Source organism: Acinetobacter sp. 24-47-39 (assembly GCF_056783825.1).
Genome location: NZ_JBWYIP010000013.1, coordinates 57,672 through 110,313, shown reverse-complemented (window position 1 = coordinate 110,313; position 52,642 = coordinate 57,672). Strand labels below are relative to the sequence as shown.

General features: G+C 39.6%; 63 protein-coding genes, 4 tRNA genes, 1 rRNA gene and 1 pseudogene (1 of these 69 running past the window's edge). 17 read left to right on the top strand and 52 right to left on the bottom strand.

Annotation, left to right across the window (positions count from 1 at the left end):
* The 4 genes from AC1M9C_RS12420 to AC1M9C_RS12405 form a co-directional block, all read right to left on the bottom strand.
* A 16S ribosomal RNA gene (locus AC1M9C_RS12420) occupies window positions 1–74 on the bottom strand; the annotation flags it as partial.
* Window positions 75–526: 452 nt separating this feature from the next.
* Window positions 527–1,594 (bottom strand): DUF6670 family protein, encoded by a 1,068-nt coding sequence (locus AC1M9C_RS12415; protein WP_481953798.1) that lies wholly within the window; start codon window positions 1,592–1,594, stop codon window positions 527–529.
* Window positions 1,595–1,612: 18 nt separating this feature from the next.
* Window positions 1,613–2,437, bottom strand: coding sequence for a CDP-diacylglycerol--serine O-phosphatidyltransferase (gene pssA, locus AC1M9C_RS12410; protein ID WP_481586809.1), 825 nt, complete (start codon window positions 2,435–2,437; stop codon window positions 1,613–1,615).
* A 39-nt stretch (window positions 2,438–2,476) separates the two neighbouring features.
* Window positions 2,477–3,334: a 23S rRNA (adenine(2030)-N(6))-methyltransferase RlmJ gene (locus AC1M9C_RS12405; RefSeq protein WP_092768034.1), complete on the bottom strand. Its 858-nt coding sequence runs from the start codon at window positions 3,332–3,334 to the stop codon at window positions 2,477–2,479.
* A gap of 117 nt (window positions 3,335–3,451) precedes the next feature.
* Between AC1M9C_RS12405 and AC1M9C_RS12400 the strand changes: the two genes are divergently transcribed.
* Both AC1M9C_RS12400 and AC1M9C_RS12395 read left to right on the top strand, forming a co-directional pair.
* Window positions 3,452–4,042 carry a 2OG-Fe(II) oxygenase gene (locus AC1M9C_RS12400; RefSeq protein WP_481953797.1) on the top strand — a complete coding sequence of 197 codons (591 nt, stop codon included), beginning with the start codon at window positions 3,452–3,454 and terminating at the stop codon, window positions 4,040–4,042.
* A 70-nt stretch (window positions 4,043–4,112) separates the two neighbouring features.
* The gene (locus AC1M9C_RS12395) at window positions 4,113–4,640 is read left to right on the top strand and encodes a hypothetical protein (protein ID WP_481953796.1); all 528 of its coding nucleotides are present in this window, start codon (window positions 4,113–4,115) and stop codon (window positions 4,638–4,640) included.
* Between the two features lie 26 nt (window positions 4,641–4,666).
* On the opposite strand, the gene AC1M9C_RS12390 is transcribed toward AC1M9C_RS12395, so the two are convergent.
* From AC1M9C_RS12390 to AC1M9C_RS12370, 5 genes are all read right to left on the bottom strand, one after another.
* Complete coding sequence (locus AC1M9C_RS12390; protein ID WP_035269894.1) at window positions 4,667–4,918, bottom strand: DUF2789 family protein; 252 nt, start codon at window positions 4,916–4,918, stop codon at window positions 4,667–4,669.
* Window positions 4,919–5,037: 119 nt separating this feature from the next.
* Window positions 5,038–5,277: a DUF2789 family protein gene (locus tag AC1M9C_RS12385; protein ID WP_035269893.1), complete on the bottom strand. Its 240-nt coding sequence runs from the start codon at window positions 5,275–5,277 to the stop codon at window positions 5,038–5,040.
* Window positions 5,278–5,425: 148 nt separating this feature from the next.
* Entirely contained in the window at window positions 5,426–6,412 is a 987-nt protein-coding gene (locus AC1M9C_RS12380) for a malate dehydrogenase (RefSeq protein WP_035269892.1), read from the bottom strand.
* A gap of 173 nt (window positions 6,413–6,585) precedes the next feature.
* On the bottom strand, window positions 6,586–7,248 hold the full coding sequence (locus tag AC1M9C_RS12375; RefSeq protein WP_481953802.1) for a ribonuclease T2 family protein: 663 nt from the start codon (window positions 7,246–7,248) through the stop codon (window positions 6,586–6,588).
* Window positions 7,249–7,274: 26 nt separating this feature from the next.
* Entirely contained in the window at window positions 7,275–9,188 is a 1,914-nt protein-coding gene (locus AC1M9C_RS12370; RefSeq protein ID WP_481953801.1) for a lytic transglycosylase domain-containing protein, read from the bottom strand.
* 360 nt (window positions 9,189–9,548) lie between these two features.
* Between AC1M9C_RS12370 and miaB the strand changes: the two genes are divergently transcribed.
* The 7 genes from miaB to AC1M9C_RS12335 all read left to right on the top strand — a co-directional run bounded on the left by miaB (window position 9,549) and on the right by AC1M9C_RS12335 (window position 15,469).
* Window positions 9,549–11,006: a tRNA (N6-isopentenyl adenosine(37)-C2)-methylthiotransferase MiaB gene (miaB, locus tag AC1M9C_RS12365; RefSeq protein WP_179999317.1), complete on the top strand. Its 1,458-nt coding sequence runs from the start codon at window positions 9,549–9,551 to the stop codon at window positions 11,004–11,006.
* 38 nt (window positions 11,007–11,044) lie between these two features.
* Complete coding sequence (locus AC1M9C_RS12360; protein WP_092768044.1) at window positions 11,045–12,130, top strand: PhoH family protein; 1,086 nt, start codon at window positions 11,045–11,047, stop codon at window positions 12,128–12,130.
* A 30-nt stretch (window positions 12,131–12,160) separates the two neighbouring features.
* Window positions 12,161–12,649, top strand: a complete 489-nt coding sequence (gene ybeY, locus AC1M9C_RS12355; RefSeq protein ID WP_035269880.1) for an rRNA maturation RNase YbeY — start codon at window positions 12,161–12,163, stop codon at window positions 12,647–12,649.
* 74 nt (window positions 12,650–12,723) lie between these two features.
* Complete coding sequence (locus AC1M9C_RS12350; protein WP_481586805.1) at window positions 12,724–13,017, top strand: antibiotic biosynthesis monooxygenase family protein; 294 nt, start codon at window positions 12,724–12,726, stop codon at window positions 13,015–13,017.
* A gap of 258 nt (window positions 13,018–13,275) precedes the next feature.
* Entirely contained in the window at window positions 13,276–13,956 is a 681-nt protein-coding gene (locus tag AC1M9C_RS12345) for a hypothetical protein (RefSeq protein ID WP_179999309.1), read from the top strand.
* 141 nt (window positions 13,957–14,097) lie between these two features.
* On the top strand, window positions 14,098–14,811 hold the full coding sequence (locus tag AC1M9C_RS12340; protein ID WP_481586804.1) for a DUF3108 domain-containing protein: 714 nt from the start codon (window positions 14,098–14,100) through the stop codon (window positions 14,809–14,811).
* Between the two features lie 82 nt (window positions 14,812–14,893).
* Entirely contained in the window at window positions 14,894–15,469 is a 576-nt protein-coding gene (locus tag AC1M9C_RS12335) for a xanthine phosphoribosyltransferase (RefSeq protein ID WP_035265221.1), read from the top strand.
* 9 nt (window positions 15,470–15,478) lie between these two features.
* On the opposite strand, the gene AC1M9C_RS12330 is transcribed toward AC1M9C_RS12335, so the two are convergent.
* From AC1M9C_RS12330 to AC1M9C_RS12320, 3 genes are all read right to left on the bottom strand, one after another.
* Window positions 15,479–16,363 (bottom strand): MetQ/NlpA family ABC transporter substrate-binding protein, encoded by an 885-nt coding sequence (locus AC1M9C_RS12330; RefSeq protein WP_481953795.1) that lies wholly within the window; start codon window positions 16,361–16,363, stop codon window positions 15,479–15,481.
* The gene (locus AC1M9C_RS12325) at window positions 16,360–17,409 is read right to left on the bottom strand and encodes an isopenicillin N synthase family dioxygenase (protein ID WP_481586802.1); all 1,050 of its coding nucleotides are present in this window, start codon (window positions 17,407–17,409) and stop codon (window positions 16,360–16,362) included. The genes AC1M9C_RS12330 and AC1M9C_RS12325 overlap by 4 nt, the downstream gene beginning before the upstream one ends.
* Before the next feature lie 115 nt (window positions 17,410–17,524).
* The gene (locus tag AC1M9C_RS12320) at window positions 17,525–18,505 is read right to left on the bottom strand and encodes an aliphatic sulfonate ABC transporter substrate-binding protein (protein ID WP_481953794.1); all 981 of its coding nucleotides are present in this window, start codon (window positions 18,503–18,505) and stop codon (window positions 17,525–17,527) included.
* A gap of 271 nt (window positions 18,506–18,776) precedes the next feature.
* Here AC1M9C_RS12320 and AC1M9C_RS12315 point away from each other — a divergent pair, with 271 nt between their 5' ends.
* Entirely contained in the window at window positions 18,777–19,151 is a 375-nt protein-coding gene (locus tag AC1M9C_RS12315) for a hypothetical protein (RefSeq protein WP_035265212.1), read from the top strand.
* Between the two features lie 50 nt (window positions 19,152–19,201).
* On the opposite strand, the gene wrbA is transcribed toward AC1M9C_RS12315, so the two are convergent.
* Window positions 19,202–19,798, bottom strand: coding sequence for an NAD(P)H:quinone oxidoreductase (wrbA, locus tag AC1M9C_RS12310; RefSeq protein ID WP_035265209.1), 597 nt, complete (start codon window positions 19,796–19,798; stop codon window positions 19,202–19,204).
* A gap of 114 nt (window positions 19,799–19,912) precedes the next feature.
* Between wrbA and AC1M9C_RS12305 the strand changes: the two genes are divergently transcribed.
* Complete coding sequence (locus tag AC1M9C_RS12305) at window positions 19,913–21,157, top strand: YihY family inner membrane protein (RefSeq protein WP_481953793.1); 1,245 nt, start codon at window positions 19,913–19,915, stop codon at window positions 21,155–21,157.
* A 37-nt stretch (window positions 21,158–21,194) separates the two neighbouring features.
* Here AC1M9C_RS12305 and yddG read toward each other — a convergent pair whose 3' ends face one another.
* On the bottom strand, window positions 21,195–22,082 hold the full coding sequence (yddG, locus tag AC1M9C_RS12300; protein ID WP_481614235.1) for an aromatic amino acid DMT transporter YddG: 888 nt from the start codon (window positions 22,080–22,082) through the stop codon (window positions 21,195–21,197).
* Complete coding sequence (locus AC1M9C_RS12295; RefSeq protein ID WP_481953792.1) at window positions 22,079–23,020, bottom strand: DMT family transporter; 942 nt, start codon at window positions 23,018–23,020, stop codon at window positions 22,079–22,081. The genes yddG and AC1M9C_RS12295 overlap by 4 nt, the downstream gene beginning before the upstream one ends.
* Before the next feature lie 102 nt (window positions 23,021–23,122).
* Between AC1M9C_RS12295 and AC1M9C_RS12290 the strand changes: the two genes are divergently transcribed.
* A complete protein-coding gene (locus AC1M9C_RS12290; protein WP_481592032.1) occupies window positions 23,123–23,926 on the top strand; it encodes an AraC family transcriptional regulator in 804 nt (267 codons plus the stop codon).
* A gap of 51 nt (window positions 23,927–23,977) precedes the next feature.
* Here AC1M9C_RS12290 and AC1M9C_RS12285 read toward each other — a convergent pair whose 3' ends face one another.
* Together AC1M9C_RS12285 and AC1M9C_RS12280 are read right to left on the bottom strand one after the other, a co-directional pair.
* Window positions 23,978–24,616, bottom strand: coding sequence for a fumarylacetoacetate hydrolase family protein (locus AC1M9C_RS12285; protein WP_481953791.1), 639 nt, complete (start codon window positions 24,614–24,616; stop codon window positions 23,978–23,980).
* A 45-nt stretch (window positions 24,617–24,661) separates the two neighbouring features.
* The gene (locus AC1M9C_RS12280) at window positions 24,662–25,165 is read right to left on the bottom strand and encodes a YcxB family protein (RefSeq protein ID WP_035265193.1); all 504 of its coding nucleotides are present in this window, start codon (window positions 25,163–25,165) and stop codon (window positions 24,662–24,664) included.
* A 171-nt stretch (window positions 25,166–25,336) separates the two neighbouring features.
* Between AC1M9C_RS12280 and AC1M9C_RS12275 the strand changes: the two genes are divergently transcribed.
* Complete coding sequence (locus tag AC1M9C_RS12275; protein WP_481610319.1) at window positions 25,337–26,644, top strand: SRPBCC family protein; 1,308 nt, start codon at window positions 25,337–25,339, stop codon at window positions 26,642–26,644.
* Window positions 26,645–26,717: 73 nt separating this feature from the next.
* On the opposite strand, the gene AC1M9C_RS12270 is transcribed toward AC1M9C_RS12275, so the two are convergent.
* From AC1M9C_RS12270 to AC1M9C_RS12255, 4 genes are all read right to left on the bottom strand, one after another.
* A tRNA-Arg gene (locus AC1M9C_RS12270) sits at window positions 26,718–26,794 on the bottom strand.
* Between the two features lie 360 nt (window positions 26,795–27,154).
* Window positions 27,155–27,231 (bottom strand) — tRNA-Arg (locus tag AC1M9C_RS12265).
* 43 nt (window positions 27,232–27,274) lie between these two features.
* Window positions 27,275–27,351 (bottom strand) — tRNA-Arg (locus AC1M9C_RS12260).
* Between the two features lie 16 nt (window positions 27,352–27,367).
* Window positions 27,368–27,458 (bottom strand) — tRNA-Ser (locus tag AC1M9C_RS12255).
* 262 nt (window positions 27,459–27,720) lie between these two features.
* Between AC1M9C_RS12255 and rnr the strand changes: the two genes are divergently transcribed.
* Window positions 27,721–30,159, top strand: coding sequence for a ribonuclease R (gene rnr, locus AC1M9C_RS12250; protein ID WP_481953800.1), 2,439 nt, complete (start codon window positions 27,721–27,723; stop codon window positions 30,157–30,159).
* A gap of 28 nt (window positions 30,160–30,187) precedes the next feature.
* Here rnr and AC1M9C_RS12245 read toward each other — a convergent pair whose 3' ends face one another.
* Window positions 30,188–30,742 carry a hypothetical protein gene (locus tag AC1M9C_RS12245; RefSeq protein ID WP_481953790.1) on the bottom strand — a complete coding sequence of 185 codons (555 nt, stop codon included), beginning with the start codon at window positions 30,740–30,742 and terminating at the stop codon, window positions 30,188–30,190.
* 128 nt (window positions 30,743–30,870) lie between these two features.
* Between AC1M9C_RS12245 and AC1M9C_RS12240 the strand changes: the two genes are divergently transcribed.
* Window positions 30,871–32,925: a M3 family metallopeptidase gene (locus tag AC1M9C_RS12240; protein ID WP_481953799.1), complete on the top strand. Its 2,055-nt coding sequence runs from the start codon at window positions 30,871–30,873 to the stop codon at window positions 32,923–32,925.
* 40 nt (window positions 32,926–32,965) lie between these two features.
* On the top strand, window positions 32,966–33,175 hold the full coding sequence (locus tag AC1M9C_RS12235) for a YheV family putative zinc ribbon protein (RefSeq protein WP_171076743.1): 210 nt from the start codon (window positions 32,966–32,968) through the stop codon (window positions 33,173–33,175).
* A 54-nt stretch (window positions 33,176–33,229) separates the two neighbouring features.
* Here AC1M9C_RS12235 and AC1M9C_RS12230 read toward each other — a convergent pair whose 3' ends face one another.
* The 5 genes from AC1M9C_RS12230 to AC1M9C_RS12210 form a co-directional block, all read right to left on the bottom strand.
* Window positions 33,230–34,615, bottom strand: coding sequence for a TRAP transporter large permease subunit (locus AC1M9C_RS12230; RefSeq protein ID WP_373683318.1), 1,386 nt, complete (start codon window positions 34,613–34,615; stop codon window positions 33,230–33,232).
* 1,173 nt (window positions 34,616–35,788) lie between these two features.
* Window positions 35,789–36,376: a rhombosortase gene (gene rrtA / locus AC1M9C_RS12225; protein ID WP_481953789.1), complete on the bottom strand. Its 588-nt coding sequence runs from the start codon at window positions 36,374–36,376 to the stop codon at window positions 35,789–35,791.
* Window positions 36,377–36,461: 85 nt separating this feature from the next.
* Window positions 36,462–37,505, bottom strand: a complete 1,044-nt coding sequence (locus AC1M9C_RS12220) for a hypothetical protein (protein ID WP_481953788.1) — start codon at window positions 37,503–37,505, stop codon at window positions 36,462–36,464.
* A gap of 538 nt (window positions 37,506–38,043) precedes the next feature.
* Window positions 38,044–38,358 carry a hypothetical protein gene (locus AC1M9C_RS12215; protein WP_481953787.1) on the bottom strand — a complete coding sequence of 105 codons (315 nt, stop codon included), beginning with the start codon at window positions 38,356–38,358 and terminating at the stop codon, window positions 38,044–38,046.
* Window positions 38,359–38,419: 61 nt separating this feature from the next.
* Window positions 38,420–38,680, bottom strand: a complete 261-nt coding sequence (locus AC1M9C_RS12210; protein ID WP_035265169.1) for an FAD assembly factor SdhE — start codon at window positions 38,678–38,680, stop codon at window positions 38,420–38,422.
* A gap of 179 nt (window positions 38,681–38,859) precedes the next feature.
* Between AC1M9C_RS12210 and AC1M9C_RS12205 the strand changes: the two genes are divergently transcribed.
* On the top strand, window positions 38,860–40,032 hold the full coding sequence (locus AC1M9C_RS12205; protein ID WP_035265167.1) for an acyl-CoA dehydrogenase family protein: 1,173 nt from the start codon (window positions 38,860–38,862) through the stop codon (window positions 40,030–40,032).
* 48 nt (window positions 40,033–40,080) lie between these two features.
* Here AC1M9C_RS12205 and AC1M9C_RS12200 read toward each other — a convergent pair whose 3' ends face one another.
* The 25 genes and pseudogenes from AC1M9C_RS12200 to rplB all read right to left on the bottom strand — a co-directional run.
* The gene (locus tag AC1M9C_RS12200; protein ID WP_481586818.1) at window positions 40,081–41,580 is read right to left on the bottom strand and encodes a flavin-containing monooxygenase; all 1,500 of its coding nucleotides are present in this window, start codon (window positions 41,578–41,580) and stop codon (window positions 40,081–40,083) included.
* Between the two features lie 179 nt (window positions 41,581–41,759).
* Window positions 41,760–42,125, bottom strand: coding sequence for a 50S ribosomal protein L17 (rplQ, locus tag AC1M9C_RS12195; protein WP_034587447.1), 366 nt, complete (start codon window positions 42,123–42,125; stop codon window positions 41,760–41,762).
* Window positions 42,126–42,143: 18 nt separating this feature from the next.
* Window positions 42,144–43,151: a DNA-directed RNA polymerase subunit alpha gene (locus AC1M9C_RS12190; protein ID WP_035265161.1), complete on the bottom strand. Its 1,008-nt coding sequence runs from the start codon at window positions 43,149–43,151 to the stop codon at window positions 42,144–42,146.
* A 17-nt stretch (window positions 43,152–43,168) separates the two neighbouring features.
* On the bottom strand, window positions 43,169–43,795 hold the full coding sequence (rpsD, locus tag AC1M9C_RS12185; protein WP_035265160.1) for a 30S ribosomal protein S4: 627 nt from the start codon (window positions 43,793–43,795) through the stop codon (window positions 43,169–43,171).
* A gap of 12 nt (window positions 43,796–43,807) precedes the next feature.
* A complete protein-coding gene (gene rpsK / locus AC1M9C_RS12180) occupies window positions 43,808–44,194 on the bottom strand; it encodes a 30S ribosomal protein S11 (protein ID WP_001040166.1) in 387 nt (128 codons plus the stop codon).
* A 19-nt stretch (window positions 44,195–44,213) separates the two neighbouring features.
* On the bottom strand, window positions 44,214–44,570 hold the full coding sequence (gene rpsM, locus AC1M9C_RS12175) for a 30S ribosomal protein S13 (protein ID WP_035265156.1): 357 nt from the start codon (window positions 44,568–44,570) through the stop codon (window positions 44,214–44,216).
* 106 nt (window positions 44,571–44,676) lie between these two features.
* On the bottom strand, window positions 44,677–44,793 hold the full coding sequence (rpmJ, locus tag AC1M9C_RS12170) for a 50S ribosomal protein L36 (protein ID WP_000867907.1): 117 nt from the start codon (window positions 44,791–44,793) through the stop codon (window positions 44,677–44,679).
* 20 nt (window positions 44,794–44,813) lie between these two features.
* Window positions 44,814–46,133 (bottom strand): preprotein translocase subunit SecY, encoded by a 1,320-nt coding sequence (gene secY / locus AC1M9C_RS12165; protein WP_171076742.1) that lies wholly within the window; start codon window positions 46,131–46,133, stop codon window positions 44,814–44,816.
* A 45-nt stretch (window positions 46,134–46,178) separates the two neighbouring features.
* Entirely contained in the window at window positions 46,179–46,619 is a 441-nt protein-coding gene (gene rplO / locus AC1M9C_RS12160; protein ID WP_481586790.1) for a 50S ribosomal protein L15, read from the bottom strand.
* A gap of 3 nt (window positions 46,620–46,622) precedes the next feature.
* Window positions 46,623–46,799, bottom strand: a complete 177-nt coding sequence (gene rpmD / locus AC1M9C_RS12155) for a 50S ribosomal protein L30 (RefSeq protein WP_004786899.1) — start codon at window positions 46,797–46,799, stop codon at window positions 46,623–46,625.
* Window positions 46,800–46,805: 6 nt separating this feature from the next.
* A complete protein-coding gene (gene rpsE / locus AC1M9C_RS12150) occupies window positions 46,806–47,303 on the bottom strand; it encodes a 30S ribosomal protein S5 (protein WP_035265141.1) in 498 nt (165 codons plus the stop codon).
* A 2-nt stretch (window positions 47,304–47,305) separates the two neighbouring features.
* Window positions 47,306–47,656, bottom strand: coding sequence for a 50S ribosomal protein L18 (rplR, locus tag AC1M9C_RS12145; RefSeq protein ID WP_035265138.1), 351 nt, complete (start codon window positions 47,654–47,656; stop codon window positions 47,306–47,308).
* Between the two features lie 14 nt (window positions 47,657–47,670).
* On the bottom strand, window positions 47,671–48,204 hold the full coding sequence (rplF, locus tag AC1M9C_RS12140; RefSeq protein ID WP_035265135.1) for a 50S ribosomal protein L6: 534 nt from the start codon (window positions 48,202–48,204) through the stop codon (window positions 47,671–47,673).
* Window positions 48,205–48,217: 13 nt separating this feature from the next.
* Window positions 48,218–48,613 carry a 30S ribosomal protein S8 gene (gene rpsH, locus AC1M9C_RS12135; RefSeq protein WP_035265132.1) on the bottom strand — a complete coding sequence of 132 codons (396 nt, stop codon included), beginning with the start codon at window positions 48,611–48,613 and terminating at the stop codon, window positions 48,218–48,220.
* 12 nt (window positions 48,614–48,625) lie between these two features.
* Window positions 48,626–48,931 (bottom strand): 30S ribosomal protein S14, encoded by a 306-nt coding sequence (gene rpsN, locus AC1M9C_RS12130; protein WP_067731180.1) that lies wholly within the window; start codon window positions 48,929–48,931, stop codon window positions 48,626–48,628.
* 9 nt (window positions 48,932–48,940) lie between these two features.
* Window positions 48,941–49,477: a 50S ribosomal protein L5 gene (gene rplE, locus AC1M9C_RS12125; RefSeq protein WP_004809796.1), complete on the bottom strand. Its 537-nt coding sequence runs from the start codon at window positions 49,475–49,477 to the stop codon at window positions 48,941–48,943.
* Between the two features lie 16 nt (window positions 49,478–49,493).
* Window positions 49,494–49,811 (bottom strand): 50S ribosomal protein L24, encoded by a 318-nt coding sequence (gene rplX, locus AC1M9C_RS12120; RefSeq protein ID WP_035265122.1) that lies wholly within the window; start codon window positions 49,809–49,811, stop codon window positions 49,494–49,496.
* A gap of 11 nt (window positions 49,812–49,822) precedes the next feature.
* Window positions 49,823–50,191, bottom strand: a complete 369-nt coding sequence (gene rplN / locus AC1M9C_RS12115) for a 50S ribosomal protein L14 (protein WP_035265119.1) — start codon at window positions 50,189–50,191, stop codon at window positions 49,823–49,825.
* A gap of 91 nt (window positions 50,192–50,282) precedes the next feature.
* Window positions 50,283–50,540 (bottom strand): 30S ribosomal protein S17, encoded by a 258-nt coding sequence (rpsQ, locus tag AC1M9C_RS12110; RefSeq protein ID WP_004691314.1) that lies wholly within the window; start codon window positions 50,538–50,540, stop codon window positions 50,283–50,285.
* On the bottom strand, window positions 50,537–50,734 hold the full coding sequence (gene rpmC / locus AC1M9C_RS12105; protein ID WP_035265113.1) for a 50S ribosomal protein L29: 198 nt from the start codon (window positions 50,732–50,734) through the stop codon (window positions 50,537–50,539). The genes rpsQ and rpmC overlap by 4 nt, the downstream gene beginning before the upstream one ends.
* Window positions 50,734–51,147 carry a 50S ribosomal protein L16 gene (gene rplP, locus AC1M9C_RS12100; protein WP_035265110.1) on the bottom strand — a complete coding sequence of 138 codons (414 nt, stop codon included), beginning with the start codon at window positions 51,145–51,147 and terminating at the stop codon, window positions 50,734–50,736. The genes rpmC and rplP overlap by 1 nt, the downstream gene beginning before the upstream one ends.
* Window positions 51,087–51,903: pseudogene (gene rpsC, locus AC1M9C_RS12095) on the bottom strand (30S ribosomal protein S3). Before rpsC ends, rplP begins: the two are co-directional and overlap by 61 nt.
* A gap of 1 nt (window position 51,904) precedes the next feature.
* Window positions 51,905–52,234: a 50S ribosomal protein L22 gene (rplV, locus tag AC1M9C_RS12090; RefSeq protein WP_035265103.1), complete on the bottom strand. Its 330-nt coding sequence runs from the start codon at window positions 52,232–52,234 to the stop codon at window positions 51,905–51,907.
* A gap of 11 nt (window positions 52,235–52,245) precedes the next feature.
* Window positions 52,246–52,521 carry a 30S ribosomal protein S19 gene (gene rpsS, locus AC1M9C_RS12085; protein WP_004281508.1) on the bottom strand — a complete coding sequence of 92 codons (276 nt, stop codon included), beginning with the start codon at window positions 52,519–52,521 and terminating at the stop codon, window positions 52,246–52,248.
* Window positions 52,522–52,540: 19 nt separating this feature from the next.
* Window positions 52,541–52,642 carry the final stretch of a 50S ribosomal protein L2 gene (gene rplB / locus AC1M9C_RS12080; RefSeq protein ID WP_035265099.1) on the bottom strand. 723 nt of this gene lie beyond the right edge of the window, so only the last 102 of its 825 coding nucleotides appear in the window; the start codon falls outside the window, past its right edge; the stop codon is at window positions 52,541–52,543.

Genomic DNA, 52,642 nt, shown 5'->3' with positions numbered 1-52,642 from the left:
TTCCCCCGCTCGACTTGCATGTGTTAAGCCTGCCGCCAGCGTTCAATCTGAGCCATGATCAAACTCTTCAGTTTAAAATCAATAGTACCTATAGGGTACCAATCTTGGCTCATCAATTACTGACAAAAAATTTGCTCAAATAAACTTCGAGAAATTTCTACCAATCATCAATGATAATATATATCGATCAATCAACCAGTAAAAATCCACACAAGTTGTTCTTCATAATCTCTTAATGATCTTCTCAATGCTTCGTCAGCATCAAGCTAGGTCGGCTATATTACCCTTTCTTTTCAGAAAGTCAACTAGCAATGTTAATTTATTTTCTAACCCATTCTCAAAACTTAGATCCAGCTTACTCAGCTAAATCCTTGTTTTTCAACAAGTTTCAATCAACATCACCGCCGATGGATGTGCATTCTACAGCATTCCTCCCCCAATGCAACCATGTTTTTTAAATATTTAAAAAAAATATGATTAACTGGATATTTATTGTTCAATTTACGTGATTTTTATGCTTTTGGAGCTATTTTTTAAGCGTGCATGGCACAATACTTGCAAAATTATCCATTAATTTTTCATCTTTATTAATTTCTTGCCACTTTAAACTACGGCAATCTATATATTCACAATACCCAGATTGTCCTTCTTCTTGAATTCCATCAATCTGCACCTCATAACTAAAACTACCTACATAACCTGCGGCAAGACCGAATTTAAAATCTCCACGACTTTCACCTTTCACGATTATTTTTCTTTTTTTATTTTCAAATGACCATTCAAATACGCGCGCTAAATACATCTCATGTCCATTAGGTGTTTTTACTTTTGGGTATACACGATGGACTTTGAAATAAACATCATCAAACATTTCAGATGTCTGAGCTTTTAAATCTCTTAAATACATCCTTGATTGCACAATTTGATTTAAACCATTGCGTATATGAGCAAGAAGTAACTGCCTTTGGTCGATTAAGTTAATTATCTGATAGGTTAAAAAATGAAGCGGTAGATAAGGAATATTGATCGCTCTGGCAAATTCAAATGATCCTAACTGGTCAATTTTATATGTTTGTTCTTTATAGGTTACTGTTCCTTTGCATTGACACACTAATGACCAGTGATCAAATAAACCTAATTTTAGTTTGGTAAAGTGCGAAATAATTGGTTGAGTTTGAATATTCAGATCAACGGAAAGTTCATTGTCCTTTCTTATTAATTTGAAGTTTGGGATTGAGCCTTCTAGTTGCTCTCTTTGTCCAAATACAAATTTATTCTCTTTAATCTCGCAATCATTGATGATTGAATAACCATTAAAATGTCCAACCATATGTGGACTAATGCTCGTAATGAGTGAAACAGTATCCAAGGCTTTTGTTTTAATTGCATAATCATTACGCAGCATTGGAACATTCGGCTGTCCGATAATGGTTAAAAAATTAAAATAATGAAGTGGAGATGGTAATCCTGGAATCATCAATCCTTGATGGATAATTTTATAGATTCCTCGTGGACCGTGATAATCCAACCGAAGAGGAAAAGGAGCCTGATTCAGCTGTTTTGAATCGTCCGCTAAACTCATCAACAACTGCATATCAAACTCCTTTTTTATTTATCTTGTTTTTTCTCGAGCCAAAAATGTAGTGACGAAACCTGAAAGTGCATAAATAATCGAAAGCACTAAAATACCAACAGGAATATTGTACGTAATCGCAGCAAAGATAAACACAACAATAGGCAAGACTGCAAACGGCACACGTTTACGATCTACGGTTTTAAACGAATAGTATTTAATATTCGAAATCATCAGCAAGCCAACTGCAATAATAATGACTGCATTTATCGTCTGAATCATTGGATCAGATAGGACAAAAATTTCAGGGAAATCACGCCCCACCCAAACCAAAGAAATGATCATTACTGCGGCTAGAGGACTAGCTACACCAATAAAATAGCGTTTATCAACCACACCTATTTGCACATTAAAACGTGCCAATCGGAATGCAGCACAAGCAGTATAGACAAAACATGCAGCCAAACCGATTCGACCTAGATCATGGAGGCTCCAGCTATACATCAAAATTGCAGGCGCAACACCAAATGCCAACATATCTGATAATGAATCAAACTGCTCACCAAAAGGGCTTTGCGCTCCAATTGCTCGTGCGACCCGACCATCTAAACCATCAAATAAAGCAGCGATAAAAATGGCATAAATGGCTTGTGTGAATTCGCCATTCATACTTGCAATAATTGAGTAAAACCCTGACAACAATGCCGCAGTAGTAATCAGATTTGGCCACAGATAAATCCCACGACGCTTAACCTTTTGCCCTTCTTGCGTATGTTCCTCTTCTTCAACTTCGAAAGTAATACCATCAAAGCCCGGAACATTTCTTGGAGAAGATTCAGTTTCAGGTTTATTTATATTTGTCATTGTCATTCGTCCTAACTGTAGCCTTATCTCTCAATATTCTTATTCGCCGACCAACCAACGAACGGCAGCATGACCACCATTTTCACTCATTCTTAAGTGCGGGAAAAGCCATTGCAATGCTTCATCTGCATCTTCAGAAAACTTCCAAGGTGGATTAATCACTAATAAACCACAACCGTTTAATCCTACAGGTGTATCGTCTGGCCATACACATACTTCACAAACCAATTGACGGCGAATACCAGTCTTAATCATTTTTTTCTCAAAACGATCAATCATTGCACGGTCTTTAATTGGGTACCAAATTGCAAATACGCCTGTAGGCCATTTCTTATATGCCGTAGCGATGAGTTCAACCAACTGCGGAAAATCCTTTCGCTCCACCTCATATGGTGGATCAATCATGACCAATCCACGTTTTTCTTTAGGAGGAATCACACCGAGCAAACCTTCATAAGCATCACGCTCATGCAAACCTGCACGACGATCACGCACATTCATATAAAGTTGCTGAAATACATCTCGTTGCATCTCAAAAATTGTTGCTTTATCTGTTTCACGCATTCCTTCCAAAGCGAACCATGGCGAACCCGGATAAGCGCCTTTTCCGGCACCTGCACGCATATCTTCTACAACTTTAAGATATTGCTTAACACCTTCAGGGGCATTACGCTTAATTGAGTCATCGAGTTTAACTAAACGGTGAATACCATTTAAAAACTCTCCCGACTTCTGTGCTGCAGACGTTGATAAATCGTATTTACCTGCACCACCATGTGTATCAATGTAACGATACGGCTTATCTTTTTGATTAAGACGTGACAAAATCTGAAGCAACAATACATGCTTCATGACATCGGCAAAGTTTCCAGCATGGAAATGGTGACGGTAATTCATGTTTCAATTATTCCTAAGATCAACAATCATTTTAACATGAAAAAGTGTTTCATTCAGAATCGATTATTACTCTAAAATAGCTGACCTTTTTTTTATACAGTAAATAGCGAGATAAATATGGAAGCAGTTGTCATCCCAGGGGATTGGAATGTTGATCAAATCCTTGATGATTTAGATCAACATGGCTTCAGTATCATCGATCATGCATACCCACCAAGCTATTTAAAAAACGTTGTAAATGAATGCCAAATCCATCTCGATGATTTTCGAAATGCAGCAATTCAAAATGGCATTGTCAGCACAATCCGCAGCGATCACATTTTGTGGTTAGATCCAAAACTATCAATTTCCCATCAACACATAAAAACCTTAGATTTACTCTCTCAAGAATTAAATCGTGCATTTTATTTAGGCATTCAAGAAGTCGAAGCCCACTTCGCTTGTTATAATCCTGGTGATTTCTATGCTTTACATCGAGACAACCCTCAAGGCAAAAATGGTCGTGTGATGTCGACAGTTTTTTATTTGCATGAGGAATGGCATCAGCATTGGGGTGGTCAACTAAAGCTCCAAGATAAGAATAATCAGTGGCATATTATTGAACCTAAACCTAATCGCATCGCTCTATTTCAAAGCGATTTATTACATGAAGTTCTTGTTGCACACCACCAACGTCTTTCGATTACAGCTTGGTTAAGGACCGCATGAACTTTAATTTAGCGCTTTATTTTTTCGAAGTTGCCTCCATATAGGTTTTAAACCTGATGAGGACTCATCCATGCAATCTAATACCAAGCTAATTATTCAACGCATTGGTGAAACAGACCAACTTTACTTACAAAAAAATACGCCTGAGCTTGCCTTTGAACGTGCTGAATTGCGTTTAGAGCTGGTCAGTATGAGTAAGTTTCGTCAGGAACAAATTCATTTTCTTCAAGAAGCGATTGTTCTTCTTGAACAAGGTCGAGTAGATTTTGAAGAAATGCCAATGCGTTTGTATATTAATCTGACCCTGATGTTAGCTAGAGCCTACATGATGTATTTTGAGATTACTCAAGATGAAAAATTTGCGATTATCACTCAGCAAATTTTAAAATCATTAACGTCAACCAACCATAGTGATGTTTATTTTAATCTGGCTTATGCTTGTGCTTCTCGTAAAGAATCAGCACTTACACGCCATTGGCTGAATAAATATTTTAAAACCATTGATCATGATTTAGATGTAGTAAGAACCCACCCTTCTTTCAAACAATTTCATGATCAAGAATGGTTTATCCAGTTAACCAAACCTAAAGTGCATTAAAAAAAGCCCCATGAATGGGGCTTTTTTTAGGCCATTTTTAATTTATATGCATCCATATGTAATTGTTGATTAAGTTCATCTATCCATATTGCCCAATCATCATCTTGTACTAAATGACTAATTAAGAAGTCGCGCTGACCTTTATTCCAGAATGGCGCATCATGTAAATTTTGTTGAGCGGAAAGCTGATGTGTCCGGATATAGAGTTCAATTGCCGCTGGGCTATTTGCCAACCCCAATTGAGAAAACAATAACGCTAAGGAAGGTTTATGTTCCATCAAGAGACTCTCCTTATCAGATTTTAATAAAATTATTATTTAAATAACTTATAAGAAATCCAAGAAAAAACCCAGCTTTTGGTCTGGGTTTATTGTTTCAATTTGTGATTATATTTTCATCACTTTGTGTCGTTTGTGAGTTGCTCACTCAGTTGATCAATGACAATGGCCCATTCATTATCTTTTTTCCAATGACTAATAATAAAATCGCGTTGCGATGGGTTCCAAAAATCAGCTTCATGCATCGGCGTATTGGGATCAAGCCGATGTGTTTGTATAAAGTGATCAATCCCTTCAGGTGAGCTATCTAGGCCCAATTGCTCAAAAAGTAATTCTTGATTTACTTCCATATCTAACATGGATTGCTCCTTGAATTTTCATGATTTTGTTCAAGATAACATGTCAATACTAAGTTCAATGTAGAAGGATTTCTTAAGCATTGTTAAGTTTTGTGCATAAAAAAAGCACTCCCAATGGAGTGCTTTTTTAATTTAGTTGAAAACTAAATTATTTAACCATATCAGCAATCGCTGCACGTTCTTCTTCTAACTCATTAAGCGTGAAGTTGATACGCTCACGGCTGAATTCGTCAATTTCAAGACCTTGAACGATTTTGTACTCGCCATTTTCACAAGTTACAGGGAAACCGAACATTACGCCTTCAGGGATACCGTAAGAACCATCAGAAGGAATACCCATAGTTACCCATTCGCCGTTTGTGCCAAGAGCCCAATCGCGCATATGGTCGATTGCAGCGTTTGCAGCAGAAGCAGCAGAAGAAAGACCACGCGCTTCGATGATCGCAGCACCACGCTTACCAACAGTTGGAAGGAATACGTCTTTATTCCATGCAGCATCGTTGATTTTGTCTTTTAAGCTTTCGCCGTTTACATTAGCAAAACGATAGTCAGCATACATTGTTGGAGAGTGGTTACCCCAAACTGTCATGTTTTTGATGTCAGAAACTGCAACACCAGCTTTTTGAGCAAGTTGAGTTAACGCACGGTTGTGGTCAAGACGTAACATTGCTGTGAAGTTTTTCGCTGGAAGATCTGGAGCAGATTTCATTGCGATATAGGCATTCGTGTTAGCAGGGTTACCTACAACAAGAACTTTAACGTCACGGCTAGCAACTTCGTTAAGCGCTTGACCTTGACCGATGAAGATTTCACCGTTGACTTTAAGAAGGTCAGCACGTTCCATACCAGGACCACGTGGACGTGAACCAACAAGAAGCGCGTAGTCAGCATCTTTGAATGCAACTTTAGGATCATCAGTACCGATCATGCCAGCCAACAATGGGAAAGCACAGTCGTCAAGTTCCATCATCACGCCTTTAAGCGCTTGTTGAGCTTTCTCAACAGGAATTTCTAATAATTGAAGAATAACTGGTTGGTCTTTACCCAACATTTCACCGCTAGCGATACGGAATAAAAGGCTGTAACCAATTTGACCAGCAGCGCCAGTAACGGCAACGCGAACAGGTTGCTTCATGTAATTATCTCCAGTTGAGAGGATAGTCAATGCGATTAAATAGCTGTTCTATCTAATCTTAATAATCATAAACGGCGAAGATTGTACTCCAATACTTTGACAGATGCATTGAAAAGAGAATGAATTTCAACAAAAGTCTGATAGGAAATATAAATTAACTTCGCGGAAATAAATTAGTAGGCGCCCTCTATGTCAAATGTATTTGGGCAGGTCGAGACAATATCAGACGCACATGACTTGAATTGACCATTCGTGCGATAACAGATTTCAACCCCCGTTAACACCGGGCGACCATTTAAGCTTTGGCATTGAAATTCAATACCTTGGCTGGGTAATTTTGGGTTGAGTTTGATGAATTGCGATCGTAATGTCGAGATAGAGACTGTTTTACGATCCACTCCTGTTAAGTAATCAGGAACTTTTAATTGGTCTGCATGATTAATAATGGTACGAAAATACTGACTGGCATTCATTGGAACGCAACCACCATAGTTGGCCCACAGCCTAATTCTAGCCTGCTCATCAGGCATCACCCTAGCAACAACCCTCTTCTGTAGCGGTGCCAAGGTGGCAGATGAACTCGTTTGGCAATCATGACGACTGGTTTCTGGGATAAGACCCTTTATCGTAAGTGAATATCCTTCTAGGCATTTACGGTGTTTCGCTTTTGTTCGATCTAATGCACAAATGGCAGGTGTCATCTGTACTTGAAGCACATATCCTTGTAAACCTTTCCCTGATGCCATCACATCTGCTGAACACAACAAAGCCCCTACGCTCAAACTACTGAGGAGGTAAGTGTGTTGACAACTAAACAGCAGTTTTGTGTGATTCATCAAAGCTCACAAAAGTAGTTGAAATGCTATTGCGTATTTCTTACTGGAATAGGCGGCATACGACTTTCGATCGCTTGCGGCCCCTGTCCAAGCAATACACCATAATGAGCAGCATTGGTCATAACTTTCTTCACATAGTCACGTGTTTCATGAAGTGGTATTGACTCTGTGTATTGATCCGCCGCAATGCTTTTGAACTCTGGTTGCCAACGGCGTGCTCTAGTCAGTCCTGCATTATAACCAGCCGTAGCCAGAACTGGACTGTTACTCAGCATACCTTGAATCATTGACAGGTAATATGTCCCATAACGAATATTGGTATTCGGATCGGATAATGCAGCAGGATTATACGTTTCACCCATTTTTCGTGCCACATCTTTTGCTGTTGCAGGCATAATTTGCATCAATCCACCAGCACCTACATGTGAACGAGCCGTGGTCACAAAGCGACTTTCTTGACGCATTAAACCATAAGCCCACGAAGGATCAATCCCTGCATTTTTACTATGCGTCACCACTAGATTTTGATGTGGTGTCGCATAACGATATGCATAGTTATGACGTTTAAGTGTTCTTTCCGCCGCATAAATAGCACGGTCATACCACCCCATTTCTGTGGCACGTTTTGCCGCAGCCAGTAATAGACCATCATCTTGCTTAAGATAAGCTTGGCGGACAGCCCAATTCCATTCACGATTTGTGTAAGTTGCTGAAGCATTGATATTGCGTAATGCAAAAGCACGTCTAAAGTGAATATCTTGATCTAAACGTTGAATATCTTGTGCGCTTGGTTGAGCACGATCATGTGCTTCATTATAACGAATACCTAAATGGTCTTTTGCCAACAGATTGTGATAATCATCGCCAGCGGCAGCTAATCGTTGATAAATACTTTTTGCAGCTTGCTTGGAAGTTTGGTCTTTACGATTTTCATATGCTCTCGCCATCCAATATTGCCAGCGATCTTCTTGTTTTTGCGTAACGCTCATACTATCTATGGCTCGCAACACACTTTCCCACTCACCAAAACGAATCGCTTGACGCGCGTAAATTTCAGCCTCTTCTGGTGTAAAAGGCACGCCATAACTGTAATCAAAGTTCTTCAGCACTTCAGGATTAAAATTATTTTTCATCACTGTCGTGCCTCCAATATACGCCACCGTGCGGTACATATACTTTTGAACATCTGCAGGAACACCTTGCACGACACGAGGAAGATTTTGAAGCGCCGTGTTCAAGTCAGCATCTGCAGCACGACCTAAAGCAAACACCAAATAAGCATAATCTACTGTTGTTCCTTTGGTCGCAGACCATAAATAATTCAAAGGATCTGCCTGAATTTGATTTAATTGTGCTAATGACAAGTTTAAACCCAGAGTTTGTGCTGTTGCGATCGCTTGACCAGACTGTCCCGCTCTAAGTTGCGCATACAGGCGCTGTTGACGATCTGTGGTGGTGAGTAAGGGACTACTTAGCATTAAGCGACCTAAACCATTACACGATTCTGGCTGCGATTCTGTTGTAAACCAGACATCTTTGTATTCAGGGTATACCAATGTATCGCCATTTTTTGCTCTTACTTGCGCAACCGCACAGCTTTCAGCTTGATCAGGATTGGTGACATAAGGTAAAACAGGTTGAGCTGTCTTGAAATCTGCTTGTTTTACCTTTTCTTCGACATAATCAGCAGCTAATTTTTCAGCCATTGCAGATTGAGGATAGCGCTGTGCAAAGCTGATAATATTCGTTGCAGGTTGGAAGCCTAAATTATTATTCAACATCCAATATTCTGGATAATATCCAAGCGCATCATTTTGCATTGCAGAACGATAATATTCGAGCTGAGCTGTATTACCCGAGTTCGCAAATTTAATCGCCTCATTAAATTGCTCTTCAGCCGCATGAGCAACGGGCAAACAACCTAGTGTTATCAGCCCCATTAAATATTGTTTTAACTGTTTTTGCTTCACTGCTTTTTTTAACACGCTTCTCTTCTCAACTTTAACTCGTCGCTACATTTGGACATGCTTTTTTGCATGATCAACTCTTTTGCAGCGCTTGGCAATTTTAAAATGTATTTTAAATACTCTAATGATCAAGTACTGTTCTGTTATGTAAAGCGCTGATTAACCACTATTATTTTAAAGTATTTTTACTGTAAATCCATAAACTTGATCTGATTTATATATTTGTTCAACCCGTAGTACAAATACTGTAAAATAGCTCGCTTTTATCGAGTGTGGGATTCCCCCATACTTCACCGGAACATATTTATCCCTTTTTATAGGATAGGAGCCTTCATGACGGTTCAAACCTTCATTCCGAATAGTGCCCCAGCTGCCTCAGAAAACACTGTTACCCAGCCACAGCACACCCCAGCCATCGATGGTGCAGTCAAAAAACTGTATATCGAAACGCAAGGGTGTCAGATGAATGAGTATGACAGTCATCGTATGGCCGACTTGCTAGGTGATTCACACGGTTATGTATTAACAACAGACCCTGCTGATGCAGATATTCTTTTAATGAATACCTGTTCAATTCGTGAAAAAGCGCAAGAAAAAGTATTTTCAGAATTAGGTCGCTGGCGCAAGCTGAAAGAAAAAAATCCTGATTTGGTGATTGGTGTAGGTGGATGTGTTGCATCTCAAGAAGGTGACAATATCCAAAAACGTGCACCTTATGTCGACATGGTATTTGGTCCACAAACACTTCACCGTTTGCCACAAATGCTTGATCAGCATACGGATCAAATTGAAAAGCCGAAAAAAGAGAAAATCAAACTGGTAGACATCTCATTTCCAGATATCGAAAAGTTCGACTTCTTACCTGAACCTCGCGTTGAAGGTTATAAAGCTTTCGTATCGATTATGGAAGGCTGTTCAAAATACTGTTCATTCTGCGTGGTGCCATACACTCGTGGTGAGGAAGTATCTCGTCCCCTAGATGATGTACTTGCTGAAATTGCTGGTCTTGCGGAAAAGGGCGTACGTGAGGTTTCTTTACTCGGTCAAAACGTAAATGGTTACCGCGGAGAAACATTCGAAGGTGAAATCTGTACGTTTGCTGATCTTCTTCGTCTAGTGGCGGAAATTCCAGGCATTGGTCGTATTCGCTATACGACATCTCATCCATTAGAATTCAATGATGACCTTATCCAATGCTATCGTGACCTACCACAGATGGTTTCTCACCTTCATTTACCAGTTCAAAGTGGTTCAAATGATGTATTGAAGGCGATGAAGCGTAACCACACGATTGACGTTTATATCGATAAGATTGCTAAATTACGCCAGGTACGCCCTGATATGCATTTGTCTTCAGACTTTATTATTGGCTTCCCTGGTGAAACTGATGCTAACTTTGAAGAGACATATCAATTTATTCAAGACTTAGATTTTGATCATTCTTATAGTTTCATCTACTCGAAACGTCCTGGTACACCAGCATCAGAGCTGGAAGATTTAACACCTGAAGATGTTAAAAAAGAGCGCTTGGCTAAAGTTCAACAATGGATTAAGCAGTCAAGTATCCAAAAAACTGATGCTATGCTTGGTACTGTCCAACGTGTGCTCATTGAGAGCGTTTCAAAACACGATCCAAACTTATTGGTAGGAACCGCAGACAATACACGTTTAGTAACATTTATTGGTGATGCCTCTTGGCTTGGACGCTTTGCAGAGATTGAGATTACAGAGATTAAAACCTTAAATTTAGTTTACGGTGAACTCTTGAATCTTGAACCTGACGTGGCGTAATGTAGAGGTATAGATTAATAGACTCTAAAGGAAATCTCTTGACTGCAGCGATTCGACGTACAGTGGCTTTTCCCGGTGTTTCAATGGACCGTTTACAAACCATGCTTGGCGCGTACAACGGTCATATGAAACAAATTGAACAACGTTTAGATGTAAAAATCAGTCAGCGTGGCGATAGTTTTTTTATTGACGGTGGAATTGATGAAGTCGAGAGAGTTGAAAGCTTACTTCAGCGCTTATACGCCGAAGCTGAAGTTTCTCAACAAATCAGCTCTGATTTGATTCATTTAATGATTCAAGGCAGCCAGACTGATCATGAATTACAATTGGATCCTAATCAAGAACACACAGGACTTGATGAAGTCTGGCTCCAAACCCGTAAGGGCCGCATTAATCCGCGGGGGGCCAACCAAAAACGCTATGTACAACGCATTCTTCAAAGTGATATTTCTTTCGGGATTGGTCCAGCGGGTACAGGTAAGACCTATTTGGCTGTAGCTGCTGCCGTTGATATGCTTGAACGCAATGAAATTCAACGCATTCTTTTAGTTCGCCCCGCTGTGGAAGCTGGTGAAAAACTTGGCTTCTTGCCAGGTGACTTATCACAAAAAATTGATCCTTATTTACGCCCACTCTATGATGCCCTGTATGAAATGCTTGGCTTTGAAAAAGTGGCAAAATTAATTGAGCGTCAAATTATTGAAGTAGCGCCACTTGCATATATGCGTGGTCGTACACTCAATCACTCCTTTGTCATTTTAGATGAAGCTCAAAATACAACGCCAGAACAGATGAAAATGTTCTTAACTCGTCTTGGTTTTGGTTCGCGTGCAGTCATTACCGGTGACATTACTCAAGTGGATTTACCACGTGGACAGCAGTCTGGTTTGGCACATTCATTACGCGTGCTTGAAAAGATTAAAGAAATCCATATCACACGTTTTCACTCACGTGATGTTGTAAGACATCAGCTTGTACAAAAAATTGTAGAAGCATACGAAGGTTGGGACAGTGAACAACATCGTTTAACTGCTGAAGCACGTGCGGAACGTAAAGCGCGTCAAGAAGCACTCATATCAGAAAATGATTCTGCTGCTGATGCTCAGCATCAAGATGCAGAGTAATTTAAATCTAATCACGCTCAAGGCAAGATTTTGAAACTCAGTCTCTCATTACAACAATCGTTTGAAGCATCAAGCTTGGTGCTCAAACGTGCGTATGTTAAAAAAATTATTGAAACCACCCTTCGTCATATTGATACACAAAGCGATTGTGAAATTGGTATAGCTTGCGTAGATGTCGAAGAAAGTCACAAACTTAACCTTGAATATCGTGGTAAAGATAAGCCAACCAATGTTTTATCTTTTCCAAGCGACTTACCAGATGAAATGGCTGAAATTCTAGACAGTTTCCCTATCGGAGATCTGGTGATTTGTATTCCCGTTGTGCTTCGTGAAGCAGAAGAACAATTTAAAGCACCATTAACACATTTCACTCATATGTTGGTTCACGGTACTTTACATCTGATGGGCTATGATCATGAAACTTCTGAACAAGATGCTGAGGAAATGGAAGCAATTGAGATTGAGATTTTACAAAAACTAGGTTTTGAAAATCCTTACCTGCTATTGGATGACGAATAACACTCCTCAATGACTTCGGTCTATGCTTCCCGTTATTCGGGAAGCAAATTAAAATAATAAATGAGTATTCAAAAATGAACTTCGTTGTCATCTTCAAAGCTAAAATAAAAAATATTGATGATGAATATGTAATATTGGCTAGCCAAATGCGGCATAAAGCGATGCATGATTACCATTGTACAAAGTTTGAAACCTATCAAGAGAAGGATAATGAAGTCAGTCTTTCTTATTGGATTCGGTTAGAGGATATTCAAGCTTGGCGTCAGGACACTGAGCATCTTTATGCGCAACAAAAAGGTCGCCTATCATGGTATGACACGTATTCGATTGAGGTCTGTCAAATTCAGCGCGCTTATCAATCTGAATAAATCGAGTTGATCTTTATATTGATGACATATTTTAGACAAATGAGTTAAATATTGAGTAAGTTCTTCAGATAAAATGAGATAAAGTCATGCGAAACCAATAGATTAAACTTAAATAACGCCTGACCATCAAAACCATAATAAACGTCTTTGTAAACATTACATCGCAATTGGATAAGCTGTTATCCTTCGGCAGTAATCACCTACAAGATATACACTAGCTGACATCTCACAAGATTTAGAGGTAATGGAACTTCACTTATGCCAACGATTATTTCAAATATCGCGAACAAATTTCGTAAAGTCTATCAAAAGGCTGAAGGGTTTATTGAAGAAGAACGTGAATTTCCTGTCTCTCAAGTTTTTTTAAATGCGACTTTCAAGCGCTTTGTGACCGACAATGTCAGCATACTTGAAGATTTACATGCTGATTTACATGACGATTGGCTTCGACTCTATGCCACTTTGAATGTGAAAGGGCTTTATACCATTCTCTCTGTAGATTTAAAGCTCATTCAAATGGAATTGAATAAAGACGTACAACTGATTGTATTTGAACAAATTAGTGAAACCGAAGTCATTGAAGCAAAATTTCAAACCTTTTGGATGAAAATTGCATTCCGATCTGCACTATTCTTCTATCAAAAAATTCTTCGAAAAGATCCACTTGGCATGATTTTAGAGCGTTTTAATGTCATTAAAGTCAAAGATGATCTATTACATCTCGATTTAAATCAGTGGCTCGGTAAAAATCGCTCGATCATCGAAACATTGGGCAAAGTACACGTCAACCATGCAGAACTTCGTGAAACAGAATTGGTCGTGATTGGTAATGTAAATTTGATGGCTTTATTTAGCAAAATGAATACTGATCGATTCAAATCTAAATCTGATGAAGTGGAAAGTGATCACATTACACCAATTAAACAAAAGGATGACTAGAGCGCAGAGTTCTAATGTCGTCATAAAGCTTAAGCTACAGAAAAATACATTTTCACTGTGATTATTGATTATTTCTCCTTATTTATCAGAGATAATAAAACTTCAAGTGATCCTTCGATACGAAGGTAAAGGAAAATATTTATGGCATTTAAATCGTTTAAAACTTTGAGTGTGATTGCAAGTGTAGGTACAGCCGTGCTTTTCACAGGCTATTCAAGTCAAGCGCTTGCCATGACGCCCTTCCAAGCCTCTTATCAGTTTGCATACAATGGTAAAAACTTGGGGTCAGCAACACGAACCTTGAAAAAATCAGGTAACACCTGGAATTACGTTTTTGCAGCTAAAGCAGGAGGTATTGCTTCAGCGACTGAAACCAGTAACTTCACATTCAACAATAATCAGATTCAATCATCCAATTTCAGTCGCACCAGTAAAATTTTGGTTCATAACAATACAATGAGCATTAAATTTAATCCAAGTGCCAAAACCATTAACACCACCAAAGATAAAGAGCAACGTTCATTTGCATGGAAATCTGGTGTACTGGATGAGTTAAATGCAGAATTGCAAATTCGTGAAGACTTAAAAAATAGTGGTTTAAAATCGCAATACTGGATTGCAGATGCTAAAGAAGTTGAATCACGTCGTTTCATCAAACAAGGCACTGAAAAAGTAGAAACTAAGTACGGTACGTTTGATACCATCAAAGTAGTGATGAAACATGATAAACCAGGTCGTGAAACGATTTTTTGGCTGTCTCCGAAATTGGACTATCTACCAGTGAAAGTCACACACCAAGATAAAAAATCTTCATACGGGCTCTTACTGACAGGGTATAACGGTCCACAAAATTAAGGCATTTTTTACTTGCTTTTTTGCAGATGCTTTTTAAAATACGTCTTTGCTTAAAAAGGCACCTGCCCTAGAGGATTCTCCCGTGTACGCACTAGAACAGAAAATCTTAAACGAAGGTATCGTTCTATCTGATCAGGTTTTAAAAGTTGATTCTTTTCTAAACCACCAAATCGACCCAGTGATGATGCAACAAATTGGTCAAGAATTTGCTCGTCTATTCAAAGATGCGGGCATCACCAAAATCATCACAATTGAAGCTTCAGGTATCGCACCTGCTGTGATGGCTGGCTTGGAACTTGGTGTACCGGTAATTTTTGCACGTAAGTATCAATCTTTAACTTTAAAAGATGATTTATATCGTTCAAAAGTATTCTCTTTTACAAAGCAAGTAGAAAGCACAATTGCTATTTCCAAGAAGCACATTGCAGCAACCGATAAGGTTCTTGTGATCGATGACTTTCTTGCAAATGGACAAGCTGCTTTAGGTCTGGCTGACTTGATTCACCAAGCTGAAGCTGAGGTTGTCGGGATTGGTATCGTGATTGAAAAGTCGTTCCAACCTGGCCGTGATCTTTTACTTGAAAAAGGTTACCGAGTTGAATCACTTGCTCGTGTTGAATCACTTGCAAATGGGACTGTGACTTTTGTTCAAGAATAATTTTGAACATTAAAAAAAAGCGCCTAACGGCGCTTTTTTATATTTTAATGTGGCAGGATCAAGTTGAATACCCAATTTTGTACCACCAAAATGCTTTTGAATATAATCTTCAACGTAAGGCTGATGGTAAAGATTTGAAAGTTTTTGAAATTGTGGATCATTCAATCGATCTTTACGCACTGCAAGTATATTGACATTTTCTAAAGCTTTATCAGTAACCTCTTCTTTAAATATCGCATTTGTTATTACATTTAGTCCACTTTCTAGAGCAATAGTATTTCCAATTGCGGCTAAATCCACCTCAGACAATACACGTGGTAGTTGTGCACCTTTGACCAATTTAAATTGAAGTGATTTCGGATTTGACTGGATACTTTCAAGAGTTCCAGAAATCGTATTAAAATCTGGCTTAAGTTGAATCAACTGAGCACGTTCTAATAGTCTTAATGCACGTGCTGTATTCGCCACATCATTTGGAATTGCAATTAAGGCCCGATCAGGCAAAGCAGTTAGTGACTTGTAGTTTTGAGAATATAAACCCATAGGCTCTAAATAAGTGGTCGCCAAGACAGCAAGCTTATGATGATTCAAGTCATTAAATTCTTTGAAATACGCCCAAGATTGAAATGCATTTACATCAATTTCACCATCGAGCAAAGCTTGATTCAAAGCCACACCGTCATTAATTTCTTTCACCTCAATGTCAACATTTGCTGCTTTCGCCAGATCAGAATCCGCGATATGTCTCCAAATATCAACATCCGATCCATGTGATCCAATCACGATTGTTTGTTGTGTTTGCTTTGTTTTTTGAGGTTCAGGTTGAGCACTACATGCACTGATAATGAGAATTGCAAAAATAATAAATAAAAATTGGGCGTATTTTGACTTCATGATTTACTCGATATTGTTGTTGATTGTTTGAGTTGTTTAAATTGCGCTGGATAATATTTTTCAGTAACGTCTAAATGAGATCTAAGTCGACCTTTGATACAGTTTTCTCCCACATTTCTCAGTAAAGGATTCAGTGGATCTGTCTCTGGTCCTTGTGCAAGTGCTTTTAAATCATTTGCAAGATTTAAAAGCGGAATTTCACCAGCAAATAAATTTGGAGAAAGAAAATAAGCAACCGAGTACCGTTCTGCATTGGTTGGAGATATGACTCGATGTTGATTCGCAATCAAATATCCATTTGTGGCAAGCTCTAAAACCTCACCGATATTGACGACAAATGCGTGTTCAACAAATGGTACTTCAATCCATTTGCCTTGACTTAAGACCTGAAGTCCTCCGATCTGGTCTTGTAAAAGTAAAGTTAAAATATTGGAGTCTTTATGAGGGCCTACACCCTGATGATTCATTTGATCAATTGGGGGATAATGAATCAGCTTGAGTAGTTCATGTGGACTGCCTGTAATCAATTGATCAAGTGCTGTGTCCTGCTGCCCCAATGAAAGCAACAAGGCTTTTAATAATTTAATTGCAACTTGTCTGAGATCTCGTTGCCATGCGGTGACTACGCGTTGAAACTCAGGCCAATTCGAAGGCCACTGATTTGGTCCCTGTAAACGTCTCCATGTCGGTCCAGTTTCAGGTTCTAATGCTGCCAGCTCAAAACCAATGTCTATTTGTTCTCTAAAATCAGGTTGCAGACGTGTAACTTCGGCATTTACTCGACTATACCCTCGAAAATGCGGGGAATGAATCATAGCGATTTCATCTTTTTGTTCTTGTGGCAGCGAAAAAAACTGTCGAGTAATACGCTGAATCTCCAAAATTTTTTCAGCTGAAATGCCATGACCTGTCAAATAAAAAAAACCAATATCCTTGGCGATATGTGCAAGTCGTTGCAGAAAATCTGCTTGCGTTGATGATTGATCAAATTGACTTAAATTTAGAATAGGAAGTGCTGTTAAGCTTTGTTGTAATGGTTGATTCATGATGCACTCATCTTTCTAATACTTCATTGTATTAATGACTGAAAGATGAATGCTTTTGAAATCATTTAAATTGGATACTTATGCGTCTATAAAAATATGATTCGCGTTCAATCACTTAGTCTTGCCCAGTCCACACATGATCTTTTAAAGACACCGCATTCGGAATGAGTTTGAGTCGATAAAACAAATCTGCAATTTTTTGTTGCGCCGTGACTGTATCTGTATCGACCAGTTTGGCATAAGCAGGAATATTTCTTTTTTCTAAAACCAGTTTGGTAATATTTTCGTCCAAGCTTGTACTTTGCGCCAAAATTTTTGCGGCTTGATCTGGGTGTTGATTGATCCAATCATCTACTTGATTTAATGTTTGCACAAATCTTTGGGCTTCAACCGCATGTTGTTTTAAAAATTTTGGAGAAGACAAATAGAAGCTATACGCTAATGGCAAAGCTTTTGAATCAATAAGAACACGTGTATCACCTTTAAGCGAAGCAGCACTTGCATAAGGATCCCAAATCGCCCAAGCATCGAGTGATTTTTTATCAATAGCAGCTCGGGCATCTGCAGGCGTTAACCAGACGGGTTGAATATCAGACCAGCTCAATTGAGCTTGATCTAATATTTGTGAGAGAAAGTAATGCGCACTTGAACCTTGTGTAACACCAATGCGCTTACCTTTTAGATCCTTTAAGCTTTGAATCGTACTGTCTTTGGGTAAGAGCAAGCTATGTGAGTTTTTAGATCCATTTTCATAAGCTAAATATTGAATTGGTTTACCTGCAGAAAGTGCGAAAATTACAGGTGTATCCCCTGTATACCCCACATCAATAGCACCGACATTTAATGCTTCTAGTGTTTGAGGACCTGCCGGGAATTCTTTCCATTGAATTTTCACACCAGGGAATGCCTGCTCAAAAGTTTTATTTTGTTTTGCAACGATGAATTTAAGCGCCGCTTTTTGATAGCCAATATTCAAGGTTGTTAATTTTTCATTTGATTCATCTTGCCCCTTAAGCTCAGTAGGCTTTTCTTTTGAGCATGCAATGAGGCTAAAACTCAATGTCACAATGGTGCTTAGTACAAATAATTTTTTCATTGTCTTGGTAATTTATTTGATTGGAATAAAAAAATAAGCCAAACTTCGAAAAAAATTAAATCACTATTTGCGCTTAGTTATTCAGTTCAAGATCTAAGCCATCCTGCTCATAAAATATGGTTTTATCCTTAAAAATTAAATTAATCTATTTTCAAATCAATTTTTTATTTTATCTGGCATTACAGTTTTTCTACATTCGGCCATGTTGCAACTTTAATCGCAATGCTAGAATCTTTTAAATAAATGGATGTATAGATTAGAGCAATCCTAAATGACTGAAAACTTAGAAATACACTGCCCAAAATGCGGTTCAACTGATATTGAAAAACGCAACCATGAACAATTACTGCAAAAAACAGGTGGTGTTCTTCTTTCCGCAGCGGGTACAACTGCGGGTACTGTGGGTGGTGCTGCATCAGGTGCTTCTATTGGTGCTTCCATTGGTGCTGTTGCGGGCCCTTTAGGTGTAATCATGGGTGGCACAATTGGCACTTTTGTTGGTGCAATCAGTGTGGGTGTGACTGGTGGCTTTTTAGGTCATCGTTTTGGAAAAAAAGCGGGAGAAATTGTCGATAAGAATGTTTTCCTCGATTACCAATGCAAAAAGTGCAAACACCGATTTGAACAGAAACATATTTCAAAATAAAAGTGAGCGAGAAGCTCACTTTTTTATGCCTGATAAAATAATCTTTAAAATTATTTCTTTAACATTTGCAACGCCACTTCACCTAATCGTTTCCCTTGCTCGATACACAGTGATTTTTCATCTTGGCTTAGAGATTGATCGTGTCTAGGTCCACTGACATGTGTAGCACCATAGGGTGTCCCACCTGATTTTGTATTCGATAAAGCTGGGTTGGCATTGGTTAAACCCAAAATCAACATTCCATGATGAAACAAAGGTGGCAACATAGTCAGTAATGTACTTTCCTGCCCGCCGTGCATAGAGCCCGATGAACCAAACACACAAGCAGGTTTATTATGCAATGCACCATTGAGCCATAAACTCGTTGTTTGATCCCAAAAATATTTCATTTCTGATGCCATATTGCCAAATCGAGTTGGTGATCCTAATGCAAGTCCCGAACAATGTTGAAGATCATCCAAAGTCGCATAAATATCGCCCTCCTCTGGAATACTTGGTGCTGCTTCGGTCACCACTGTTGCCAACTGTGGAACTGTTCTAATTTTCGCAAGCATTCCAGTAGATTCAATTCCTTGAGCAATTAAATGTGCCATTTCCTTGGTTGAACCATATTTGCTGTAATACAAAACTAGAACATATGCTTGCATAAAAAGATCATCCAATGAAAAAAGAAAACTATACGGTATTTTTTTTAAAATTTGGTTAAGCTGTGCAACGAACGTACAGAATTTTAACTAAAAAATACTCGAGACTCATTATTTATGGCGGAAATCTTAAAAAAGTTACCTTTCTACAATAAAACATGGTTTCAGTTTATTTTGTTTGTACTACGACGCTTTGAAGCTAACAATTGTCGTGAGCAAGCAGGCTCTTTAACTTACACCACACTTTTCGCTGTCGTGCCGATGTTGACCGTATTCTTGGTTATCATTTCATCGATTAAAGCATTAGAACCTGCTCGGCAACAATTACAACAATTGATCTACAGTAATTTTCTGCCTAAAACCAGTATCGCGTTTGATAAAGCATTGAATGCATTTACTGACAATTCGAGCAACTTAACCATTATTGGTGTGCTGTTTTTATTCTTTACCACAGTAATGATGCTCACTAGCATTGAGACAGCATTCAATCGTATTTGGCGTGTGACAGAAACGCGTAATGGCATTATTGGTTTTATGCGCTATTGGACCATCATTTCACTGGGACCAATCCTGCTGGGTTCGGCTTTTGTGATTTCATCGACTTTAGCGTCTATGAACATCCTAAGCAATAATTTTGCAGGTTATGAATTGAATGGCACTTTTATTTTATGGGTCATCTCATTTGCACTCACCGCATTAGGTTTTTTTGCCTTGTATTGGACGATTCCAAACCGCTCTGTTCCAATAAAAGCAGCCATGATTGCTGCGATTTTTAGTGCTGTTACCTTCGAGTTACTGAAAAATTTATTCGGCTTCGTGATGACTAACTTTACCAGTTATCAGTTGGTTTACGGTGCTTTTGCAGCAGTTCCAATTTTCCTGTTGTGGATTTATCTCTCTTGGAACATCGTACTGCTTGGTGTTGAGATAAGTTATGCCCTCACAGCATTTCATACAGGTAAGACCGAAACGCGCCATCCAATTCTCATGCTTCTAGATATGCTTGAGTTATTCTATAAAAAACAAAAACAAGGTAAAACCGTAACCGATCTGGAGGCACTTGATATTTTAGGACGCCGTGAAATTGGCCGCTGGCCTAAATATGTTAATCTATTAGAACAGCAGAATATTATTAAACGTACAGATAATAATGAATATGTTTTGGTTAGAAATTTAGATCATCTTGATTTTTGGTCATTTTATAAATCATTGCCTTATACGCTGCCTGATAAAAATGATATCGGAAAAATTCATGAAGATGATGTATGGATGAACCGTATTGGTCCTGCACTGATTGAAGCTGATGATTATCTTGCTGCAAAGCTCTCCGTACCGCTATCGACCATACTTGAAGAAAAATAAACTCTTGCAATAAGAAAAGACCTCTATAGGTCTTTTCTTATTTCGTAGACGGATTATATGGACGTGTAGATTGCCAACAAATAAGTGCGCCTAAGGTCACTAAGACACAACCGATCCAAAAGCTCATTAGAGGTTGCACATCTAGAATCAGCATCGACATCAGACTTGAAAAAATGGGCATAAAATACGTTGCCAAAATTAAAATTTTGAGATGTCCATATTGCATGCTTTGGTTCCAATTGCTGTAAGCCAAGCCAATTAAGCTGCCAATGACTACAACCATCAGCCATGTCATCAAATTCAGCTCAACAAACGGTTCTCGCATCACAAAATGTACAGCCCACAACCCAACTGCAGTCATTAGAAAAAGAAATGGAACAGCATTATGACCTTCTGCATATTTCTTGGTAAATATACTGTACAAAGGCCATAGTACGGCGCCGATGAAAGCAAATGAGTACGCCAATGGATTTTCAAGCACGGCCACCAATATGCTTTTCGGCTCGAGAATATCTGGATTAACAACCATCATTAACCCAAGAATGGCACATGCAAAGCCAGTAATCACCCAAATATTCGCGCTCAATTGCCGTGCAAGAATCGAAAATACAATCAGCAAAGGAGGCCAAAGATAATTAATCATTGCTATGATTAATACCTGTTCTCGATGCGTTGAAAGTGCAATCGAAATTAAAAACAGGATCTCGTAGCCAACAAAAAGAGCACCACAGCCCCATAAGTATTTTTTAGGCATGAGTGAAAGCTTGGGAAAACCATTTTTCCATAACATGAACAATGCACTAAAACTATAGATCAGTGCCACCGCCTGTATCGGGCTTAATGATTCAGTTACAAGTTTCACCACCGCAACCAACGAGGCCCAAATCAAAATCGAGCTTAATCCCAGCCATGTGTACTGATTCAATGGAATGCTCCAATTCTTGCGCCGATTCGATCAAGATAAATTCTCAAACAGCGGTGTAAAGACACAATCATAATCCCTGCAAGAACCATACAAGAACCGACCAAGAAACTCGTTTCGATCTCCTCATCTAATAGCCAGACACCAAACAACATGCCGAACATGGGGGTCAAAAACGAAAACACACCTAAGCCATTTGCTAAATAAGTTCGTAACAACCAAAACCATAGCAGCAAACTTAAAAAAGACATGACAACCACATGAAATGTTAAGCTCAGAAACGCCAGTTGTGACCAGCGTACATCTGCTTGTCCAGTCCAAAAAGCTAAGGGTAATAAAAAAATAAAGCCCCCAAGCAATTGATAAAATAATGTTTGAGTGGGAGGCGCCTCAGAAAGCGTTGAAAATTTTAAAGAAATCGTAGTCAATGCCCACATCATCCCTGCCATTACAGCAAGAAAATCTCCCCATAAAATATGGTTGAGTTGACTTTGAGCTTGATCACGCACTAAAAAAGTATAAGCGATGCCAAAAAATGCGAACCAAATACCAAACCACTGGAAGTGATTCAATTTTTCAGCTTTGACTTTCCAATGTAAGCCTAAAGCCACAAAAATAGGCGCGGTATAGAGCAGAACAACAGTGTGCGCAGCACTGGTGTACCTGAGTGCCTCAGCAACCAAATAAAATTCTGCAGAAAATAAAAAGGCTAACCAAATTCCAGGAACAACATAACGGTAATGAAACAGTTGTCGCACTCGTTGTAGATACAATAATGGAACGACAAGCAAGGTTGCCAAACCACAGCGCAATGCGATTTGCATCAGAGGACTAATATCAGTAGCTGCAAGTTTCAAGATAATTTGCTGTAAACCCCAGACTAAACACAATACGATCATTAAGCTTGACGCCTGAAGGTCAAGACCTCTTCGCTCACCCATGAGTGGCACTCTTCACACAAACAAGTCGTCACTATACTGCTGACTGAATTAGAATATATAATTCAAAACAGACAACAAATACATTTATTCAGGCAATTTAATATGCCAAAACGCCATCCACATGAACTATTCGTTCAGTTAGATAATTATGATCATATCCAAGAGAATCTTTGGCTAACATTCCGCAATGATCCAGCCCATTCGGAATATCCTAAACACGGTCATGCATGGGGCGAATTTATCTATGCATTTGATGGTGTAATGGAAGTTCATATTGATCAAAATCAATATTTAACACCTCCGCCCTACGGAATTTGGCTACCGCCGCATCTGCATCACAGCAGTATTAATCTCACAGCTGTTTCTCATGCCACCTTATACGTGCATGAAAGCCTGTGTGATGCACTGCCCAAACAAGCAGGTATTTTACTAAGCTCCCCCTTAGTGACGGCGCTACTCAATGAACTCAGAAAAACTTATTTCAAACATGATCAACCCGAATATCAACGACTTTTAATGGTTTTACTGGATCAATTAAAAAGCTCACCCCTGCTCAAAAGCTACTTGCCCCATTCTGATCATCCTGCATTACAAACGATATTTACATACATCCATGAGCATCTCAGTGATCAGCGTCCACTGAGAGATTATGCTCAAATGGTGAATATGAGTGAGCGCACTTTATCGCGCTTATGTGAAGCTGAAATTTCGATGTCGCTCAATGAATGGCGCCAACGCTTTAAAATTACACGAGCATTAAGCTTATTGTCTGAAAATAAAACCGTTGAACATATTGCTCTAGATTTGGGCTATGCCAACGCCTCAGCCTTTATCAATATGTTTAAACGCTGGATGCACATCACGCCCCAACAGTTTCGTAAAAACATCAACTCAGACAATCTCTAGCCATAAAAAAAGGATGAACCATCATCCTTTTTAATTGAGCTTGATGCATCATTAATGCACTTGCGTAGTCCACACAAAATCTTGTTTTAAGCCAGTCAAAGTCATTTTGAGCTGATCACCCGATTCTAATGGTCCCACACCTGCAGGCGTACCCGTCATGACAACATCACCAGACATTAAGCTAAAGTTTTGACTGATTTCTGCCAAAAGCGCTCCTAATTTAAAAATCAGTAACCCCGTATCACCATGTTGCCTAAGTTGATCATTAATTTCGAGCTTAAACTGGACTTGATCTAATGCTGGGACCTGATCAAGCGAAATCCAATCTGCCAAAATACAAGATCCATCAAATGCTTTCGCACGTTCCCAAGGTTGTCCTTTCTTTTTAAGCTGATCTTGTTGATCTCTTAAAGTCAAATCCAAACCAAGGGTGACTGCACCTACTGCTGCTAATGCCTCTTGAGGATCCTTAAAGTTTTTGAGCGGTCGATCTATTCGTAATGAAAGTTCACATTCATGATGACACTGTCCCAATGCACGATTCCAATCAATCCCTTCTGCTAAGGACACCAAGCTACTCGGCGGCTTGATAAATAAGACAGGTTGATCAGGAATCGCATTACCTAATTCTTGAGCATGCGCAGCATAACTGCGACCGACACATACAATTTTTGATGGAACTGCACTCATGAAAATCTCTCTTATTTATAGTTTGAGTAATGAACTCATCAAAACTTAACGTTTTTGGAATGTATTTTCAAACAGTGTTCTGTCTACATCAGACTCAAATGCACGTTTTGGAATAATGACCACTGTATGATTTTTGAGTTCAAGCATATAGGTCAATTTACCCACTACAAATTTTTGTACTTCACTGTAGGCAAATGCTTGTTTAGGACGACCACTTGAAAAAAGCTCGGCAGAGTTTTGAAACAAATCGATACCTTGTTCAGTCTTACCAAATTGATATTTTTCAAACTGACGCTTGAACATCATAGGTAAGAACCAGTAACGCATAACGATTTGTAAAAAGATAAAGAACGTGCCTAAAGCCACGTAATAGCGTCCTACACCCTCTAATCCAAGATAAAGCCCCCAAATCACGATCGCAATACTGACAAGTGGCGTTAAAAAACGCGTAAATTGTTTTTTGCCAAAAGTAGCTAATGCAAAACCATCCTGAGACTCTTGTAAATTTAAGAAGTAACGGACAGATAAAACTGGTTGAGTATCAGACATAGGGGATTCAACAATCGATTTTCTTAAGCAAAGATATTACACCACTTTACCTGAAATCGAATTGTCGTTTTAATGAATACTGTTGATTACATCATCGCACTATTGATGAAAGCATCACACGATTTACAATGACACAAAATAAAAAGTCTAAATTCATAGTTCAGGATGAAAATGAAATACTTTAACTATCGAGCATTGTGCTTAAGCCTTATTTTTGTACCTAGCTTGTCGTACAGTGCGATTATTGAATGGAAAGAAAATATACCCAGTGCGTTAAAACCATTTCAAAATAATAGTACCGAACTCGCCAGCATCGCAAAAGATCAGATTCTCATCTATGCGCACACAAATACCCAAACATCTATTCCGACACGCAAAAAACAACCCAATCCAAATGTGAAGTTCACATCATCTGCCATCGTATTGCCTGTTAATGAAGAAAAGGTCGCCAAAACGCTTTCACAGTTTGAAAATTTTGTTGGTTTATTCCCGACATTGAAGTCAGCTAAAATATTAAATCAAGAAAAAAATATCACTCAGGTTCAATATAAAATTTCCATTCCAACACCAATACCTGTGCTCAACTTTAATGAGACCATAGTGTTTCAGCATCATATTGAAGGTAATACTATTTCGAGTTTGATTGTGGATGCACCCGTTCCTTATGGTCTAGGCAAATTTGAATGGTTCAAATTGGATCAAAATCATACTCTTCTGACCCTAACGCAATGGGGAGATTTGAACCAACCTAAAGGTTTTCTATTTAGCAAAGTTCTGAATGCAGTGCCTGAAGCAAAAATGGGAATTCCAAGTGGTACACATGCATTTTTACTTGAATCAATTCGAAAAAAATTAACAGCACCTTCTTCGAGTACGCTCAAACCAGGTCAATTTCCATCCGACCAATTAACGACAAATCAATTGGCCAAAATCGCACAAATCAGTCGTATCACCGAACACCCTGTAAGTTTTGTCCATACACCGACAACCGTGCCTTATCAACACGGTGCAGAATCAATGCGTTTTGTGACGACGTATCAGTATTATTCCCAACCAGTGCAACAATTACAAAAATGGACACAGCCTGTACATTATAAAAAGTTGTTTCCCCGCCAACTCAAATCTATTGATATCGAAACCCTAAAAGACCAAACACAATTGGCAGATTTTAAAGTTGAACTCGGGTTAGGAGTTATTCAAATTCCATTCCGATTTAAACTAAATTTTAGCTTTCCTAAGTCGAATCAGAATAGTTTTTATGCTCAAGGCGGTGATCTGAAATACATTAAAGGAAAAATGCAATTTGATAAGTTTCAACAAGGTACTTTATTGAAAATGACGAATGCTGGAAAAATAGATGAAAAAGCACCGTTCCTGATTCGTGCAGCACGGAGCTTGCCTTATCATGATGTGCTCCCTACAGTTGGGGCGAATGTCGTCTTTGCATTGAAAGTCAAAAACGAAGAGCAGAAGAAATAAGATAAAAAATAGACACAAAAAAACCGCAATTAAGCGGTTTCTTCTCTTTTTTACATCTTAGAGATGATCAAGTTGGTGCGCTCAGAGAGATTCGAACTCCCGACCCCTTAGTTCGTAGCCAAGTGCTCTATCCAGCTGAGCTATGAGCGCGACGTCTTGATGGAGTGCATTATATATGAATATTATTATTTGTTAAGTACTTTTTAATAAAATTTAAATCAAGCGAACAGTATTTATACGTAAATGTAAATTATGGCTAGATAATCAACAATTTAAGAGATGGTCAACAGGATCAATCCAAATTCCAAACAATCCTGAGTTGGATTGATGATGTTTTTATAAGAGCTAATATCTATTAATTAAAAATAATATGTGTAGAAATTTTAAAATTTATTTCTTTCTTAAGTAGCTAATAAAATATGATGATTTATAGCATCACTTCATTCTAGAAACAAAAAAACCGCAATTAAGCGGTTTCTTCTCTTTTTTACATCTTAGAGATGATCAAGTTGGTGCGCTCAGAGAGATTCGAACTCCCGACCCCTTAGTTCGTAGCCAAGTGCTCTATCCAGCTGAGCTATGAGCGCGTACTTGAGTGTCTTACGACTTCGTTACATCGATTAACTTGATTGGTGCGCTCAGAGAGATTCGAACTCCCGACCCCTTAGTTCGTAGCCAAGTGCTCTATCCAGCTGAGCTATGAGCGCATTTCAAGTTTATCGTTGGCGGTGAGAGAGGGATTCGAACCCTCGATACCAGTAATAGGTATGCTTCCTTAGCAGGGAAGTGATTTCAGCCACTCATCCACCTCACCGTAACGAGACGCCATAATACAAACTTCGTCCCTACTCTTCAAGTGAGAATTTAAAAAATTCTATGTTTTTTGTTCAATCATATATTTTTTAAACAATTTTCAGGTTTTTTACCTTTAATCTGCATTAATTTCACTTTAATACTGTCTATTCTGCATCTCTTTTATAATTTATGAACTAAAAACACTTTATTGCAATCATTTACGTGCAGTATTTCTCATCATGTCTTATGCTAAACTTATCTTCTGATATGAAGCCAAAGACATTATGAAAAATTGGGTCGACCCTGAAGCCAAAGCGGAAGCTGAACGTTACGATAATCCTATTCCAAGCCGTGTTCTTATTCTAGAAACGATTGAGAATAAGAAAAAAGCATTGTCTCATGCAGACCTTGTGGAACACTTCGAAATTGCGGATCAAAAAAGTATTGAAGCACTTAGTCACCGTTTAAGTGCGATGGTTCGCGATGGTCAATTGACGAAAGAAGGTTATAAGTTCCAGCTTATGGCAGATCAACCTGTTCATGATGCGACCATCTATATCAATAGCAAAGGTTTAGGGGTTGCGAGTATAGATGGTAAGAAAGAAGAATATTTGTTACCTGAGCGTGAATTACGTCAAGTCTTCCATGGTGACCGAGTTAAAGTTCAACAGACCTCTGTTGACCGTAAAGGTAAACCATGGGGTTTCATTACTGAAATTACCCAACGACGCGTCAAACAAATCATTGGGCAACTCGCAGAATATGAAGGTGAATACTTCATTCAACCAGCAAATCCAAATGCGCATCAACCGATTACCTTAGAAAAAGAACTCATTGCGCATGCGAAAGCTAAAGTTGGTGATTCTCTTCGAGTTGAAATTGATGATTTTCCAAATCGTGAAGAGTTTGCTACAGGTCATATTATTCAATCTATGGCCGACAAATCTGATACTGAAATTATTATTCCTCAAACCATTTTAGAATATGGTTTACCTTACGAATTTCCAGAAGAAGTAGTTCAAGAAGCTGAAAGTTTTAAAGAACCGACAGCACGAGATCGTCAAGGACGCATTGATTTAAGAGATTTACCCTTAGTCACAATAGACGGTGAAGATGCGCGTGACTTCGACGATGCTGTCTATGCAGAAAAACGTCCTGGTGGCGGCTATCGCGTCGTGGTGGCGATTGCAGATGTCAGTCATTATGTTCGTATTGGTAAACCTTTAGATGATGAAGCACAAGAACGCGGTACGTCTGTGTACTTCCCTCACTTTGTCTTACCGATGTTGCCTGAAGCACTTTCAAATGGCTTATGCTCACTCAATCCAAATGTCGATCGTCTATGTATGGTCTGTGATTTGAATTTAAGTCGCGCAGGTAAAGTCACAAAATTTGAATTCTATCCGTCGGTGATGCACTCTAAAGCACGACTCACCTATGACCAAGTTGCAAAATATTTTGAAGGTGATAGTCAAGCTGTACCTGAAGATCGTACAGTGCGTAAATCACTGAATACATTATTCCAACTTTACCAAGTATTAAAAGGTTTACGTGGAGAACGCCATGCAATGGAATTTGAAACCGTTGAAACGTACATGACCTTTGATGAACTTGGTGGAATTAAAGAAATTCTACCAAGATCACGTAACGATGCTCATAAACTCATTGAAGAATGTATGTTGTTAGCCAATGTCGCTGCTGCTGAATTTGCTTTAAAACACGAAATTCCAATGTTGTATCGTGTGCATGAGCCACCTGAATTCTCACGCATTCAAAAAGTTCGCGACTTTGTTAAGTTATTAGGTTTGAAATTCCCTGATCAACCTACGCAAGCGGACTACCAAGCGGTCATTGAAGCCACTAAAGACCGTATTGATGCGCCAAGTATTCATGCTGTGCTTCTTCGCTCCATGATGCAAGCTTATTATGGGCCAAATAACGCTGGTCACTATGGTTTGGCGTATGAGGCATACACTCATTTCACCTCTCCAATTCGTCGTTATCCAGATTTATTATTACATCGTGCTATCAAAGCACACCTGAAAAATAAACCTGCACCAGTCTCAGGTGGCGCACTAGAAGAAGCCGGTAATCATTTCTCGGCAACAGAACGTCGAGCTGATGAAGCTTCTCGCTCAGTAACCACTTGGTTAAAATGCCATTATATGCAACAGCATCTTGGTGAAGAGTTTGTTGGCGTCATTAGTGCTACGGCTGAGTTTGGTCTATTTGTCACTTTAAAAGATTTATATGTCGATGGTATGGTCCATGTAAGCCAGCTTGGCGATGACTTCTTTGTCTTCGATCAAGCGAGTCAAAGTTTAGTTGGGCAAAATCGTGGTCAGACCTTCGGTTTGGGTGATGAAGTACGCATCAAGGTTGCAGGTGTCAATTTAGAAGAACGTAAGATTGATTTTGAATTGATTCAACAACTCAGCCATGCAGGTCGCGCTATTCGTAGTCGAGCACCACGTGTCGTGAAGGAAAAACCGGTCACCAAGCAAGAAGCGTTAAATCGCATGTTGAATGAGCCTGTCGAACTCCTAAAAGATAAAGATGAAAGCGGTGAACGCCCTGTTCGTAAGAAAAAGTCCAAGGCAAAACCAAGCTCTTATACTAAAAAATCAGACAAAAAATCTGATGGAAAAGTAAAAGATAAAGCGAAAAAGAAAGCTAAAGTGAAAAAGAAAAAGTCGAATGCGAAAGCTAAATTAGACTAAATCTTTAAAGAGCGCCACGGCGCTCTTCTTATTTAATCTTTACTTTATCTGCAAGTTGATTATGTAAGGCACCAAAGCTTTGAGCTATACGTCTAGTTTCTTGATAATAAACATCATAGACAATAGTATCACTTTCATATTTTTCCCTAATATCCAGAAATGCGGTAAATTGAAATTCCACACTATTTTTTATGTCGCTAATTTCTATATCCTGTGTCAACCTATATATTAAATTTAAACTAGAAAATATTTCTTTATACAAAAATTTTAAGCCGTCAAACTTAATACTCTCTAAATTTTCTTTTTTGATATGTGAAATAGACATTAACTGTCCCATCATTACAAATATTTTTTTTGATGAGAACATAATTTCATCCCTCATTATTTTTTGATTTTCTTGCTCTTTCCATTTATCTAGCAAAATGTAACCCGCATAACCAATAAATAGAGTCGCTGACCAACCCATCATTGTTGCTAATGCACCTTTATCAAATTCTGTTTTGCCAAACAAGCAAGGGGCGAGAGCATGAAATATTAGCCAGTAGAAAAACATTCCTATAACGACAAAATTACACGCGGCCATAAATAAAGAAATGACTTCCTTTTTTTCTTTGTTCCATTTAAATCAATCCTATTAATAATTTTGTTTTTAACTTTTATCCTTGAATTCTCTATTTAAGACCCCTACATCTATAAATAACTGACATGATAATTTGGCTTATACAAATGACTTTAGAAAAGGCAACTTTGCCTGTACCCGATTTTTCTCAAATTACGCTTGATCAGCTTAAATCACAGATTGAACAAGCGATTCAAAATGGTCAACACTTTATAAACCAACTCGAGAAAGTCCCAGACACGGTACAATTACAATTAAATGTGCTCGATCAAATCGATGAGTTAGAAAACCAAATGAGCGAATCTTGGGGTATTTTGTCTCACTTAAATGCTGTGATGAACAATCCTGAAACCCGCGAGATTTATCAGTCTCTTTTACCTAGCTTAAGTGAATACTACACACAATTAGGGCAACATACTGCGCTCTATCAAACCTACCAATATGTGCATGATGCACCTATTTTTTCGGATTTACCAGAAGCTCAACAGAGTGCAATTAAACTTGCACTTAGAGACTTTAAACTCTCAGGCGTGGCTCTAGAAGGCGATGCAAAAAAACGCTACGCAGAAATATCAGCTCGTTTATCGCAGCTTTCTTCAGATTTTTCTAACCACGTTCTTGATGCCACACAATCATATTTCAAACCATTAACTGAAGATGAACTTGCTGGTTTACCTGCGAGCAGTATCGAACTTCTAAAACAATACGGTCAACAACGCGAACTCGATCAAGCCGTGGCGACATTGGATTTTCCTTCTTATCTTGCAATCATGACTTACGCAGATAAGCGAGAGCTTCGCGAAGCCTTATATAAAGCATATACCACGCGTGCGTCGGATCAGTCAGATCACCCTGAATATGACAATACTGCGGTGATGGAAGAAATTCTCAAACTGCGCCAAGAAATGGCTCAACTTTTAGGTTTTGAGCATTATGCAGCATATTCACTGGCAAGTAAGATGGCTCCAAGTGTTGAAGCTGTAGATCAATTCCTGATTGAGTTGGCAGAACATGCTCGTAAACCTGCCCTACAAGAAATTGAGGCATTAAAAGCAATTGCTCAATCTCATGGTGTAGATGAACTACAACCTTGGGACACGACGTATTTCTCGGAAAAACTCAAAATTCAACATTTTAACCTTTCTCAGGAAGCACTTAAGCCATACTTCCCTACCCCTGTTGTCGTTCAAGGTTTATTTAAAATTGTGGAGCGTTTATATGGTATTCAAGTCATTGAACGTAAAGCACCTGTATGGCATCCAGATGCACGATATTATGAGCTTGAAGATCAAGGCAGTGTCATAGGTGGATTCTATTTTGACTTGTACGCTAGAAGTGGGAAACGTGGTGGAGCATGGATGAGCGGATTCCGCTCACGTATGCAAACCAACAATGGCATGCAGAAACCGATTTGTTACATGGTCGGTAATTTTACACCACCGATTGGTCAACAATCTGCGCTTTTGACACATGATGAAGTCGTTACTCTTTTCCATGAGTTTGGACATGGTCTGCATCATATGCTCACAGAAGTAGATCATATCTCTGTAGCAGGCACACATGGTGTCGCTTGGGATGCCGTCGAGCTGCCAAGTCAGTTTATGGAGTTCTGGACTTGGGATAATGAAAGCTTGGCTTTAATCAGCCAACACATTGAAACCAAAACACCCTTACCTGAAGAACTCCTTAAGTCTCTTTTGGATGCGAGATTTTTCCAATCAGGCATGCAAACCCTTCGACAGCTTGAGTTTGCCATGTTTGATTTGAATATACATAAACAATCTCCTGCTTTAGATGCAACAGGTATTCAACAATCCTTAAACGAAATTCGTGAACAATATGCTGTTCTCCCTACAGCACCATACAACCGATTCCAAAATAGTTTTAGCCATATTTTCGCAGGGGGTTATGCCGCAGGCTACTACTCTTACAAATGGGCTGAAGTTTTAGCAAGTGATGCATTCGATCGCTTTGAACAAGAAGGGATCTTCAACCAAGAGACTGGACTTGCTTTCCGCAAGGCAGTGCTGGCTGTAGGCGGTAAAGATACAGCGCTTGATGCCTTTGTTAAATTTAGAGGTCGTGAGCCTAAAATTGATGCATTATTACGCCATCAAGGTTGGACGAATGACACTAAAACTGCTTAAACTACGCTACTAATTTTTGAAGGTGAGAGTCATTATGTCGATCAAACGTCGTTTCATTGCAGGTGCAAAATGTCCGAAATGTGAAGCTATGGATCGTATTGTCATGCTCACTTCAGGTGATTCAGAATGGATCGAATGTATTGAATGTAACTATTCTGAAAATCGTCCGACACATATAGATGAACCTCAAATGCCTGAGGTTGCAGACGAAATTGGTGTTATTCAATTTAAGCCGCGCCCAAGAAATTAAGATGTTTTAAAAAACAACAAAAAATAAGCACCCGAAGGTGCTTATTTTATTTAATTATTGATACCAACCGAATAACTTAAAGATATAAGGCACATAGGCGATAATCAACATTGCTGGAATCATCACAATCAGAGGAAGAATCCAACGTTCGTATTTGTAGTAGAACGTTTTATCTTTCACTTCTGCATCGGCAGCAGCCACCTCTTCATCACCAATCGACTGCCTTGCGAGCAAGTGATTGAGTGCAACCGGAGGTGATACATAGCCCAATTCGAAACCAATTAAAGCAATCATCCAGAAGTGAACAGGATCAATACCATAAGCGTAGGCGACAGGCGCAACTGTTGCTGAGATCAGAATCACAGCACCAAATGGGTCCATAATCATCCCGACGAATACCATGAGACATACGATCAAGGTAATCACGATATAGATATTTTCAATATCCGTTGGGAAGTGTTCCATCAACTCGATACGCTCTAAGTATCCACCAACACTGACAGACAATGCCATTAAGATCACAAGCGCCCCGATATGTCCGACTGTTTCACTTGCAGATACATGAATTGACTTCCAGAAACTCACTTTACGCGCAGGATTGTCTGGACTATCTTGCGCTGCAATTTCAGATGCTGACACTCGCGCCTTAGCTGCTTCTTGTTCAACCGAAGTATGGCTTAATGTCGTATCCCAATGTCCTACTGGTGCGAGCGGTGCTGGCTCATGACGTAATTTTTCATAAAGCACCATGACAAGTAAGATGATTGGCATCATGACTGGTGCAGTGAACTCATTCAAATTGGTATTTAATGCATACTTGTAGAATGACCACACAATCAGGAACACGATCACATAAGGAACCACTGCCACTAATGCCTTAGCGGAATTCGGGAATGCAACTGATGGCGCTGCAATACGGAATTTTTGCTCAGCAAAGAACAGAGAAATTAGTAGGAACAGTGTCGAAGTGATGAGGAAAACACCAATACCATATTGGTATAATAAGTCAGTTGTTACTTCTTTGTTCAGTGATGCAACAACAACAATCAATAGACATGGACGGAGTACCACACCAAGCGAACCCGACATCGCTGCTGTAGCCAAAGCGAATTGACGGCGTCCGCCCGCATTCCAAACTTCTTTATAAATGATCGCACCTGCAGCGATTACAAAAATACCTGATGCACCTGTATAGGCTGTAGGTAATGCAGCAGCAAGTAAGATTAACCAGGTAAGCGTTTCAGGCGCTAGATTCCATGGACGTAAAATATTTAGGAATTTATCAACAATCAAGGTCTGCTTTAACAGCATACCTGCCCAAATGAACAGTGATAGATTAAGGAAAATGGTAGAGAACTCAACCAGCTGCCCTAAATAAATCCCTTGACCCATTGGATAGTCCATCACAAAGGTAAAGTTAAATCCTGTTGTGATCGCCATATAGGCATAAAGTGGGACTGACAATAATGCCATGCCAATCGTACCACCTGGCTTCGCATTTTCTGGTACACGGAATAATTGGTACAAACTAATTAATGTCAGTGTACTGAACAAGATTATCCATAACCAATAGATGATTGTCATCTCACTGGTTGGCGGAACACCAGAGTTCAATACAGATCTATACTGACTGATCGCTGAACTGGTTAAGAAACTGTTCGCAAGTATCATTGCGACAGCGTAAACCCGATAATCTAAAACAGAACTTGGACCGCGTAGACCAATGTGGTGGATTTTAAGTGTTGCAGTGATCGCTGCAAGTACCACCATGATAATCAATAGAACTGCCTTATTTTCCGTACCAAATTGGAAAATACCAAAGAAAGTTGTTTCCATGGTTCGGTAAGTTCGTATTGAAGGGTTATCTTCTAAATACTGAATTGACTTATCGTAGAAGGCATATTTTTCTTCACATAACTGTTGACCAGCCAACACAGAGGCACGAACATCTTCTTCAGATGTTGTGCCAAAAATATCTGCAAATTCATCTTTTGCATTGGCTTGCATTTGGTTTTGAACCAGAAGGTCAATATTGGGATTTCGATCACAGACTGGCTTTTCAGGTTCGGCACGCAAGAATGAATACTGCATACCAATTTTTTCGTCACCGTATAGACTTTCACCTATACGTAACATCTGCCCGTGAATCATTTCTCCTGTCCCGATGATGAGCGTCAGTAACAGTAGAAGCAAAATCGTAAACGCAGATATCCACTCAGTCCATATATAACTAAGTAGACCTAACCCAGATCTCTTTTTAGAAGGCTCTTGCATTGTTATTCCATTATTTAATACTGCTATACATTGCCTGTACAGCTCATCTTTTCTAATTCGGGCTTAGGCAAAATCCTTTACCTAATTTCCTTACCACTTTTATCACATGAATCTGACTGATTTTTTTTTAAAAAAGAATGACTGACTTTTCCATTTTTTTTAAATTTATGCCAATTTTCATTAATCCACCTCTTAAGAGCGAGATAAAAACCAACTAAATCAGTAGGCTATACCATACTGTATTTCTTTTTTTAAACAAATATGACCTTAAAAAAATAAATGCAAAAGATTTGAAGCTGATCACACATTAAAATAAGTGATAATTAAGCATCAGAGTAATTAAGAGATGTGTGTGTCCTTTACGGAGATGTGCTGATAAATTAAAAAGAGCATGCTGAGTAATGCCCCCCATATTGCACCTGTTAAATGTGCTTCAACCAATACGGGGCTACCAATCATTTGCGCAGTATCGAGAGAACCAAAAATATTTTCCCACAAAATTTTACCCGTGATTAAAGCTAATACAAGCAGCGAGAATTTACGTTCTTTTTCAAATTTTAAAAAATAAACTGCCAAAGCCATATACATACCATGTAGTACCCCTGATAGACCTGCATAAGCTTCAACGTGAGGATAAACATAAAAAAAACTTAAACTAATTAATGGCGGTAGTGCGATCAACAAGTACAACATGTACCTAATTTTGACATATGGGAAGATGAATGGTAGACAGGCTAAACCCACCATATTCAATGCATAGTGTATCCATCCCACATGTACATAGTGAGCTGTCCATACTCGCCAAATTTCTTCATCCAATACAGGACGCCAATAGAAAAAATACTCCTGAAAAATCTGCAAACTAGCAGCAATACTGATACAGCATGCAATAAACAGTATTTTTCGAATCAGGATAGTATCTTTCATCTTTCGTATTCCTAAAAGAAAAAGAGCTTAAAGCTCTTTTTCTTGAATAACTCCATTATTAATTTTGAACAAAATTAAAAAAATCTTATTCGCCTAATGTGTTCTCGAAAAGATCATCGGCTTCATTGGTCGCTTGATCATCCCAGAAGCTCGACATTCCATCTGCTTCAGTTCGAACACCTGTATTCTCCGTCCAATAACGGTCTGAGATCGCTTGAATCATTTGTCCTGCCATATTATCCAATAACTTAAACTCTGGATTTACAGGAACTTCTTCTGCACGTGAAGCAGCATAAGTACGTAATGCATCACGTATTTTTGCATCGTCACCACTGGCTTGTGCTGCAACAGCATACAAGGCATGCGATAAGCGTACTCCTTTTTGCTCACCAATTTGCATAGATTGTTTAAGCGTTTGGTATGGATCTGGTTTGCCTGCATCAGCTCCAGGTAATAATGTCCAAATCACTGCTCGAGTAGCATTCGGTACACCCCAAAACTTGTTGTTATCAAGGCAGACCATGCCACGTTCAACAATTGCTGCGATATCTTTAGGAACATGCACTTGACCACCAGAAGCAATATCATTGGTCATCGCTTGTAAGCCACTTAACATCCCTAACAGATATACTGTTTGGTCAAGATTACGACGCATAGTTGGACATGAGTCACCTAAATTATATTTATATTTAGACTGCCAACGTTCCGCAAACAATTGATAACCCGTATATTGACGTTCGGCAGCAACAGCAGCCCAGCGCTTTTGTTCAATACGCGCATCTTGTGCTTCTGTCACTTGACCTGCTTTTGATGCTCTTAGGTATCTTAATTCTGCATCTAAGGCACGATTTTCTGCGCACATCCCTGAAGCTGAATATAAAAGAACTGCCATACGGGTCGGATCAGCACCCATATCTTTAGTCGCCATAATCACAGGAGTCAAAGCTGTGCCCTGATTACACACCATATCCACATCACCCATTGAGAGTACTGGTGGTAAGATGTGTTTTTCACTAAACGCAAGTGATGCATTCGCACCAGTTTTGATTACGTATGAACATCCAGATAAAGTTGTAGCTGCTACAACTGCAATTGCCGTGAAAAGACCTTGAGTCTTTAATTTAGACATACTTCCTGTCCTCAATTTTATAATTTTGTCATCCTTGCGATTTAAAATATCAGATGCAATCGCTGAATAAAAGTGCAGCAATGCACTTCATTAACAATTAGTCTGTCATTGATCTGAATTGAAATAATTGACTTATTTTTTGAATTGTTAAAATTTTGGGCAAAAAAAAGTAGCATTGCGACGGTTCGGCACATGCTACTTATTAAACGGTAAACTCAAGAGAGTTTATTTTGTTCATTGTTGTGGTGTTCAATTCGTTCCTTCAGCACAGTTCCTAGTCTTCCAATTATAATTGCCATAACAGCAGCAACCACTAGAAACAACCACATATGAATTTCGCTCATTTTGAAATTCCTCATTAGCTGTTGGTATATTTAATGTACTTTAGAAATTAAGATTTCACCGTATTTTTGTCTAACAATTTGATTTTCTTTCATTTTCGTCAAACAATTCATTTTTTTATTCATATTATATATTTATAAATAATTGTTTTTTATCATGTTTTAAATTTAAAAATAAAAGACTTATTGTCTAACAATTAGCCAAAACTTGCATGAGTAATCAAGCTTTTCCATTGTTTTTCATCTATTTGATCTCTCCAAATCACCAAAGAATCTAATTTCTTTTCGTTAAAACTGAGTACAACGAAGTAGTGAAAATGAAAAACTCGAGTCAGTTTTGCTTGGTATATTTTTGGATTTGAAGTCATTTGAATCGACCATAAATCTTTGTCTTGTTTTTGTAATTCACTTAATTGTGGTTTTTTTCTAAAACTCCACCAGATAATCAGTATAAATATAATACTGCTTAAAGCATAAATGAGCTCAATACTGATTAATAAAGTAATACTCATGATGAACATAAAGAAAGCGTGAAACACAGCTGAACAAAGGCTGTGTTTCAGTGAATAACGCTCATGGATTATGGACATAATCTTTTAATTTTTGAATGAATTGGCGCAATTCAGGTCGAGGTGGTTCAGAAACCTCCATAAACCAATCCAATAAATCAGGATCTTCTTGCTCAACCAATTCAGCAAACATTGCTTTCTCTTCAGGTTCAGCTTGCAAATAGTATTGCTTTACATAAGGATCAAAATACACGTCAATTTCTTTTAAACCACGACGTGCGCGATAGATAACTTTACGCTCTTCAAGCGTTAATTCATCGTACATTTTTATCCCCTAATCTGTGTTCATTCCATTTTAACTGAAGCCATGAGCTTTGTGTTTTAAAAATATCAATTGACCAAATTCATCAGTAATTCTTGCGTTTTGAGCATTCAACACATTGCACCAATGTTCAGGCTCTCTTATGTTGTGGCTATTCTAATAACACTTATGGAAATATAATTATGCAATCAGGCGCAATTCGACCAATTCCTAATATGTTGCCTCGAAAATTATTCAATGCAGAGCATGAAGCCTTTCGTGATACTGTTCGAAAATTCTATGAAAAAGAAGTCGTTCCAAATATTGCCAAATACGAAGAACAACAGCATGTAGATCGTGACTTATGGAATAAAGCGGGTGAAATGGGTCTATTGTGCACCACAATGCCTGAAGAATATGGTGGATATGGTGTAGATCGACTCTACAGTATGATCCTCATTGAAGAACAAGCTTATGCAATGGATTCATCAACTGGTTTTTCATTGCATTCGGATATTGTTGCGAACTACCTGAATAATTTTGCCAACGAAGAGCAGAAGAAAAAATGGCTCCCTAAAATGGCTTCTGGTGAAGTTGTCACTGCCATTGCGATGACTGAGCCTGGTACAGGTTCAGACTTACAAGCTGTACGAACTTCTGCAGTTTTAGATGGCGATGAATATGTCATCAATGGTTCTAAAATTTTTATTACCAATGGTTATCTATGTGACATGGCGATTGTTGTGTGCAAAACAGGTAATAGTGATAAAGGTTCAGCCAACTTATCGCTTATCATTGTCGAAGCTGATCGAGCAGGATTCACCAAAGGTAAACCACTCAATAAAATTGGTATGAAAGGACAAGATACTTGCGAATTGTTCTTTGATAATGTTCGTGTTCCAAAGGAAAATTTGATTGGTATGGAAGGCATGGGCTTCATCATGCTTATGAAAGAACTCGCTTGGGAACGTATGCTTGTTGCGATTATCTGCCAAGCAGGTGCAGAAGCTGCCTTTGCACACACAGTACAATATACAAAAGATCGTAAAGCATTTGGTAAGCCTATTGGTGCATTTCAAAATACACGTTTTAAGCTAGCAGAACTTCGAACTGAAATAGACTTCTGTCGTTCTTATTTAGATCGTTGTATGGAATTACAACTTGAGGGTACTTTAGGTGTAGATGCTGCCGCAGCTGCAAAATATAAAATTTCTGATATGTTCTCTAAAGTCGTTGATGAGTGCTTACAGTTACATGGTGGCTATGGCTTCATGCTTGAATACCCTATTGCACGCGCATATATCGATAACCGTGCAAATCGTATTTATGCCGGCACCAATGAAATCATGAAAGAACTCATATCACGTTCTTTATAAATAGAAAAAGGAAGCTTTCGCTTCCTTTTTTATTTTAATAGCTATTCATTAAGACACTAATTTAGGCTTTTTTACAGACTGTGCAGGAGCCTTCGCAAATTTTAAAATACCATCGTTAAAAGTCGCATTTTTGAGATCTTTACGATCAGCTAAATAGTTATGCGTTGCCATCCAAGGTGCCTTAGTACCTTGTTTTGGAAGTTGATCAGCCGCACGCGCAATATAACCTGATGACATTTCACCCATAACTGTTTCATCGAGCATTGCAGAATGGTCAGTTGGTGCGACAACTTCATCATAACCGTTCTGATCCATATATTTGAATAAACGGCAAATATAATCAGCAACGACATCTACTTTTAAGGTCCATGACGCGTTCACATAACCAATAACCATCGCCATATTTGGTACATCACTTACCATCACACCATTATAAAGCATATGTTCGCTAGTCTTGATCGGCTGACCATCAACAGTCGCTTTGATACCGCCCATAATTTGAATTTCTAGACCAGTTGCAGAAACAATGATATCTGCATCTAAGTGTTTACCAGATTTCAATTGAATACCATTTTCAGTGAAGGATTCAATATGATCTGTTTCAACACTTGCTTTACCACTACGTAAAATTTTGAATAAATCACCGTCTGGCACTACACATAAACGTTGATCCCAAGGATTGTAACTTGGGGTAAAGTGCTTCATATCTACTTTACCTTTCAACTGCATTTCAATAGATTTAAGAAGTAACTTGCGAACAAGTTGAGGTTGTTTTTTTGACAAAGCAAAAATTGCACGTTGCATTCCGATATTACGAGCACGCGTAAACTTATATGCCATGTCCTCTGTCATAAATTTACGTGTTTTGTCATAAACAAAATCAATCGAAGGAATTGAAGCAATATAAGTCGGTGAACGTTGTAACATTGTTACATGCCCAGCCCCACCTTTTGCCATTGCTGGTACTAATGTGATTGCAGTTGCTCCACTACCAATGATGACTACTTTCTTGCCGGTATAATCTAAATTTTCAGGCCAAAACTGTGGATGAATCAATTGACCTTTGAATTTATCTTGATTTGGAAAATCAGGTTGGAAACCTTGATCATAGTTATAATAGCCTGTGCAGCCTAAGACAAAATTAGCTTGCCAAGTTTGTTTCTTTTGATTTTGATCTTCGATTTCTACAATCCATTTTTTGATTGAAGTATCGTAATTCGCAGAAAGTACACGATGTTCAAAATGAATTTTTTCTTTAATATTGTACTCACTAACAACTTCACCCAAGTAACCTTTAATCGAAGCGCCATCTGCAAGCACATTCGCTTTACGCCATGGCTTAAAATTGTAGCCAAAAGTAGACATATCTGAGTCGGAGCGAATACCTGGGTATTTAAACAAATCCCACGTTCCACCGAAACTTTTACGACGTTCGAGTATTTCAAATTTACGGTTCGGATTATTTTTAATTAAATGTGCTGCAATTCCAATTCCAGAGATACCAGCACCAACAATAAGAATATCGACTTGCTTATCCATTTCTTTTATTAACCTTTTTATAAGAACATTTTTATTAAAACATATTTTTGACAATACACAATGTCAAGTTTGACTAAAAGTTGCAAAAAACATATCAATTCAGGTCAAGTAATGCCAATTGTTAGACAAAAAAAGGCCGGTTTATTCAACCGACCTTTTTTGAACAACTTGCGATGTTCTACACGAAATTATTTAACTTCGCGATCTACTAGCTCAACGTAAGCCATCGGTGCAGCATCACCTGCACGGAAGCCCGCTTTAAGAACACGTAGATAACCGCCGTTACGTTCTTTGTAACGAGGGCCAAGAACGGTAAATAATTTACCAACAGTTGCTGCTGAACGAGTACGAGCAAACGCTAAACGACGGTTTGCTACTGTATCGACTTTAGCTAAAGTGATTAAAGGCTCAGCTACACGACGTAACTCTTTTGCTTTAGGCACAGTTGTTTTGATCAACTCGTGTTCAAACAAAGAATTAGCCATGTTTTGGAACATCGCTTTACGATGACTGCTTGTACGGCCTAATTTCACACCACTATTACGATGACGCATGGTGATAGTCCTACTTAATTAACGACTACGATAGGCAAAACGATCGTCCATACGTAAACTAGCTGGTGGCCAGTTTTCTAAACGCATGCCGAGTTGTAAGCCTTTTGAAGCCAGAACATCTTTGATCTCAGTCAACGATTTTTTACCTAAGTTAGGAGTTTTTAACAACTCAACTTCAGTACGTTGAACAAGATCACCAATGTAGTAAATATTTTCTGCTTTCAAACAGTTAGCAGAACGAACAGTAAGCTCTAGATCATCTACTGGACGAAGCAAGATTGGGTCAACTTCTTCACGAGGTTCTTGAGCAACTGGAGCTTGATCTTTCTGAAGATCAACAAAGATTGCAATTTGTTGTTGCAAGATTGTTGCCGCTTTACGGATCGCTTCTTCAGGATCAACAGTCCCGTTTGTTTCAAGATCAATGACCAACTTGTCAAGGTCTGTACGTTGTTCTACACGAGCATTTTCAACTGTGTAAGAAACACGTTTAATCGGGCTATAAGACGCATCTAATTGTAAACGTCCCACTGGGCGAGTTTCACCTTCTGGGAAGCGAGAATCAGAAGTCTCATAACCACGACCTTGAACAACTTTCAAGCGCATTTTCAATGAGCCTGAAGCACTTAACGTGCCGATCAAATGTTCAGGGTTAACCACTTCAACATTGTGAGGTAAACGAAGATCAGCGGCAGTTACATCGCCAGGACCTTGTTTCTCTAACGTCAAATATGCTTCATTTTGATCGAACAGCTTAATAGACAATCCTTTAAGGTTCAGCAAGAGCTCGACGATGTCCTGCTGCAAGCCTTCTAAAGTACTGTACTCGTGCTCGACGCCTTCAATCTCAACTTCAACCACAGCAGCGCCAGGCAAAGATGATAAAAGAATGCGACGTAAAGCATTACCTAGAGTATGACCAAAGCCACGCTCTAAAGGTTCTAGAATCACTTTTGCCGAGGTCCCGCTTGCCGCTTCGACCTTGATCGCTTGCGGAGTTAGAAACTCGTTTGCAGTACGCGTCATTATTGCTACCTCAAGGATTATTTAGAATACAATTCAACAATCAAGCTTTCGTTGATTTCAGCAGGTAAATCAGAACGATCAGGTGCAGATTTGAATGTACCTTCTAATTTAGAATGGTCAACTTCCATCCAAGAAGGAGTTCCACGTTGAGCAGCCAATTCAATTGCGTTTTTAATACGTAATTGTTGTTTAGCGCCTTCGTGTACTGCAATCACGTCACCAGCTTTAACTTGGATTGACGCGATGTTAACACGACGACCATTTAAAGTGATTGAACGGTGAGATACAAGCTGACGAGCTTCTGCACGTGTAGAACCAAAGCCCATACGATAAACAACGTTATCTAAACGGCTTTCAAGCAATTTCAACAAGTTTTCACCTGTTGCGCCTTTAACACGAGCAGCTTCTTTATAGTAGTTACTAAATTGACGTTCTAAAACACCGTACATACGACGTACTTTTTGTTTTTCACGTAATTGTAGTGAGTACTCTGATTGTTTACCACCACGAGCTCCACCATGTTGGCCAGGAGCTTTAGCATGTTTTTTTGTCTTAACATCAAACGGTTTAACGCCTGATTTAAGTTGCAGGTCTGTCCCTTCGCGGCGAGAGAGTTTGCATTTTGGACCAATATAACGAGCCATGAATGTTTCTCCTTACACGCGACGTTTTTTAGGTGGACGGCAACCGTTGTGAGGAATTGGAGTCACATCGGTAATGCTATTAATTTTATAACCCACTGCACCTAAAGCACGAACCGCAGATTCACGACCTGGACCAGGACCTTTAACAAGGACGTCCAAGTTTTTCAAACCGTAATCTAAAGCAGCTTTACCAGCAACTTCAGCAGCTACCTGAGCAGCAAACGGAGTTGATTTACGTGATCCACGGAAGCCTTGTCCACCTGAAGTGGCCCAAGCCAGTGCATTACCTTGACGATCGGTAATAGTCACAATGGTGTTATTAAAAGAAGCGTGAATGTGTGCAACACCTTCAGAGACGGTACGAGTGACCTTCTTGCGTGTGCGAGTATCTTTAGCCATCTTTTAGCTTCCAGAAATCTTATTTCTTAATAGGTTTGCGCGGACCTTTACGGGTACGTGCGTTAGTTTTGGTGCGTTGTCCGCGGACAGGCAAGCTGCGACGATGACGAAGACCGCGGTAGCAGCCTAAATCCATTAAACGTTTAATGTTCATGGAAATTTCGCGACGTAAGTCACCTTCGGTCGGAACCTTAGCAACTTCTGCACGAATCGCATCAAGCTGAGCGTCATCTAATTCACGGATCTTAGTAGTTGGTGCAATACCAGTTGCAGCTAAGATTTGCTTAGCAGTATGGCGGCCAATACCAAAGATATACGTAAGAGAGATAACAGCATGCTTGTTATCCGGAATGTTTACACCGGCAATACGAGCCATTCACTTTCTCCAAAAAGGCAGTAGAGATAATCAACCGCCCCACAAAATCTTTGAGGGGCGGATAATAACCTAATTAGCCTACTGAAATCAACAGGTCTTGATCAGATTAACCTTGACGCTGCTTATGACGAGGTTCAGCGCTACAAATCACGCGGATTACCCCATTACGACGGATAACTTTACAGCTACCACAAATTTTCTTTACAGAAGCTTGAACTTTCATGATGAAACCTCTAAGTGCGCTTATCCCTTAGGATGAGCAGTCGTTTTACTCATTAGTGTTTGATTATCATATTGGCGTGATGTGAGGTGTGCCTGTAGCTGAGCCATAAAGTCCATAACTACAACAACCACGATCAACAGCGATGTACCACCCAAATGGAATGGAATACCAAAAGAACTTTGAAGTACCATCGGCATTAAACATACAACAGTGATATAAATCGAACCGATAAATGTTAAACGACTAAGAATATGATCTAAATAACGAGCAGTTTGCTCACCTGGGCGGATACCAGGTACATAAGCTCCACTACGCTTTAAGTTTTCTGATACTTCTTTAGGACTGAAAACTAGTGCCGTATAAAAATAACAGAAGAAAATAATAAGCGCACCGAATAGCACCAAATATAATGGTTGTCCAGGCGATAAAACTAATGCCAAATCTTGTAGTGTACGCTTAACGATCCCTGCATTAGGATCAGAACTACCTAACCATTGACCTAAACTTGCAGGAAACAGCAATAACGAACTTGCGAAAATTGCTGGAATTACACCCGCCATATTTATTTTTAATGGTAAGTGAGTCTGTTGTGCAGTAAATACTCGGCGACCTTGCTGCTTTTGAGCATAGTTAACAGGTATACGACGTTGTGCTTTTTCAATAAACACAATCGCAGCTAAAACAGCTAAAGACAATAAGCCAAATATAGCAATACCAATTAAACTTGATTGACCATTTTCCACAAGGGTAAATGATTGCACAACCATACTTGGTAAACCAGCAACAATACCTGCAAAGATGATCATAGAGATCCCATTACCAACACCACGTTCGGTAATTTGCTCTCCCAACCACATTAAGAACATGGTACCTGCAACTAAAGACGTTAATGCAGGAATATAGAATGCTAAACCTGAAGTAAAGGTAATCCCTTGACTTATCAGACCAGCACACATACCAATACCTTGTACAATTGCAAGGAATAATGTGCCGTAACGCGTATATTGGTTAATCTTACGCTTGCCCTGCTCGCCTTCTTTTTTCAATGCTTCCAGCGAAGGAACAACCGTTGACATTAACTGCACGATAATCGATGCAGAAATATACGGCATGATCCCCAACGCAAGAATGGACATTCGTTCCAATGCCCCGCCTGAGAACATATTAAACAAACCAAGGAAAGTACCCTGGTTTGCATTAAAGAAACGTTCTAAAGCGACATTATCAATACCTGGCAGCGGAATATGCGCTCCTAGTCGAAAGACCACCAAAGCACCAATTAAAAACATTAATCGGCGAATAATTTCACGATATTTCACGTGAAATGGTTGACCTTTCATCATGTGAACATGACCTGTAGAACTAGGAGACATAGACACTCGCGATTACTCCTCGACTTTACCGCCAGCAGCTTCAACAGCAGCTTTAGCGCCTTTAGTCAATGCAACACCTTGAACAGTGAATGCACGAGTGATTTCACCAGAAAGAACGATACGAGCACGAATCATATCTTTACGTACAACGTTCGCTGCTTTTAAAGTTTCAAGAGTAACGATATCGCCTTCAACTTTGTTAAGTTCAGACAAACGTACTTCAGCAGTTTTCAAAGCCAATTGGCTAGTGAAACCGAACTTAGGTAGACGACGATATAATGCAGTTTGACCACCCTCAAAACCTGGACGAGTACCACCGCTCTTACGTGAGTTTTGACCTTTGACACCACGGCCACCAGTCTTACCAACGCCAGAACCAATACCACGGCCTAAACGAAGGTTATCACGTTTAGCACCTTCTGCAGGTGCAATTGTATTTAAACGCAGAGTCATGGCTTATTCCTCTACACTAACCATATAGTAAACTTGATTGATCATACCACGGTTAGAAGGAGTATCTTGAACTTCTACAGTGTGACCAATACGACGCAGACCTAAACCTTTAAGGCTAAGCTTGTGATTTTTCAAGCGATGCGATGCAGATTTAGTCTGGGTAACTTTAATCGTTTTCATGATTGATTACCCTTGAATTTGTGCTACTGAAAGACCACGTTTCGCAGCAACTTTCTCAGGAGAAGTCATATCACGCAGACCATTGAAAGTCGCGTTTACTACGTTCGCAGCGTTAGTAGAACCATAACATTTAGTTAATACGTTACGTACACCAACAGCTTCTAAAACAGCACGCATAGCGCCACCAGCAATTACACCAGTACCTTCAGAAGCAGGTTGCATGTAAACACGGCTAGCACCGTGACGAGCGTTGATAGGGTGCTGAACAGTACCATCAACAAGTTCAACAGTAATCATGTTGCGACGAGCAGCTTCAAGTGCTTTAGAAATAGCAGCTGGAACTTCACGAGCTTTACCACGACCAAAACCTACGCGACCATTACCATCACCCACAACAGTTAATGCTGTGAAAGAGAAGATACGACCACCCTTAACAACTTTGGCTACACGATCAACGGCAACCAGCTTTTCAACAAGACCTTCGTTTTGTTCAACTTTAGCCATGATTAGAACTCCAAGCCGTTTTCACGAGCAGCATCAGCCAAGGCTTTGATACGACCATGATATTTGAAACCAGAACGGTCAAATGCAACTTTAGTTACGCCAGCTGCTTTAGCACGTTCAGCGATTAAAGCACCAACTTTAGTAGCTGCTTCAACGTTACCTGTAGTACCACTACGTAACGTAGCATCTAAAGTAGAAGCTTGCGCTAATACTTTGCCACCATCTGCTGAGATTACTTGAGCATAGATGTGACGCGGAGTGCGGTTTACACACAAACGAGTCGCACCCAATGCACGGATGTGCAAGCGTGTGCTTTTCGCACGACGCAAACGGGTTTGTTTCTTTTCGTTCATAAGAACCTCGCGCCTTATTTCTTCTTAGCTTCTTTACGAAGTACAACTTCATCAGAATAACGAACACCTTTACCTTTATATGGCTCTGGCGGACGGTAACCACGGATATCTGCAGCAACTTGACCTAAAGCTGCTTTATCAGCAGATTTAAGCACGATTTCAGTAGCTGTAGGAGTTTCAGCAGTTACACCTTCAGGAAGGTTGTAATCGATCGGGTGAGAGAAACCTAGGTTAAGGTGAACTGTGTTCCCTTTAACCGCAGCTTTATAACCAACACCGATAAGTTGTAACTTACGTTCGAAACCTTCGCTAACACCTTTAACAAGGTTGTTAAGCACAGCGCGAGCAGTACCAGCTTGCATCCAAGCATCTTTAGATTCAGCTTTAGGAGCAACAGCTAGAATACCGTCTTCCTGTTTTAGCTCGACCAGCGCATGCAGGTTGAAAGACAAAGTACCTTTGCTGCCTTTCACTTCGACCTGCCGGCCGTTCTGAGTAACTGTTACACCGTTAGGTACAGTTACTGGGGCTTTAGCCACACGAGACATGAGGAATCACCTATTAAGAAACAAAAGCAATAACTTCACCACCGATACCTGCAGCACGTGCAGCGCGATCAGTCATGATGCCTTTGCTTGTAGAAACAATTGCAATACCTAAACCTTGCTTAACGCTTGGAAGGTTATCTTTACCGCGATATTGACGTAAACCTGGACGGCTAACGCGCTTCACAGTTTCAATAACTGGTTTGCCTTCGAAATATTTTAAAGTCAAAGTAAGTGTTGGTTTGCCTTCAGCATCCGCAACAGCTACGTCAGCGATATAACCTTCTTGTTGAAGAACGTTAGCAATCGCAACTTTTAACTTTGAGTTTGGCATAGAAACAGTTTGTTTCTTCGCCATTTGTGCGTTACGAACACGTGTTAACATGTCGGCAACGGTATCTTGCATACTCATTTATAGTGCTCCTTACCAGCTTGCCTTAACAACGCCTGGTACATCACCTTGCATTACTGTGTCACGTAATTTGTTACGGCTTAAACCGAACTTACGGAAGTAACCATGAGGACGACCAGTTAAACCACAACGGTTACGAAGACGTACTGGAGATGCATTACGTGGTAATGCTTGTAACTTCATCATCGCTTCGAAACGCTCTTCGTCGCTTGCATTTACGTTTGCAATAACAGCTTTTAATTCAGCACGTTTTGCAGCGTATTTAGCAACAGTAGCTTCGCGTTTCAATTCGCGATTAATCATACCTTTCTTAGCCATATCGACCTCTTATTTGAACGGGAAGCCGAATGCACGCATAAGCGCACGGCCTTCGTCATCGGTGCGAGCAGTCGTAGTGATGGTAATATCCATACCACGAATACGGTCAATCTTATCAAAATCGATCTCAGGGAACATGATCTGTTCTTTAAGACCCATAGAGTAGTTACCACGACCGTCAAATGATTTCGCAGAGAAACCACGGAAGTCACGGATACGAGGGATCGCGATAGAGATCAAACGGTCTAAGAATTCGTACATGCGTTCGCCGCGTAAAGTAACTTTACAACCAATCGGCCAACCATCACGGATTTTGAAACCAGCGATAGATTTACGAGCTAACGTAAGAACTGGTTTTTGACCAGCGATAGCTTGCATATCAGAAAGAGCACCATCAAGGAGTTTTTTGTCAGCAGCAGCTGCACCAACACCCATATTGATCGTGATTTTAGTGATGCGAGGGATCTCCATCACATTCTTAACGCCCAATTGTTCTTGTAATTGAGCTTTAAGTTCGTCGTTGTAACGCGCTTTAAGTCTGGCCATTGCCTATTTCAACCTATTACTTCGCTACCGCCACTGATTCACCATTTGATTTGTAAACGCGAGTTTTCACGCCATCAATCACTTGGTAACCAACACGGTCAGCCTTTTGGGTTGTAGCATTAAAAATTGCCACGTTAGAGATATGAAGCAAAGCTTCTTGTGTAACGATAGCGCCTTCAGCACCTGTTGCACGGTTAGGCTTTTGATGCTTCTTAACTAAGTTAAGACCTTCAACCTTAACTCGGTCATTAGAAACAGACAAAACAGTACCTTGTTTGCCTTTTTCTTTACCTGCGATCACGATTACTTGATCGCCTTTTTTAATCTTAGCCATGATTGCCTCTATTATAGAACTTCAGGAGCCAATGAAATGATTTTCATGAACTGTTCAGTACGAAGTTCACGAGTCACTGGTCCGAAAATACGAGTAGCAATCGGAGCTTTGTTGTTGTTCAAAATAACAGCAGCGTTATCATCGAAACGAATAACAGAACCATCTGGACGACGGATACCGAATTTTGTACGTACAACTACTGCATTCATTACGTCGCCTTTTTTAACACGGCCACGTGGAATTGCTTCTTTTACAGTAACTTTAATAATGTCGCCAACTGAAGCATAACGACGATGTGAACCACCAAGTACTTTAATACATTGTACACGGCGAGCACCACTGTTGTCTGCTACGTCGAGCATAGTTTCGGTCTGAATCATTGCCCTACTCCAAAACCGAGCATCACCGGTCACAATTTCGAAAGGCTCAAAGAGTACTCGAAATTGACCGATGATGCAACAAGAACGTTATTTACTCAGCAGCTGCTTCAACAACTTCAACTAAAGTCCAAGACTTAGTTTTAGAAATTGGGCGGCTTTCTTTGATAGTTACAACATCGCCAGTTTTAGCAGTGTTGTTCTCATCATGAGCGTGTAATTTTGTTGAACGGCGGATTGATTTGCCATACAACGGGTGTTGAACGCGGCGTTCGATAAGAACAACGATAGACTTGTCCATCTTGTCGCTTACTACTTTGCCTGTTAACGTGCGAACTGTTTGCTCACTCATTGTGCGTTCCCCTGTTTTTCGGTAAGGAGGGTCTTGATGCGAGCAATAGTTTTACGAGTTAATTGCACTTCGTGCGATTTACCCAATTGACCAGTTGCTTTAGCCATGCGAAGACGGAATTGGTTCAACTGTTGCTCATCAAGCAAAGCTGTCAATTCTTCTACCGACTTTTCACGTAGATCTTTAGTTTTCATTACATTACCGTCCGAGTCACGATAGTGGTTTTAAACGGAAGTTTAGCAGCAGCAAGCGTAAATGCTTCACGCGCTAATTCTTCGTTCACACCTTCCATTTCGTACAGGATCTTACCTGGTTTGATTTCACAAACCCAATATTCCACAGAACCTTTACCTTTACCCATACGAACTTCTAATGGTTTTTCAGTAATTGGTTTGTCCGGGAATACACGGATAAAGATCTTACCACCACGTTTTACACGACGGCTGATTGTACGACGCGCTGCTTCAATTTGACGCGCAGTCATGCGACCACGTTCAACTGATTTAAGTGCGATAGTACCAAAAGATACTGTGCTACCGCGATGTGCTAGACCAGTGTTACGGCCTTTTTGCACTTTACGGAATTTAGTACGTTTAGGTTGCAACATGGATTATTCTCCTTTTTCAGCAGAACGATCATTGCGACGACCACGACGCTCTTGACCTTCACCACGACCGCGACCACGTTTAGCTGGACGTTCTTCAGCTGGAGCTGGGTTCATGACTTGTTTCATGCCGCCCAAGATCTCACCACGGAAGATCCAAACTTTAACGCCGATCGTACCGTAAGTAGTTTCTGCGCGAACCGCTGAATAGTCGATGTCAGCACGAAGAGTATGTAGAGGTACACGACCTTCACGATACCATTCAGTACGTGCAATCTCTGCACCGCCTAAACGACCAGAAACTTCAACTTTGATACCTTTCGCACCAGCACGCATAGTGTTTTGAACCGCACGCTTCATAGCACGACGGAACATTACACGTTTTTCTAATTGAGAAGCAATTGCTTCACCAACTAGACGAGCGTCTAAATCTGGACGATCAATTTCGTTGATGCTTACTTGCGCTGGAACACCCATAATATTGGTAAGTTCGCGCTGTAATTTTTCAATGTCTTCGCCTTTTTTACCGATTACGATACCAGGACGAGCAGTGCTAATTGTTACTTTAGCAGCACCTGTTGGACGTTCGATAAGAATATTGCTTACCATCGCATTCTTGAGTTTTTTATTCAAAAACTCACGAACTTGAAGATCTTTAAGCAAGTATTCAGCGTATTGTTTCGGATTCGCATACCAGTTAGCGTTATGACGTTTCACAACACCTAGGCGGATACCGATTGGATGAACCTTCTGACCCATATCAAACCCCTACCTTAACGGTGATGTGACAAGTACGCTTAGTAATACGATCTGCACGGCCTTTAGCACGTGGCAAAATACGTTTAAGGCTCATGCCTTCATCAACGTAGATCGTAGAAACTTTAAGATCGTCTACATCTAAACTGTTATTATGTTCAGCGTTTGCAATCGCAGATTCCAACGCTTTCTTAACTAAAACTGCAGCTTTTTTGTTGCTGAAGTTTAGGATGTTAAGAGCGTGCGCAACAGATTTGCCGCGAATCAAGTCTGCAACCAAACGAGCTTTTTGTGCCGAGATAGCGGCACCGCGTAATTTAGCAGTTACTTCCATCATAGCACCTATTAACGTTTAGATTTCTTGTCAACACCGTGACCACGGTAAGTACGAGTCGGTGCAAATTCACCAAGCTTGTGACCAACCATATGCTCAGATACGATTACCGGAACATGGTTACGACCATTGTGTACAGAAATTGTTAAACCAACAAAATCCGGGAGGATCATCGAACGACGCGACCAAGTTTTGATCGGCTTACGGTTATTAGCCGCGATAGCCGCTTCAACCTTAGCGAACAAGTGCGCATCGACGAATGGGCCTTTTTTCAGAGAACGAGGCATTGTCAGATTCCTTTACTTGTTACTTAACGCGACGGTCGCGAATGATCATCTTAGTCGTACGCTTATTGGTACGTGTCTTGTACCCTTTAGCTTTTTGACCCCATGGGCTTACAGGTTGAAT

Excerpts from the sequence above, each read along its gene's own strand:
- AC1M9C_RS12415 (WP_481953798.1), bottom strand. The coding sequence starts at position 1,594 with ATGCAGTTGTTGATGAGTTTAGCGGACGATTCAAAACAGCTGAATCAG.
- pssA (WP_481586809.1), bottom strand. The coding sequence starts at position 2,437 with ATGACAAATATAAATAAACCTGAAACTGAATCTTCTCCAAGAAATGTT.
- AC1M9C_RS12405 (WP_092768034.1), bottom strand. The coding sequence starts at position 3,334 with ATGAATTACCGTCACCATTTCCATGCTGGAAACTTTGCCGATGTCATG.
- AC1M9C_RS12400 (WP_481953797.1), top strand. The coding sequence starts at position 3,452 with ATGGAAGCAGTTGTCATCCCAGGGGATTGGAATGTTGATCAAATCCTT.
- AC1M9C_RS12395 (WP_481953796.1), top strand. The coding sequence starts at position 4,113 with ATGCAATCTAATACCAAGCTAATTATTCAACGCATTGGTGAAACAGAC.
- AC1M9C_RS12390 (WP_035269894.1), bottom strand. The coding sequence starts at position 4,918 with ATGGAACATAAACCTTCCTTAGCGTTATTGTTTTCTCAATTGGGGTTG.
- AC1M9C_RS12385 (WP_035269893.1), bottom strand. The coding sequence starts at position 5,277 with ATGTTAGATATGGAAGTAAATCAAGAATTACTTTTTGAGCAATTGGGC.
- AC1M9C_RS12380 (WP_035269892.1), bottom strand. The coding sequence starts at position 6,412 with ATGAAGCAACCTGTTCGCGTTGCCGTTACTGGCGCTGCTGGTCAAATT.
- AC1M9C_RS12375 (WP_481953802.1), bottom strand. The coding sequence starts at position 7,248 with ATGAATCACACAAAACTGCTGTTTAGTTGTCAACACACTTACCTCCTC.
- AC1M9C_RS12370 (WP_481953801.1), bottom strand. The coding sequence starts at position 9,188 with ATGGGGCTGATAACACTAGGTTGTTTGCCCGTTGCTCATGCGGCTGAA.
- miaB (WP_179999317.1), top strand. The coding sequence starts at position 9,549 with ATGACGGTTCAAACCTTCATTCCGAATAGTGCCCCAGCTGCCTCAGAA.
- AC1M9C_RS12350 (WP_481586805.1), top strand. The coding sequence starts at position 12,724 with ATGAACTTCGTTGTCATCTTCAAAGCTAAAATAAAAAATATTGATGAT.
- AC1M9C_RS12345 (WP_179999309.1), top strand. The coding sequence starts at position 13,276 with ATGCCAACGATTATTTCAAATATCGCGAACAAATTTCGTAAAGTCTAT.
- AC1M9C_RS12340 (WP_481586804.1), top strand. The coding sequence starts at position 14,098 with ATGGCATTTAAATCGTTTAAAACTTTGAGTGTGATTGCAAGTGTAGGT.
- AC1M9C_RS12330 (WP_481953795.1), bottom strand. The coding sequence starts at position 16,363 with ATGAAGTCAAAATACGCCCAATTTTTATTTATTATTTTTGCAATTCTC.
- AC1M9C_RS12325 (WP_481586802.1), bottom strand. The coding sequence starts at position 17,409 with ATGAATCAACCATTACAACAAAGCTTAACAGCACTTCCTATTCTAAAT.
- AC1M9C_RS12320 (WP_481953794.1), bottom strand. The coding sequence starts at position 18,505 with ATGAAAAAATTATTTGTACTAAGCACCATTGTGACATTGAGTTTTAGC.
- AC1M9C_RS12315 (WP_035265212.1), top strand. The coding sequence starts at position 18,777 with ATGACTGAAAACTTAGAAATACACTGCCCAAAATGCGGTTCAACTGAT.
- wrbA (WP_035265209.1), bottom strand. The coding sequence starts at position 19,798 with ATGCAAGCATATGTTCTAGTTTTGTATTACAGCAAATATGGTTCAACC.
- AC1M9C_RS12305 (WP_481953793.1), top strand. The coding sequence starts at position 19,913 with ATGGCGGAAATCTTAAAAAAGTTACCTTTCTACAATAAAACATGGTTT.
- AC1M9C_RS12295 (WP_481953792.1), bottom strand. The coding sequence starts at position 23,020 with ATGGGTGAGCGAAGAGGTCTTGACCTTCAGGCGTCAAGCTTAATGATC.
- AC1M9C_RS12290 (WP_481592032.1), top strand. The coding sequence starts at position 23,123 with ATGCCAAAACGCCATCCACATGAACTATTCGTTCAGTTAGATAATTAT.
- AC1M9C_RS12285 (WP_481953791.1), bottom strand. The coding sequence starts at position 24,616 with ATGAGTGCAGTTCCATCAAAAATTGTATGTGTCGGTCGCAGTTATGCT.
- AC1M9C_RS12280 (WP_035265193.1), bottom strand. The coding sequence starts at position 25,165 with ATGTCTGATACTCAACCAGTTTTATCTGTCCGTTACTTCTTAAATTTA.
- AC1M9C_RS12275 (WP_481610319.1), top strand. The coding sequence starts at position 25,337 with ATGAAATACTTTAACTATCGAGCATTGTGCTTAAGCCTTATTTTTGTA.
- AC1M9C_RS12245 (WP_481953790.1), bottom strand. The coding sequence starts at position 30,742 with ATGGCCGCGTGTAATTTTGTCGTTATAGGAATGTTTTTCTACTGGCTA.
- AC1M9C_RS12230 (WP_373683318.1), bottom strand. The coding sequence starts at position 34,615 with ATGGCGATCACAACAGGATTTAACTTTACCTTTGTGATGGACTATCCA.
- rrtA (WP_481953789.1), bottom strand. The coding sequence starts at position 36,376 with ATGAAAGATACTATCCTGATTCGAAAAATACTGTTTATTGCATGCTGT.
- AC1M9C_RS12220 (WP_481953788.1), bottom strand. The coding sequence starts at position 37,505 with ATGTCTAAATTAAAGACTCAAGGTCTTTTCACGGCAATTGCAGTTGTA.
- AC1M9C_RS12215 (WP_481953787.1), bottom strand. The coding sequence starts at position 38,358 with ATGAGTATTACTTTATTAATCAGTATTGAGCTCATTTATGCTTTAAGC.
- AC1M9C_RS12210 (WP_035265169.1), bottom strand. The coding sequence starts at position 38,680 with ATGTACGATGAATTAACGCTTGAAGAGCGTAAAGTTATCTATCGCGCA.
- AC1M9C_RS12205 (WP_035265167.1), top strand. The coding sequence starts at position 38,860 with ATGCAATCAGGCGCAATTCGACCAATTCCTAATATGTTGCCTCGAAAA.
- rplQ (WP_034587447.1), bottom strand. The coding sequence starts at position 42,125 with ATGCGTCATCGTAATAGTGGTGTGAAATTAGGCCGTACAAGCAGTCAT.
- AC1M9C_RS12190 (WP_035265161.1), bottom strand. The coding sequence starts at position 43,151 with ATGACGCGTACTGCAAACGAGTTTCTAACTCCGCAAGCGATCAAGGTC.
- rpsD (WP_035265160.1), bottom strand. The coding sequence starts at position 43,795 with ATGGCTCGTTATATTGGTCCAAAATGCAAACTCTCTCGCCGCGAAGGG.
- rpsK (WP_001040166.1), bottom strand. The coding sequence starts at position 44,194 with ATGGCTAAAGATACTCGCACACGCAAGAAGGTCACTCGTACCGTCTCT.
- rpsM (WP_035265156.1), bottom strand. The coding sequence starts at position 44,570 with ATGGCTCGTATTGCCGGTGTAAACATTCCGGATAACAAGCATGCTGTT.
- rpmJ (WP_000867907.1), bottom strand. The coding sequence starts at position 44,793 with ATGAAAGTTCAAGCTTCTGTAAAGAAAATTTGTGGTAGCTGTAAAGTT.
- secY (WP_171076742.1), bottom strand. The coding sequence starts at position 46,133 with ATGAAAGGTCAACCATTTCACGTGAAATATCGTGAAATTATTCGCCGA.
- rplO (WP_481586790.1), bottom strand. The coding sequence starts at position 46,619 with ATGACTCTGCGTTTAAATACAATTGCACCTGCAGAAGGTGCTAAACGT.
- rpmD (WP_004786899.1), bottom strand. The coding sequence starts at position 46,799 with ATGAAAACGATTAAAGTTACCCAGACTAAATCTGCATCGCATCGCTTG.
- rpsE (WP_035265141.1), bottom strand. The coding sequence starts at position 47,303 with ATGGCTAAAGTTGAACAAAACGAAGGTCTTGTTGAAAAGCTGGTTGCC.
- rplR (WP_035265138.1), bottom strand. The coding sequence starts at position 47,656 with ATGAACGAAAAGAAACAAACCCGTTTGCGTCGTGCGAAAAGCACACGC.
- rplF (WP_035265135.1), bottom strand. The coding sequence starts at position 48,204 with ATGTCTCGTGTGGCTAAAGCCCCAGTAACTGTACCTAACGGTGTAACA.
- rpsH (WP_035265132.1), bottom strand. The coding sequence starts at position 48,613 with ATGAGTATGCAAGATACCGTTGCCGACATGTTAACACGTGTTCGTAAC.
- rpsN (WP_067731180.1), bottom strand. The coding sequence starts at position 48,931 with ATGGCTAAGAAAGGTATGATTAATCGCGAATTGAAACGCGAAGCTACT.
- rplE (WP_004809796.1), bottom strand. The coding sequence starts at position 49,477 with ATGGCCAGACTTAAAGCGCGTTACAACGACGAACTTAAAGCTCAATTA.
- rplX (WP_035265122.1), bottom strand. The coding sequence starts at position 49,811 with ATGGCTAAGATTAAAAAAGGCGATCAAGTAATCGTGATCGCAGGTAAA.
- rplN (WP_035265119.1), bottom strand. The coding sequence starts at position 50,191 with ATGATTCAGACCGAAACTATGCTCGACGTAGCAGACAACAGTGGTGCT.
- rpsQ (WP_004691314.1), bottom strand. The coding sequence starts at position 50,540 with ATGAGTGAGCAAACAGTTCGCACGTTAACAGGCAAAGTAGTAAGCGAC.
- rpmC (WP_035265113.1), bottom strand. The coding sequence starts at position 50,734 with ATGAAAACTAAAGATCTACGTGAAAAGTCGGTAGAAGAATTGACAGCT.
- rplP (WP_035265110.1), bottom strand. The coding sequence starts at position 51,147 with ATGTTGCAACCTAAACGTACTAAATTCCGTAAAGTGCAAAAAGGCCGT.
- rplV (WP_035265103.1), bottom strand. The coding sequence starts at position 52,234 with ATGGAAGTAACTGCTAAATTACGCGGTGCCGCTATCTCGGCACAAAAA.
- rpsS (WP_004281508.1), bottom strand. The coding sequence starts at position 52,521 with ATGCCTCGTTCTCTGAAAAAAGGCCCATTCGTCGATGCGCACTTGTTC.